We start from the raw sequence: 57,671 nt of genomic DNA on the forward strand, positions 1-57,671 counted from the left end.
TATGCACCCCAAATAAACTTTGGGCGTTGCTTCGCCCTTTTGTCTGCTCCATTGTCCGCTGGTAAGACAAGAATGATGGACTTTGAGTGAAAAATACACTGAATGCACTCATGGCTGCATCTTCCATGCCATAGCGACTATTTTTGCCTGTCCGCTTGTCTGGCAATGATTCTAGTTGTTGTCGGAAAATTTCTACAATTCTGTCGAATGAGCCTTGTGCTTTCAAAGCTCTTCCCCTAAATCAATCATCATGTTATTTACAATATCCCTATATCAACGGTTTGACTAGCCTTCGTTCATAATGAGAATTGCTGAATGCACCCCTCCTCATATTGTTATGCGGGCGGCATAACAATATGGGTTTTAGCTACGGAATAGTCGTGAATATTGTGTTTCATGATTGGCACTCGCTAAACTTGCCCCCCAGCCGCACCATTCCAACTCACTATCTAGACAATCTAATGCTGATTGTGAACTTTGCAAAATATCGGCATTGAGTCGAAAAATAATCTGCTGTCCTGTGGTTTGTCCAAAGGGAACCGATCGCACAGCCGCACTCACTAAATTCGATACCCAGCTATGCATGTAGCCAAGGACGGTGTTACTTGCATCAATTTCTAAACTTGCACCGACAATGCCAAAAGCGATCGCATAGTTACAACCCTGTCCTTCGGAATTATCTTTAGCGGTTGGCAAAATTTGGTTTATTGATTGCGATCGCCATAGTTGCTGATCGTCAAGCTGCACCCAGAGCTTCATCAACGACTGTCCCATTTGCCAACTGGCAAGACGGACTTCTTCGGTTTCCCTTGTTGCTGAAAGCCAACTATTCCAATAGTTAAGGGCAACTAGATCATTCTTGAGCATTGCTTGATGGGCGCGGAGAGCGATCGCTGCCTCGTTGGTGATAAATCCAAAGTGCATCTCTCTCTTTAACCAATTACAGAGATCTATCTCGGTCTGAATCACTCCTGAATTGCAAAGGTACTCAATTCCTTCTGAATAGCTGTAGGCTCCCACAGGCAAAGCGGGACTAGTAATTTGCAAGAGCCGTAATATTTGCAAAGCGTCGGGATTAATGATCATGGTGATGGTGGTAAGCGCCAGTTTCTGGTTGGAATGGCTGAATTTCTTCAATGATATTCAATCCCATTTTGCGAACCATATCTTCTAGAACGGGATCGGGGGATAGGCGCAAATAACTTTCGGTAATTTCTAAGGCGATGTGGCGATTACCTAAATGATAGGCAGCACGCAAAAAATCAAGAGGATGGTGAGTGGTGATAGTAACAACGGGTTCTGGTTTCGCGACAACTTTAGCGATCGCCTGTCCATGTTCATCAGCGAGAAAATCTCCTTCCTTTAGTACGGTTCCTCTAGGAAGCTGTAAATTCACCTCTTCTCCTTCCACTGTGGTAAAGCGATGACGGCTACGAGTTCTATCTTCCGCAACTAGAGATAATGTAAGTAAAGATTCTACATTAAATAGTTGTTTGGCATGTGAAGATAAACGTTGTGTGAGAATGTGCATAATTCCTAACCTATACTATTGTGAATAGCACTAAGCTTTCCATAATTTAATATTTTTGATGGAGCGGCTAAGCTGCTCCATCAAAAATATTAAATGCGAATATTTAAGCGTTATCCTTAAACAGTATAGATTAAAGATAAATTTCTATGTCACCATTTCGTGTTGGAGTTGCTGGTCCCGTCGGTTCTGGAAAAACTGCCCTTGTCGATTCGCTCTGTAAATCAATGCGATCGCATTTTCAAATTGCTGTCGTGACCAATGATATTTATACTCAAGAGGATGCTCAGTTTCTCGTACGGAGTGAAGCTCTAGATCGCGATCGCATTGTTGGCGTAGAAACGGGCGGTTGCCCCCATACTGCCATTCGTGAAGATGCTTCCATGAATTTAGCGGCGATCGAGCAATTAGAACTTCGCTTTACTAATTTAGATTTAATCTTTGTAGAAAGTGGCGGCGATAATCTTGCTTCTACTTTTAGTCCTGAACTTGTGGATTTAACTTTATATGTAATCGATGTTGCTGCAGGCGATAAAATTCCGCGCAAGGGAGGACCGGGAATTACTAAATCTGATTTATTGGTAATTAATAAAATCGATCTTGCTCCCTATGTTGGTGCAGATCTTAGCGTAATGGATCGGGATGCTCAGAAAATGCGCGGCGACAAACCATTTGTTTTTAGTAATCTTAAAACTCAAGAAGGACTAGCCAAAATTACAGAATTTATTATTAGGCGAATGTAAGTAGCTAGGCTCAACTAAATATAAAACATCAAAAACTGTACCGTCTGCATAGCGGACGTTACAGTTTTTGGTTCACTCTAACCAAATTTGATCGCCACAACGAATTATTCCTTCCTGTAGGACTGAGTTGCGAATCCCTGCGATCGTTTTGTTATGTTTAGTTGTGGTTCTCAAAATATTTAAATCCGTAGGAAGCCCCATCTGAGCAATGGTTGTCACCACACATCGAGGACATGCAGTATCGATGCTCAGGCAGACTTGATCACCGATGAACATCTTACTACCCACCCAACCATCTTCAATAAATGCGGCTTCTGGATCTGTTGGCTCAATTAAGATATTCGGACGGAACCGACAAGGCTCAAAAGCTCCTTCAGGATAGATATTTTTTAGTTGAGATAATGTAGCGGTCGTAATCGCGTGAATAGGACAGGAATCAAAAAAAGTCCCTGATGGCATAAACAATTGGGTTATGATTTCCCGATTAAGCGCTCCTTCAATATCTGGCCAGTACTGATCTAAACTAGGTGCTTCAGGAGCAGAAGTAAGCAACTGCACATCTCTTCCTACTGCTTGCGAGAGAGTAGTATTGATATCAATATTGTCGCTGGTAGCTGTACTTCCATCTGGCAAGGCAAATTTAACGGCTGGCATTAAAGTTTTGGGTTTAGGCGATGATATAAACTCTGCCTGAAATCCCAGCAATTTTGCCCATTTTTTTGGATTCTTAGCACTGGCAATTCTCTCAGTTTCACAATCCCACAGGGCGTAAGCGCGATCACCTAAAAAACCCTTGAATATTACATCCACTTCATCAAGTTGCTCTCCCAGCATCGACTTGACAGGATATCGCCAAAGAGAGCGAACTGTGCCTACTAAAGCTCGAGTCATATGTTTTGTAATAACTAATAGTTTTATGGGAGTAATTCAAATAATCTACAAAAATAAGGTAATAAAAACTCTTGGACAGAATCTTTATTACCTTATTAGTTTGCTTGTGTAGTTCTAAATAGCCAAATACTGATGCACTAAATCATCGGTTAGATCAGCAGTTGCACCATTGGCGACAACGGATCCTTTCTCCATGATGAAAAACTTTTGCGCTAGCTGCTTTGCAAAGTCAACTTTCTGCTCTACGACAATTAGAGTAATCCCCTTCTCACGGTTAATCCTCTTGAGGGTGTCCTCAATTTCCTGCACAATCGAAGGCTGAATTCCTTCAGTTGGCTCATCCAAAAGCATCATTTTCGGATTGCTCATCAATCCGCGTGCGATCGCTAATTGCTGTTGTTGACCGCCGCTTAACAATCCGCCTTGACGGCTCAAATGCTGTTTGAGCATTGGAAAGAACTCGAAAATTTCATCAGGAATCTTGCGATACTTCTTCTGTCCAGCCGACATACCCAGTTTGAGATTATCTAAAACCGATAGATAAGGAATGATCTCTCGACCTTGAGGGATGTAAGCGATCCCATACCTTGCCCGTTTGTAAGTTGGAATCTTAGTGATTTCATCGGCATCAAAAACAATATTGCCCGAAAGCACTTTGTTCAAGCCAATAACGCTACGTAATAATGTCGTTTTACCAACACCATTACGCCCTAGCAAACAAGCAATATCACCCTTATTAATTGTCATGTTCACTCCAAACAAAACAGGTGTTTGTCCATAGGAAACATTAACATCACTTAGTTCAAGCAGCATCGATTTGTTCGCGTCCAAGATATACCTCAATTACTTTAGGATTTGATTGAACTTCATTGACTGATCCTTCGGTCAATTTTTCACCTTGGTGAAGTACCACAATTCTCTGAGCAATTTGTTTGACAAACTCCATATCATGCTCAATTACCACAACAGAATGATTCTGCGAAATTGTCTTGATAATTTCGCCTGTCAAATGGGTTTCGTCAGGAGTCATACCAGCAGTTGGTTCATCTAGCAATACTAAAGTTGGGTCTTGAGCAATCACCATCCCAATCTCCACCCACTGTTTTTGCCCGTGAGACAGAGATGAGACTTTAGAATAGCCTTTTTCTAAAAGCCCAACGCGATCGAGTACAGAAATTATCTTGTCTCTTTTGCCAGCCGTAAGTTTGGACTTGATTGAAGCAAAAACGCCATGAGCGCCTTTGAGCGCTAACAAGATGTTGTCGAATACTGTCAAATCATTGTAAACGTTAGGGTTTTGGAACTTACGTCCAATTCCCATACGTGCTACTTCGTAAGGACTTTGATTAGTTATATCCTTGCCATGATAGTAAACATGACCAGAAGCTACAGGAGATTTACCAACGATCGCATCAAGCAAAGTGCTTTTACCAGCTCCATTTGGTCCAATTATCGTAACAATCTCATTTTCGCCCACCTCTAAATCAACACCTTTTAATGCTTTGAATCCAGAAAAAACTACTTTGAGATCTTTAACTGACAACACAGATTGTCTATCACTAGCAACTCTGCTAGTTTCTGACACAAATTTATCGGTCTCAACTACAGAAGTTGTTTCCATGAGTTACACCTTTTCGGGATTAAGAAATATTAGATTTTGTTAACACTAACTTTACCAAAGGTTTAAATTAGCAAAAGATAGTATTGTTACATTCTAGAAACTATTCAGACCTACTCAATTGATTAGACTTTTTAGACAGGAATTTCTTTGGCAATAGGCTCATTAGTCCGTCAGGTAGAAATAAGACAACTATCATCAAAATTACTCCGACAATTAACTGCCAATCTTGAGTAATCCGATCCACTGAATTTTGGACCTGTCCAAGTAAAATCGCTGCGATGAATGGACCGAAAAGAGTTCCTCGTCCACCTACAGCAACCCAAATTACAATCTGAGTACCAAACGCAACAGCCAGATAAACTGGTGAAATAAATTTGTTTAGAGGAACAAATAAACCACCAGCAATCCCAGCAATTCCAGCAGATAGAGTCCAAATAAAGATTTTAAAATTAGCAACGTCGTAGCCAAGGTAGGAAATACGTTGTTCATTCTCTTTAATAGATCGGAGAATCAATCCAAAGTTTGATTGAGTTAACCACCAACTGCCAGCCATGACAACTGCCGCAAATCCAAGAATTATGAAATATATTCCGACTGGCGGAACAGTTATTCCAAATAAGACTAGTTTTGAAACATCAGTAATACCGTTAGTTCCGCCCGTGTAAGCCTGTTGGCTCACAAAGAAAGTCGTTAAGGCAGAGGAAATAGCGAGGGTAATAACTGTAATGTAAACACCGCTAACCTTAGAGCGAAAAATAAAGGAGCCAATCAAATAGGCAAATCCTGCTGGCAGTACTACCATTGCAAGTACAGCAACGGGAAAATACTGCAATGGCGCAATGAACCAAGGCAGTTCCTTCAAACCATTCCAAACCATGAAGTCTGGAAGTGTGCCTCCATAATTGTTTGCTGTAGCAGACAAATTTAACTTTAGATAATATGCCATCGCATATCCACCTAAAGTAAAAAACACACCATGAGCAAAGCTGAGAATACCTGTGAATCCCCAAACTAGATCTAGTGAAACGCCTAACGTTCCAAACAAGAGCAGTTTTGCCATCAGGTTGGTTTGGAATTCGCCAGCAACAAAAGGAAAGATTGTAAATATCAACAACAGTACTAAACTTGTCGCTAACCATCTCTTCGGAACATAGTTAGCCTGTCGAATGCGACCTACTACTTCTGCCATAACAAAACCTCCACTAAATTCGCACTTATTGACAAAAAGATCGATGTAAACGCTTTAACTACGCTTCTGAACTGTAAATAATCCTTCGGGACGGTAGCGAATCAATACTATTACGGCGGCTAATACGATTACTCGTGCAGTTGGATCGTTGATCAGGTAAGCAATCCCTGCGTTCGATTCGCCAATCAAAACTGCACCTGCTAAAACGCCGATTAATTTATCCACCCCACCTGTAACAACAGTCATCCAAGCGTCCACTAGATAATCTTGTCCCATTGGTGGCGCGACACTTTTTAGTGAAGAAATAACAGTACCTGCAACTCCTGCTAAACCGCATCCATAGGCAAAAGTAAGCATATCTACGAGACTAGTATTTACACCCAAGCACTTCGCCATGTCTCTGTTTTGGGTTACTGCCCGCACTTCTCTTCCCAGCTTTGTTCCGTAGAGTAGGAAAGCTGTGATTCCTAGAAGTAAAAGCGCCATGAAGATTATAAACAAGCGGTAGTAAGATATTTCAATAGCCTGTCCGCCAATTTGAAACGGAGTCCAGTTACCTCTGATGTAGGGAGGGGCTTTGACATATTTTAGTTGAGCCGTGAAAATAAGCTTAACAACGCCTTGAATCACAATACTTAATCCCCAAGTCGCCAAAAGCGTCTCCACAGCTCGCCCATATAGTCGCCGAACAATGGTTAGTTCTACAATTGCGCCAATGAATGCGGTAAACAAAAATGAAAATGGAATTGTTAATAACAAATCCATTTTGAAATTACTTTGCAACACAAACGATGTATATGCGCCGAGCATGATGAATTCACCATGTGCTAGGTTGATTATTCGCATAACTCCGAACGTTATTGAAAGTCCTAAACCTGTCAACAAAAGAATACCGATAATACCAACACCATTTAGGAGCTGATTGGTAATTGCGATCGGGTCGAATGACTTTGCTGCCGGAGTTGCCTGTGCTAAGTGTATTAACGAAGATAATGCATTAATTGGCAAGACGTTCATGGCTTTCTTAGTTGAATCATTCAGTGTTTGGTTAATTCTGGTTAAATTAACAACTTTACTTCCGACCTATAGAAAAACAATTTATAGCTTTCTAAGATATTTGAGAGGCTCACCCAAAGGGTGTGCCTCTCAAATATCTTTTTGGATTGCTATAAGCAGTCAGCGGGAGGTTGTTAAAAACAATTAGACTAGACGGAAGTCAATTTAAGTTTCCTTTAGGAACTCAACAGGAATGTCCTTCTTCGTCTCAACAATAGGGTTACTGCGATCATCTGGTGTTTTATGAACACAGAGGCGACCCTTGTAAAGAGCTTGGCTCCAAGGAATTGGTTTAACAGCTGCCTTGGTAGCAAATACAATTTCAGCCTGACCATCTGCTTTCCATTTGCCGATTCTGGAATATAGATAGGTGTGGTAATTGTCTGGATCGACCTTCACAGTCCCTTGAGGAGCCTTGAATACTTGTCCTCTGGTTGCTTCACGCAGATTAGCTGTGTTGAGGGGTTTCTTTTCTTTGGCACATTTTTCCATCGCTTGAGCCATGAAGAATGTTTGCAGATAAGCTGCTTCCATAACGCCATTGGTTACGCGATCCTTACCAAACTTCGCTTTGAACTGTTCCACAAATGCCTTGTTCTCAGGTGTGTCAACGGTTTGGAAGTAGTTGAAGCTACTGTAGTGACCTTCCGCAAACTCAGGTCCCATCGCTTGGATTTCTTCTTCTGTGGTAGGAAATGCCATGATCGGAATATCCTTGGAAGTGATCCCAGCATCTTTGAGTTGCTTGTAGAATGCAGGAATACTGTCTCCAACTAGATTGCTAAGGATGAAGTTAGGCTTGGCTTGTTTAATCTTGTTGATGATAGTGATGAACTCAGTTGTACCGAGCGCAGCATATTCGTCACCCACAACTTCACCGCCACCATTGACCAATTCTGCCTTGGCGATCCGATTGCTTTCTTTAGGATAGATGTAGTCAGAACCGATGAAGAATCCTTTCTTACCAAAGTTTTTGATGCAGTAAGGGATCGAATCGGTGATCTGTTGGTTGGGTGCAGCACCAGTGTAAATGACGTTCGAGCTACATTCGTTTCCTTCATAGTAGACAGGATAGTAAAGTAGGCTGTCCTTCTCTTCAAAAACAGGAAGAACTGATTTACGACTAGCTGATGTATAGCAACCAAGAACGCAGACAACCTTGTCTTCATCAATCAAACGCTTGGACATTTGGTTGTATAAATCCCAGTTGGAGTCAGGGTTGACGACGACTTTTTCAATCATTTGTCCGTCAATACCCTTCTTGCCAGCCCAAGGACCTGTGCCTTCATTGATTTGATCGATCGCGAGGAAAGTTGCATCCTGTAACGACTTCTCAACGATCGCGATCGTACCTGTAGTCGAATACATTACGCCAACCTTGATTCCTTTTGCACCACTTGCGGCTGGTGAGGCAGAAGAAGTTGCTCCAGTGGTAGTAGGGGTTTTAGTGTCAGGCGCAGTTGGGGTACATGCTGCAACAATACTGGTAGCAGCGGCTAGAGAACCGTACTGGATAAATCGGCGACGGGTTATCGCATTCAAAGCATCATTCGATCTATTGATCTTCTTCATCAGATGAAACACTCCTAAACTACTTTAAAACTCACACCAAAAGATATGTAATTCTGACATCAAGTATAGATTCTCATTACGAGTAAATACAAGATATCAATTCCTAACACTTAATCTAGTGGCCGACCATCCAAGGACGACTTCCAGAATGATACTGAACTCTGGGAGTCTTAGGTTCCAGATCTCGCTTAACAAGCTCTGGCTCCGAACTGACTTTTTTCATGCGTACCGTTCTAGAAAGCGTCATTGGTGGTGAAAAGATGCGGTTGCCACGACGATCACATTCTGGACAATGTGCAGGATTGCTGGACTCAGCCATTGGTCTCCACACATCAAAAACACCGCATTCTTCACATCGAAATTCATAAAGAGGCATATTTGATTAAACCGGAAGAATGTTTTTATCAAAAATTGCAGTTGGAATTGCCAGAGTACAACAGGCATTTGGGATATCCACAATACCACTAACTCTTCCTTCTATAGGCGCACAGCTTAGTAACAGATAAGCTTGTTCACCTGTATATCCGAACTTCATGAGGTAGGCGATCGCATTTAAACAAGCTTGACGGTAAGCAATATGTACATCCATGAAATATTGCTTGCCTGTAAACTCATCTACAGAAATACCTTCAAACACCAAGAACTCCGAGTAATGAGGTTCGACGGGACCTGGCTTGAAGATTGGGTTTGTCATGGCATACTTATCTACGCCGCCCTTGATGATGTCTACATGAAGATCAATGAATCCAGCCATCTCAATTGCGCCGCAGAAGGATATTTCACCATCGCCTTGAGAGAAGTGCAGATCGCCCATGGAAAGCTTGCCGCCTTCAACATATACAGGAAAATAAATGCGAGTTCCTCTGGACAGATTCTTGATATCACAGTTACCACCATGCTCACGAGGTGGGATGGTGCGGGCTGCTTCGGCGGCAACACGCTCATATTCAGACTGAGGTAAAGTACCTAGAACCGCATTGTGAGGATTTGGTAGAGCCGCTAATACCGGCACTCCATCCATATTGATGCCAGCACCATAAGTGCGGCGATCTGGTTGAGTTGCCATTAGCTCAGACTCACGCTTATTCCATTTAGCGAGTAGTTCATGGGATGGCGCACAGCCGATTAAACCAGGGTGAGTAATTCCCGCAAACTTGACACCAGGGATATGACGCGAAGTGGTGTAAATTCCCTGCAAATCCCAAATTGCTTTAGCAGGATTGGGATAGTGATCGGTTAAAAATCCACCACCGTTTTTTTGATCAAAAATGCCTGTGAATCCCCACTCATCACCTTGAAGAGCGCCAATATCAACAATATCGACAACAAGGATATCACCAGGTTCCGCGCCATTTACCCAAATTGGCCCACTTAGTACATGAACAATCGATAGATCTACATCGCGAACGTCGTCAGAACTGTCGTCATTCTTAATCTGTCCATCTGTCCAATCTTTACATTCGATCCGAAAAGTATCGCCTGGATTAACAGAGGCTATAGCAGGAATGTCTGGATGCCACCGATTATGACCAGGTAATTCTTGCTCACTCATGGGCTTAGTGAGATCAACTTTAAACAGCGTCTTTGGCATAAAATCTTTCTAGCAACTGTAAAAGAATACGAGGACAATAGAAAGTTGATCACCATAGAAAATCATGAACATCTATGTAAATGTACACAACTTAAAACTTAACCAAGTTTCAACTTCTTAATCACATACTGCGTTACTTGTTCTTTGTAATCTGTTATGTCTTATACCAAATCAGGTGAGACTTCTTTTGCCTGAATTATTCATAAGCAAGAACAAAGTCAAAAGAAAAAGCAGTACAAATACTACACAATAGTAAATAGAGATTTATTACTAGAAGATGGACTTTGTGCTTCAATTCTTAATAATAAAAATAATAAACAAATAAATTCATATCTGAGTATTCTATGAGTGCAGCTTGGGAAGGAGAATTAGAATTAGAGTTTGCAAAGAAGAATTTAACAACTCAACTACTCGAAGTTATACTGTTGCACCTTGTAAAATTTAGTGATCGCTTGTCATATTCCTGTTGAGTTGTGCGATTGCGCTTGGGTGGAATCACAGGAGTTTTACCCTGTTTCTCAAACCTCTCAATATATCTTCTCATCAGATGTTTTTGCCCATCGACTAAACCTTGTATGTACTACTCGAAAATCCTCAAATCTCTCTAGCAAGTTTCGCCAAGGGATTCCTCCTCAGTAGCGATATAACACTGCCTCAACAAACAATCGGTTGTCATTGGTGGTGACTACAACAGTCCCTTCTCTGCCCGCGGCAATAAGTTTTTGATCATCTCCCATTGGTCATCTCTTAGGGCATATCGGCGGGCTGTCATATCGGTTTATGTTTTGATTCTCACCTTTTTCTTCCTCCAGTTTACCTAATTGATTACACGCCCTTGGATTAATTTGCCACAAAAAACCGATTATGCCGATCGCACGCTAATGGCATAAAGCTGTACTGCAATAGTCATTCGCTGCTAGACTAGCAAAAGAAAAATTTTTAACGATTAGCACAAGTACTGAATCGATGCCTCAAGACACTGTTGCGCCTGTTGCGACCTCTGCACTTAATCTCACTACAGAAGAAGTCCTCACCATCTACGAAGATATGGTACTGGGACGGACTTTTGAAGATAAGTGCGCTGAGATGTATTATCGCGGAAGAATGTTTGGGTTTGTGCATTTGTACAATGGTCAAGAAGCCGTTGCTACTGGTGTGATTAAGGCAATGCGCCCCGATGACTATGTGTGTAGCACCTACCGCGATCACGTTCATGCCCTCAGTGCAGGTGTCACAGCCAATGAAGTCATGGCGGAGCTTTTTGGTAAAGAAACAGGATGCAGTAAGGGGCGTGGCGGCTCTATGCACATCTTCTCTGCGAAGAATAACTTCTTGGGTGGCTATGCCTTCGTTTCTGAAGGTATCCCCGTAGCAGCAGGAGCAGCATTTCAGTCTAAATATCGCCGAGAGGTAATGGGCGATCCTAATGCTGACCAAGTAACCGCTTGTTTCTTTGGTGATGGCGCAAGTAATAATGGTCAATTTTTCGAGACCCTAAATATGGCGGCTTTGTGGAAGTTGCCTATCATTTTTGTAATTGAAAATAATGACTGGGCGATCGGCATGAAGCATGTTCGCGCAACTTCTGATGTCCGTATCCATAAGAAAGCAGAAGCTTTTGGTATGCCCGGGTTTGAAGTTGATGGCATGGATGTAGTCGAAGTACGGAAATATGCTCAAGAGGCAATCCGTCGCGCTCGTGCGGGTGAAGGTCCTACGGTTTTAGAATGTATGACCTATCGCTTTAGAGGTCACTCCCTCGCTGACCCCGATGAGCTACGCAGCAAGGAAGATAAGGATAAATGGTTTGGTCGCGATCCTATTAAAATTTTCTCTAGTCGTGTTATTGAGCATGGATTAGTTGATGAAAGCCAATTAAAGGCGATCGACAAGAAGATCCGTGATGTCGTGGAGGAATGTGTTCGCTTTGCGGAAGAATCTCCTGAACCCGATCCTAAGGATCTATTCCGTTATCAATTCGCTGAAGACGAATAAAAAAGAAGGGACGCAAAGCGTCCCTTCTTTTTTATTTAACGCGAGTTCGGGATAATTTAAAACGGGCTTTGAGAGAGGGTTTGCGTAGCAAACCCTCTCTCAAAGCCCAAAAGTAAAAGCCTTGCGTAGCAAGGCTTTTACTTTTGGGCTTTTAAAATTTGCTAGCTTAACCCGAACTGACTTTATTTACTGATGTTATAGTTGTTTTAAATAATTTGCAGAGGGGCTTCGACTCCGCTCAGCCATCGGTGTAAGCTAGCTGAGCGAAGTCGAAGCTGTAGTTCTTATTTGAATTATCTATACGTGGAAGGAATTCCTGCGATGTTGAAGGATTTGGGCTGGCACGGGGGCACAGCCCCTACCAAAAATTTTAATTATTCAGGTAGGGGCAAATCCCCCCGTGGTTGCCCCGCTAAGATTTGCGCTGCACAAATAGCACAAGTCCGCAATGTTTTTATAACTTACATTTTGTGATCTGAGCTTGTTCCCAATTAACCTCATTGGTAATCGCATTAGTAAAATCACAACTCACTAGGGTTGCCTTGTGAAATGAAGCTTGAGTCAAATCAGCATATTGAAACTTTGTACCTATGGCTGTACGTGAGGTATTAATCGCGAGGCGAAATAAGTAGAGACTGCCAAAAATTTGTAATGGCTCGATCGCTAAAAATGTTAGTAAGGCAACGAGGCTATTAGATGTTATGGAATTGGAGATAGCATTGAAAGCACCAGATACTAATATTTTCGTAAATGTTGAACCAAAATATCCCGATACAAAGGCAACAAGTAGGGAAATAGGAATTGCCGTAAGAATACTCTTGGTATGAGAGAGGGCAAAGTTACTGGTAAAGGCGATCGCAAAACCAACGGCAAATACCACAATTGCGATAATCGCAACCCAATAGATTGTATTGCGATTAACAATTCCTGCCCCAAAGATGAAAGTAAGGATAAAGGTGATCAGCAGGATCGTCGAAATTAAGGCTGTTCCCGCAAACATCAAGGCGATCGCAAATGAAACACAATTAGCGATCGCAATCTGACGTGGACTCCTGCCAGTCCGCACATTGGCAAAATTGGCAAATTTCAGTTGCGATCGATAAAAGTCACATCCACGCAGGTCAGCGCCACTAAAGTCAGCACCGACCAAATTTCTACCTTTAAAGGAGCGATCGCGCAAATTTTGGTTTGCAAAGTTAAGACTTTGACTCATAGCGTCCTTGGATATGCTTTGAGTGATTTTAAGCCCAATCGTCTGAAGTTGGCTTAGAAATATGTGGCAAGCCCCAACCTAACTTCTCGCGCAGAACCTTAAAGAATTCACCTTTTTGTAAGCGAATGAACCTCGCAGGATAGCGCGATCGTTCAACTTCAACCCGATAATCAGGATAGACATAGCATCCAGCATTACCATCAACTACTAATACTAAACGATGACGATTAGCAGGAGTAACGATCGCTTTTTCGGTATTAGCAAAGACTAAAGCCCGTGATGCCATCGAATGAGCACAAATGGGAATTAGCTGAAAGACAGGAATTCCAGGTTCGATGACAGGCCCCCCCGCAGAGAGTGCATAGGCTGTCGAACCTGTGGGTGTAGAAATAATTACGCCATCCGCCGCAATATCCACAGGAATATGACGACCAATCTGTACCTCAAAGTGACACATACTGGTCAAGGGTTCACGGTGTAATACCATCTCATTAAGTGACAAAGCCTCCCATAGCAAGCCTTTACTGTCGTAAACCCGCACTGTCATCATCGATCGCTGCTCAACCACATATTGCCCCTCGACAACTTGGGAGAGTGCTTCTTCCCAAGCCGTCAAATAGGTTTCGGTTAAGAAACCCATATGTCCCGTATTAACGTTGAGCAATGGTAAGCCCAATGGTGCAATTTGGCGACAAGCTGACAATACTGTACCGTCTCCTCCCAAGGCGACCACAAACATAATGTCGCGGTCAAAGCCCAAAGGAACTAAGCTCTCGATAGGGGTGTGACAAACGGGAGCATCTGGCTTGCCATAGCCCAAAATACCGCCATTTCCCGTAGCCAGCACAGTCTGAATGTTACGCTTTTCGAGCCACAACTTCATATCCGATGCTACTTGCTCGGCAACTGGTTTTGCGTCGTTATAGACAATACCGACTTTTGGCACGCTCAATGACTACCTAAAACTATTCAAAAAATTTGTCAGTTTGGTAATTATAGCTTTTAGCAATTAGCTTTTAGCAATTAGCCTTTAGGGATTTGGTCACAACCAACCTAAAAGAGACTAGTTGATAAATGAAATTTTTGAATAAAATCGAGTTTCACCCGATTCCCCATATAAGTGAATATTATCAATTTTCTTCTTTTTGACATCTCTCCGATTTACCTATTTAGCCATATTTTTTTAGGGAAGGCATACCATTGTGACCTGCTAATTCTTTGACTTCGGCAAGTTCAATTATGGGGCAGATTGTTTCAGCATTCTCCGAGACTAATGGTTCACCAACAAGGAGTGCCTCTAAATCAGAGCGCAGAGTTAGTAACTGCTGAATTTGGTGATCGACTTCAGCGATTTTATCTTGGAGTTTGACCTTGACATGAACACAAGGTAACTCGCCTTGATCATGGATGGATAGAAACTCTTTGATTTCCGATAAACTCAAGCCTAGACTTTGAGAACGTTTAATAAAACTGAGGCGATTAATGACATTATTTGCAAATAATCGAAATCCACCTTCAGTTCTTCCTGATGATTCTAATAGACCTAGCTCCTCATAATAGCGAATTGTTTTGATAGGAATACCGCTTTCTTTGGCGATCGTACCAATTTGTTTGAGTTCCTCTTGAGCTTGCATATCTCTTTTCTCTCTGTTTTTGTGTTTTTAGGGATTACGCAAAAGTACCTTAAAAATCTGATTTTATCGTAGGGGCAATTCATAAATTGCCCCTACATTTAGAATTACCACAACCATTCTATCAATCACGCACATGAATCCCAAAATCAGCCGTGACAATTTTGCCATTGCGGTTAAACTGACCCCAGAGCTTATATTCTCCAGATTTTGGGAACTTAGTCATGAAAGTAACTTTCCCTTCAGATCTACTATCTAATGCATGGGCATGAATATAATCAGAGGCAGTCAATGGGGTTGATTTTTTGATGATCACAAGGTGTCCTTTTTCCCCTAAGTAGGGTTGTAAATCATTAATCGGCTGATTAGTGTCAATATCTTTAAGCTCAAAGGCTTAGTACAGGACAAAAAGTTGCAAAAGTAGGCAGGGAGGGGTTTTATAAAAGATAACCACATCGTAAATAAAACCCCTATGAAAGAGATTAACCTATTCCGAGAAAAGTTGCAGCAACATCTGCAATGGAATAGAGCAAGACTAGCCTTTGTGTCCATGTTCTTGATCGCGCTAATGCGAGTAAAGACAGTAAACCTAGCTGAAATTGCCACAGGATTTAGTGGTTATGCCAAAGTCGAATCACACTATAAGAGGTTACAGAGATTTTTTCGAGACTTTGAAGTGGACTATGAAAAGATCGCACTCATGGTCGTCAAAGTCATGCAAATCCCCGAACCTTGGGTAATTTCTATCGACCGCACCGATTGGGAATTCGGTAAAACCGTGTTTAATGTGCTGACATTGGGAATAGTGCATTACGGTATTGCATTCCCGTTGGTATGGATGATGCTGGACAAAAAAGGTAACTCAAACACCCGTGAGCGCTGTGAATTGTGTAATCGATTTCTGGAAATATTTGGAGACCGCAAAATCGACTTTTTGAGTGCAGACCGAGAGTTTGTCGGTGAGGATTGGTTAGATTACTTGTTGTGTGAACCATGTAACCGTTTTCGTATCCGCCGTAAAAATACTTTGCTCAATGACGGGCAGAAAAAACTGCGTGCCGACATTTGTTTTCAAGACCTCCAAGTTGGTCAGTCCAAAGTATTGTCCAAGCCCAGAAAGGTTTGGAACCATTGGCTTCGTATAGCCGCTATGCGTCTTGATGATGGCGATTTATTAATTGTCGCGACGACTCATGACCCTGATACGGCTATTGCTGACTATGCTAAGCGTTGGGCTATTGAGACTTTATTCGGGTGCTTTAAAACCCGTGGCTTTTGTTTGGAGTCCACTCATCTTCAAGATCCTGAACGTCTTTCCAAACTAATTGCTTTGCTTACTCTGGCTTTATGTTGGGCTTTTTCTTCTGGGCTTTGGTTGGCTCAACTAAATCCCCTCAAGCCTAAAAAACACGGTCGTCTTCCTAAAAGCATTTTTCGCCTTGGTTTTGATTTCCTTCGTCACATCATCTTTGACTTACATCTCAATTCTCAAGCCTTCTTTAACTCCATTAAATTTTTGTCCTGTACTTAGGCTCAAAGGTTAAGGTCACTTCCTCACTGGCTTTTATATGATCTTGAGAACTGCTCAAATTAATATGGGTTTTGCCAAATGTCTTGGTGCGATCGAAGTTAATCGGTTTATCCGATGGACTTTCACCAATAACTTGTGTTTTGAGAACGGAAATTTGTTCTAGAGACTGAGCAGGCTTGTAGTCGCTAAACAAGGTGTATTTTCCCGCCTGTGGAAAGTTCGCCGACACTTTAAATCGTCCATTGTGTTGGTAGCTGGGATGAATATGATCAAAGAACTGAAGATCATCACTGACAACAATCAAATGCATCAGCTTCTCTTGAAACACCTCAAATTTTTCAACGGCTTTACCATTGAGGTCTTGAACATCGATCAATAATGGCACAGTAGTATTAGGAAGTATATTCAGGGGAGTCGTCAACTTTGCCTCAGCAATTGTTGTTTCCGATGATGTCTTTTGGTGGTCACTATGTTCTCCATGCTTATTAGCATGATTGTCTTTAGCAACAGATTTTGGTTCTTCGGCATTAGATATGGTGGACAATGAGGAGCAAGCTTGAGTCAATGCCAAAACAGAAGTCAATGCGATCGCAGTAATTAGTTTGTTCATCGTAGTTATTCCTTAATTTATAATGCTTTTGCGGGTTAAAGAGCGATAGAAATATGCGTTCAGATTTGAACACATATTTCTATAAATGATTAAGCAGCTGGATAGCCAACGTTAATTAGAGCTTCTCGAATTGCTGACTCCGATGCTTGAGTTTCGACAACAATCAGTTTTGTCTTGGTATTAGCTTGAACTTCTGCATTAGCATCAACGTTTTTAATTGCGGCTGTAACTGTATTGACACAGCTAGAACAAGCAAGAGTAGGGGTGTTGAGTTGAATAGTCATAGTTTTAGATAACCTCTATTGATAGACTGAAAAGAGAAACTGAAGAATGACTTCTCTATCTGAAAACAACTCTACATTCTCTATTCGACTGGAGAGTCAAGGGGGATAAACAAAAAAAGAAGTGATGCAAAGCATCACTTCTTTTTTAAGGAGAGATAAAAAGAAAGAGGCGATGCTTTTGCATCGCCTCTTTCTTTTGGGAAATCTGTTACTTTGCCTCGATCGCACCGCGAAACATATTCATTCCACAGGCAAACTCATAGTTTCCTGCCTTGGGCGGCGTAAATTCGATGGTTGTGGTTTTATTCAATTCCAGATACTGGGCGATGTGGAAATCAGCGATTCGTACCTCTTCTAAACAACTGCTGGGATCGCGGCGGAGAAAGTTAAGGCGAACAAGTTGACCAGCATTGACGACAATTCTTGAAGGTTCGTAACCACCATCAACAACGACGGTTACTTCTTGAATACCAGATTCGGTTTCGGCTTTTTTAGACTTAGGCTTACTGAGGAGAAACCACCAAAGCTCTGCACCGATTAAGCCAACACCACCAACAGTGACAAGTATTTTATTGGTTAACGGTTGCTCGATCGCCTTAAATTGTGTAGGTTTACCAGTCTCAGTTGGCATATTGTGGTCATCAGGCATTTTTTCCGAGGCGATCGCCCCAGAGATGGCTCCGAACAGAAAGCCAATACCAATAAGGGTTCCAAAAAATGTAGCTTTTCTTAACATGATAGTTTTTCCTTGATTAATGGGCTGTTAGCTATTAGCTGTTAGCTGTTAGCTATGGAGTTGAAAAAATAAACAGTTTATGGTCTGCAAAATTAGTAGTGTGAAAGTTATGGTCTGCAAAATTAGTAGTGTGAAAGCTAAAAGCTAATCACTAAAAGCTAATCGCTAAAAGCTAATCGCTAGCCTTAAAATTCTTCAATCGCAAAGCATTCGTCACCACTGAAACAGAACTAAATGCCATTGCGCCGCCTGCAATCACGGGACTGAGTAGCCAACCGAAGAAGGGGAAGAGAATCCCTGCGGCGATGGGAATACCTAAGATGTTGTAGATAAAAGCGAAGAAGAGATTTTGGCGGATATTTTGGATTGTGGCGCGAGATAGTTGGATGGCGGTGACGATGCCTTGCAAATCACCTGAAATGAGGGTGATATCACTGGCGGCGATCGCTACATCTGTCCCCGTACCGATCGCAATACCGACATCTGCTTGAGCAAGAGCAGGCGCATCATTGATGCCATCGCCCACCATTGCCACGATGCTACCTTCATTTTGTAAACGTTGAATTTGAGCAGACTTTTGATCGGGACGTACTTCCGCAAATACGCGATCGATGCCAACTTCGTGGGCAATTACTTCTGCTGTGCGGCGATTGTCACCTGTGAGCAACACCACTTCTAAGCCCATGCGCTGTAAGGTGTGGATCGCTCTGATTGAGGAAGGTTTGACCGCATCGGCAATGCCCATCACGCCTTGGACTTTGCCATTGACGGCAATCCAGATGGCGGTATTACCTTTTCTCTCTAGGGTATCCCAAGCTTGTTCTAAGGATTCTGTCGCAATTCCCAATTCCTGCATCCAGCGATAGGTTCCAATCTGTACTAGATGTTCGCCAATGTAGCCACGCACGCCGCTACCTGCGATCGCTTCAAAATCTTGAGCATCAGTTAAGTCCACTTTGAGCGCCTTGGCATAACGCACGATCGCTTCAGCTAAGGGATGTTCAGAATAGCGTTCCACAGTTGCCGCCATTCTTAATAGTTCTAAAACTTTATGATCGGGCATTCCTACGGTGGTTACGAAATGGGTGACGCTGGGCTTGCCTTCGGTAATTGTGCCTGTTTTATCCAAAACAATTGTTTGCAAATTATGCGCCTGTTCCAAACTATCCGCACCCTTGATCAAGATTCCATTCTCGGCACCTTTGCCCGTTCCCACCATAATCGATGTAGGGGTGGCTAAGCCCAAGGCACAGGGACAGGCGATAATCAGCACACCGACGGTGGTAATCACCGCAAGGGTGACGTTACCCATGAAGTTGTACCAGATGATAAAAGTGGAAATGGCGATCGCAATGACGATTGGTACAAAGAAGCCTGTGACGCGATCGGCAAGGCGTTGAATCGGAGCCTTAGAACCTTGGGCTTGCTGCACCAATTTCACAATTTGCGCTAAGAACGTATCCTTGCCAATGCGGGTAGCGCGAAACTTGAAACTACCAGTTTTATTGATGGTTGCGCCGATCACCTCATCACCGACTTGTTTCTTCACGGCAACACTTTCACCTGTGACCATCGCTTCGTCAATGGTGGAACTTCCTTCGATAATCTCGCCATCAACGGGAATCTTTTCCCCCGGACGCACCAAGATCACATCATCAAGTTGTACTTCGGCGATCGCAATATCCATTTCTCGACCATGCCGAATCACTCGCGCTGTTTTTGCTTGCAAACCCATTAACTTGCGGATTGCCTCAGAGGTGCTGCCCTTAGCGCGATTCTCAAAGAGTTTGCCGAGCAAGATCAAAGTAATAATTACTGAGGATGCTTCAAAATAAACATCGGGAGTTAAACCCTGTGAAGTAAAAAAGGCTGGATTAACCGTAGCAAAAATGGAATATCCATAGGCGGCTCCTGTGCCAGTGGCAACCAAAGTATCCATCGTGGCAGCGTGACGTTTGAAGGCTTTGCCAGCATTAATATAGAAACTTGCACCACACCAAAACTGGACAGGAATCGTCAAGACTAGTTGCAACCAAGAATTGTGCATCCATGCAGGAATGAAGGGCAAACTCAGTCCTGTCATCATCGGTAATCCGCCAATTACTAGAAATAGACTAATCGCACCACCAACGATCACCTTCCGATTGAGATCCTGCTCTTCTTTGCGTCGGGTTGCCTGCTCCTCGTCATCAGCAACTAAGGGATTTTCTTCTTTTAGTAATTGCGAAGAATAGCCTGCATCGGCGATCGCTTGTTGAATTTTGTTAACGTCAACGGCTCTAGGGTTATAGGTAACAGTAGCTTGTTCTGCGCCAAAGTTGACATTACATACTTCAACACCTGAGACATTGCTAACGACTCTTTCAATGCTACTGGCACAGGAGGCGCAACTCATCCCTCGTAATTTCAGCGTAGTCGTTTCCATGTTTACCTCTTGAAATTCTTATAGAATCAAGAAGTGTCGCGTTTTTCGCAACACTTCTTGATTGGACTGGATATATCATGCATTCTCCAGTGAGATGGAGAGTCAAGGGGTAAACAAAAAATTCTGCCAATGCCGCTTTGCGGCATTGGCAGAATTTTAGCGAAGAGTGCTGTACCAGCCTTGCATCTGGTCAATTTCTTGGCTTTGCGATCGCAAAATATTTTGAGCAAGCTTACGCATTTCAGGGCGATCGATATCCACGATCATATTGCTCATCATCAATGCCATCTTGTGATGAGGAATCATCTCCGCTAAAAATTCCTTGTCAAAATCACGATCATTAGCGGTTTCGAGCGTTTTGAGATCGGTAGCCATCATATTATGCATACCCATCATGTTGCCCATGCCCATTTTGCCGTGATTCATGTCCATCATGGAATTAGAGGATTTCATAGGACGGCTAGGCATATCGGGGACATCAGCTTTGTACCAATCCTTATACCAAGCTCGCATTTGGGCAATTTCAAGGGTTTGATCGCGTTTGATTGCTTCAGCCAATTTCAGAACATCAGCATTTTTCGATCTCTTCAGCGCCAGATCCGCCATCTTCACGGCTCCATCATGGTGCGGGATCATCATCTCAATGAAATGGCGATCGGCAAATTCGCCACTCATCATCATGGGATTGGGCATCCCTTGATTTGTCCTCATGGCAGCATTTGTGGCGTTGGGACAAGAAGCAGCATCAAGGGGCTTCTTGGGAGGATTCGTTGTTTGTGCTTGGACGAGGTTTGTCATGGCACTGGTCATGACGATCGCACCACCAGCAACAATACCAGCGATCGCTAAGATCCATAATCGATAGTGTTTGCGATCGCCTACTGGTAGATTTTCTAGGTTAGAGTCTCTAGGTTCTGTTGATTTCATAACTGTTCTCCTGAACTCATATCTCTAGCCTAGTCCAAAAAAATGAACTCGGAATGAAACTCCAGATCTAGCAATCTTAATTCAATAAAACTTAATGCAATTCATGAATGACAAGCTTTTTGCAAAATGGTTTGTAGCTAACTCAAAGCGAATAGTGCAGTCTGAGCGTGCGCCATTGGCTCTATTTTTTTTATGATAAAGCGGTTCCTGTGGAGAACCTATAGAGCTTGTGAAGAAAAGTATAATATTCTGTAAGTTTAAATTTAAAATTTAGCTTTTTTACTGTAAGTTAGCATTTTAATAATGAAGATTATCAATTCCTTTGGGTTTGATCAGTTTCCCAAGTCGCTAAAGCGATCGATGCTGGTAGCGATCGCTATTGGTGGACTTAGTACTTCCTGTAGTAACCCTAATGACACTGCGACGAATTCTCCAAGTACTGAAGCTCCAAAAGCACAAGCTCAGCCCGTTAGCTCAGCCAGTCCGACTACCGCTAAACCCACAAACCATAGTGGGATGAATCATGGGGAAATGAGTTTAGGTGCAGCCGATTCTGATTATGATTTGCGCTTTATCGATGCGATGATTCCTCACCATGAGGGGGCAGTAGTGATGGCAAAGGCAGTCTTAAAAAATTCTCAACGTCCAGAACTAAAAAAACTTGCCAACGAGATTATTCAGGCGCAAGAGAAAGAGATTGCAGAAATGAAGAAATGGCGTAAAGCATGGTATCCCAATGTCAGTGATACGCCAATGGCTTGGCATAAGGAGATGAATCACATGATGCCGATGACTCCTGAACAAAGAGCAACCATGCGAATGGATTTGGATTTGGGTAAGGCTGGTCAAGATTTTGACTTGAGGTTTATCAATGCGATGATTCCTCACCATGAGGGGGCAGTGGTGATGGCAGAAGATGCGATCGCTAAGTCGAAGCGAGCAGACATCACGAAATTAGCAAAGGGAATTATCTCTTCTCAACAAATTGAAATTAATCAAATGAAGAAATGGCGCAAGGATTGGTATAAACAATAATCTCTATGGGATTTGCATTTTGCCATAGGTAAAATGCAAATCCTACAGCAATCAGCGCGGAACTTGAATTGATGGCGGAATTGCACAAATCGGTGGCTTGGGATAAGCGGGTGGCAAGTAGGGAATAAAGACGTATACTCCCATAGGAATGACGATGTGAGTTCCAATGTAGGTGATAGTTTTCACCAATCGACGAGAAATCGCAATGTTAATTTTGTCATTGCCATTACTTGGTTGGGCTGATTCGCCACCATTGTAAGATCGGGTTTTGTTTGACATAATAGGCTCATCATTAATATTTTTAGGCGTTGGAGCTTCGGCACAGCGCTTTTTTATTAGCGTGCTATATCCTACAGCGACTAGTATATCCAATAATTGAATATACGTCAATATTATGTATCTAATTTTGTGCTGTAAGGCTCTTGCGGATAAAAAATGTCCCACCAAAGTTATCTAGCTTCGGCTTCGCTCAGCCAACGTTGGCTGAGCGGAGTCGAAGCCACAGGTGCTTTAATTAATAGCAAGTCCTTAAGCTTCTCGGAACATATATTTTGCGTTTTATAATAAAAATTTTGTAATAAAGCATTGGATGTGGTCGGTAAAGTCTAGGTTAATTTTTGAATTGAGGATAAGATATGAATTAGGAAGATATGAAACCTTCTAGAATTTTTCTTGTCTTCCAAATTGCATTCTTGAGGGAGGTGTGGTTATGCCGATCGCTACAGTTAAACAAATCAATAACCAGATTAATCTCCAGACTCTGTATGCAAGATTGAGTCAATTGGGGCTAAATGAGGAATTTGTGCGATCGCATGGATTGCCTGATTGGTGGTGTACAGAATTTGAGATGACGGATAGCGCTGTGGTAACGGCGGCGGCTTATATATCAGGTCGGTTTAATTTGGATTTGCGATCGCTACTTAATCCTGATTTATCACCAACTTTTAGAGAATTGCCGAGGACAAAGTTTAAGACTTATGGAATAGCTGAGACGAACTATGATATTTCTGCGAGTGAAATTTCACCTGAGCGATTGACTGCCCATCATCTAGCTTTTCGGATTGCGGAGTTAGTGGCTTTTGCCTATCAGCGAGATTATCGTGCGATCGCAGGGATGACAGCTAGTTCTATTCGCGCCATGATTTTAGAGAAATATGGCTGTGTGAGTTTAGAGGGATTGCTAGATTTTTGTGCGGTGTATGGTATTCCTGTGGCACATTTTGAAGATTTTCCAAATTCCCAAATTACCAAAACTTTTCATGGCATCGTCACAAACTGCGATCGCCGTCCTGTAATTGTGGTGAGTCTTGGCGATCGCGATGTTAGTCATTTAGCCTCTGATTTGGCTTTTGTGATTGCCCATGAGTTAGGACATATTGCGCTCAATCATTTAGATGACAATGAGACGATTAGCGAGGCGGATATGATATCGGGTAATTTGATTGATGCTGAGGAGAGTTTAGCGAATCAGTTTGCGAGAGAGTTGATTGGTGATGATGTGGGGGAAAGTCTATCAATTAATCAGTATTTGAGTCAGTGGTTAGATTGGGAAAGTTTGAGTAATGATAATCAGGAATATTTGGCTCTGGCTTTAGGTTTGGATATTACGGAAGTTATTAAGGATTAGTCACTTTCTACTTTTTCCCTATCTCGTTGCTCTGCGGGTAGCAAGAATGAAAACTTTGTCGATGCCAATATGCCAGACAAAGCGAGTGAGACGATAGAAGGTAATCAACGAAACAAGACGATGATTCATTCCCTTTGATTGCATTCTCGTCCGTGAATCCATCATGTCGCTAACCCAATGCTGCCATTCATCCCATTCTTCTGGAAAGACTACTGCTATTTCTTGAGTAAAGGTGATGATTAAATTCACATCCCATGCTCTTTGCTTTGTTTCTAATTTTGGGTTTCTCTTAACAGAAGACCGAATGCTAGATAACCAACGAAATATTGCCATTGGCAAAGAAAAAATCCATGCAATATGATCATCAATAAGTGCTTCAGTAGTAGTCTTTTTGTGTTTGGCTAAATATTTAAAAATTACACCCAAAACTAAAGCCAAAACTAAAGCCAAAACTAAAGCTCCACCCAAAGTCAACACAATAGTAGCCAAAGTTATAAAAAAACTAATCTCAACATCAAACCTATCCTTACCCGAAGTCAAAGTTTGACCCTCATCCCTTTTACTAAAAACTATAGCTCCACCACCAAGCCCGCCCAAAAAACCAAAAACTAGGTTGAAAGCCTTATCCCAATCCCAAGTATTATTACCTGTCAGCAAAATTCCCATAATAGTGATCGCTACTCCGTAAATTGCACCGAGTAGCATCAAGGAAAATAGCATTTTTAGTTCTTTTTGGAAGTATTTCATCGCTAGACTCCCATCGACATGACAGATCTCAACCCACTCAAAAACACTTCCTTAGCATTAAGAGCACGACTACCTTCCCCTGCAATGACATAGTAACGCCGTCTTGCGCCAGTGAGTTCTTCTGGAGTTTCATCACCCCAACGCGAAGTCACAAAACCCTTTTCTTCAAGTTTCTTCAGCGTCGGATATAGCGAACTAAAACCGATCTTGCGCCTGCCGCCGCTAGCTTTTTCGATCGCATCGATAATTTCTAGACCATAACGCTCGCGATCGCGCACAGCATAAAGCACCATCTCCTCAGTGGGCGTAAGGTCTAAGGGATCATCAGACTTTTTGCGTGCCATAACCAAATATACATACAATCTATAACTGATTATACATTAATTAGATATATAGTCTATAGCAATCCTAAATGGTTTGTGGAAGCGTACCCCGAAGGGGTACGCTTCCACAAACCTAGACATCTTGAAAACATTTACATAGGGCGATCGGCTAAAAAGTTTATAATACCTTCAGCACAATTACCTAGAATCATCTAAGCGCATGGACAATACGCTCGATACACAAGCAATGCGGAGATCTTTGCAAAAGTCTCCCAACTATTTCCGTCAAGGCTTTGGGCATGGCGAAGCAGCCGAATCGACCATGCGATCGCAATATCACAGTGACCTGATTCAAACTATTCGTGAGCATGACTATATCTACACGCAAGGCGATGTCACGATTTATTTAGCGAAATCCTTTGGCTTTTGCTGGGGTGTCGAAAGAGCAGTAGCAATGGCGTATGAAACCCGTACCCAGTTTCCGACAGAAAAAGTCTGGATTACCAATGAGATTATTCACAATCCTTCTGTTAATGCCAAATTGAAGGAAATGGAAGTTCAATTTGTTCCTGTAAACAGTGATGGAACTAAGGATTTCTCAGGCATTGAGCAGGGTGATGTGGTGATTTTGCCTGCCTTTGGCGCTAGTGTACAGGAAACCCAATTATTTGATCGCCTTGGCACGAAAATTGTTGATACCACTTGTCCTTGGGTATCCAAGGTTTGGAATCGGGTCGAGAAGCATAAGAAATCAGATTTTACCTCGATTGTGCATGGCAAATATAATCACGAAGAGACGATCGCTACAAGTTCTTACGCCAATCGCTATTTGGTAGTACTGAATATCAAAGAAGCCGAATATGTGACTAATTACATGCTCAATGGTGGCAATAAAGAAGAATTTATCGCGAAGTTCAGCAAAGCTATGTCCGTCGGGTTTGATCCAGATCGTGATTTAGAAAGAGTTGGTGTTGCTAATCAAACCACAATGCTCAAGGGCGAAACGGAAGCGATCGGCAAATTGTTTGAACGCACAATGATGCAGAAGTATGGTGTCGAACATCTCAATGAACATTTCCTTGCTTTTAATACCATTTGTGATGCCACTCAAGAGCGTCAGGATGCGATGTTTGAGATTGTTGAAGATCCGATCGATTTGATGATCGTGATTGGTGGTTATAACTCTTCTAATACCACCCATTTACAAGAAATTGCGATCGAGCGCAATCTTCCTTCCTATCACATTGATGACGTGCATCGGATTATTTCGGCTGAGGTAATTGAACATAAGCCATTAGGAAAAGAGATCGAGCAAGCTACCAATTGGCTACCCGCAGGCAAAATCAAGATTGGCGTAACTTCAGGCGCATCCACTCCTGATCGCGTTGTCGAAGATGTGATCAATCGGATTTTTGAACTCAAGGGTTAATCGCTATGTATCCAACTGGTGTTACGTGGAACTCAGGGTATGAATTTCTTGTTGCTAGCACAGCAGGGCAACCACGGGGGGATTGCCCCTACCTGAACATTTAAATTTTTGGTAGGGGCTGTGCCCCCCGTGCCAGCCCCGATCTTTCAACATCGCAGGAATTCCTTCCACGTAACATCAGATTCCAAGAAAAAGTTTTCGCTTCGCGAAAACTTTTTTCTTTAGGTTATTAATTTTCTTAGTTGATTTTTGAGGACTCCCTGACAAATGCGCTAGATTAGCAGCAGTTCTGAGAGTGGGGTTCATCCCGTGAAAAAACTAATGAAGATTCAGGATATTCACCAAGACTTGATCAAAAAAATCAGCAAAAAGTTTTGGACGCGATCGCTTGTTTCAGGGGCAGCGATCGCCATGCTTGGGACAGTGACATGGCCTGTAGTAAATGGTAATGATCAGGCGATCGCTCAGCAAAACAATCAACTCATTGCTCAACAAAATCAATCACAGCAGCGATCGAACTCTGCTCAAGTACCGCCAATGCAGTTAATGCAAGCAGGCGATTTTAACTTTCCCATTTGGGTATGGGTAATTGGTGGCGTGGTGTTGGTATTTGTGTTTTTGCCACAGGTGGGATGGATTTTAGGCTTGATTGTAATCGGTGAGCGTGAAGTCGGCATCGTTGTTAAGAAATTCTCCTTTCGTGGTGACTTACCCCCCGGACAATTAGTCGCTCTCAATGGCGAAGCAGGCTATCAAGCCGACACCCTCGCCCCTGGTTGGTATTTTGGCTATTACCCTTGGCAATATGGAATTCGCAAAGAATCGGTAGTGGTAATTCCCCAAGGCGAAATCGGCTTAATTATTGCTAACGATGGCAAATCGATTCCCCCCGATCGCATTCTCGGTAAAACCGTTCCCTGTGACAACTTCCAAAATGCGAGACAGTTCCTCTTAGCTGGTGGTGAAAAGGGTAGACAGATTGGCATCTTAACCGCAGGAACCTATCGGATTAATACGGCTCTATTTACAATTATTACTTCGGCGAATGCTGGTCAAAATGGAATGTCGCCCAATGACTTGAAACTCTATTCTGTGGAAACGGAAAAAGTAGGTATTGTCACCACCCTAGATGGTATTCCCATTGAAGCAGGGGCGATCGCAGGGGCGATTATTCCTGAACATGACAACTTCCAAAATGCTCAATTATTCATTGATGGCGGCGGTCGGCGCGGCTTACAGGAACAGGTAATTCTATCGGGTTCATGGAATCTCAATCCTTGGTTTGCCAAAGTGGAACAGGTGAAAATGACCGAGATTCCCATTGGTTATGTGGGCGTAGTAATTTCCTTTGTCGGTGGTGCTCAAGATGATGTCAGTGGCGCTCTCTTTACCCACGGGCATCTAGTGAATGTTGGTGATAAAGGCGTATGGATTGAGCCGCTTTACCCTGGTAAACATCCTCTCAATACGCACATTATGAAAGTGGAACTCGTACCCACGACTAATATAGTGCTGAACTTTAGCGATCGCATTGAAGAGCATGGCTATGATTCTAAACTTAGAGCTTTGAATGTACGTTCTAATGATGGCTTTGCCTTTAATTTGGAAGTAGCCCAGATCATCCATGTGGGAGCCTTAGATGCGCCTAGAGTAATTTCGCGGGTTGGCTCGATGCAAAATCTCGTCGATCATGTACTGCGTCCAACTGTTGGCAATTATTTCCGCAATTCCGCACAGGCTTATACCGTGTTGGATTTTCTAATCGCCCGTAGCGATCGCCAAGCCGAAGCTGCTGAGTATATCCGTAATGCCATGCAAGCCTATGATGTCCAAGCCGTTGATACGTTGCTCGGTCAAATTGAACCACCCGAAACCCTCATGCAAACGCTGACAGATCGCAAAATTGCCGAAGAACAGCGTAAAACCTACGAAGTCCAGCGTATATCCCAAACTCAACGTCAAGAACTCGTGAGAGAAACATCGCTCGCTGATATTCAAAGGGAAATCGTCACGGCAGAGCAGGGTGTCCGCATTGCCGAACTGCAAGCTAATGCCAAAGTTAAAGAGGCAAGTGGTGAGGCGGAAGCAATCCGTGTTACAGGTGAAGCCAAAGCTGATGCCTATCGTGCTGGGGTTAATGCCCTCGGTGGTAATTCCTATGTAGCGTTACAAATGATGCAAGCGATCGGTGAAGGGAAAGTCCGCGTTGTGCCAGATGTCGCTGTTAATGGTGGCGATCGCGGCGGTGGCTTGCTGGATGGTGTATTAGGAATGATGCTTTGGAATCAAACTAAAGAAGCAAAAGAAACAAAAGTCGATAATTTCCCTAACTTGTCTTCCCACTGATTAGCTGAGCGCAATTAAACATAAAACTTAAAAACCTGTGGCGCACACGCAATGTGAACCACAGGTTTTTACTATTTAGTCACACTTGGAAATGGGCAAAGCACGGCTCAAAGTAAAGAGTGGTGGCGCAATGCGCCGCCACTCTTTACTAGCTATAACAAAACTAGGCTAGGGGTGATATTACTGGCTACTACGATAGATGAAGACTTTTCAGGAAAGCTCGCTAAATATAAGCGGCAAGACTCCCATTTACCTTGAACTGGAACTGACAACAAACTGCAATATCCGCCGTTTCGACCTTGTGGAGCATAATTTTTACAGAATCGGCAGTTCATAAAAACCTCATACATCCAGATTCAATCGATATTATTGTTGCTCTTGTTGTCCTCCTAGCTTGTGATTAATTGCTACATTGATAGTGATCTTGATCACCATCAATGTAGTTGCTCCCTCATTGATAGGAACCTAACTGTATGTGCGGGGCGTATATACTCTGATGCGATCGCCTAATTCTAAAACCTTAGTCTTGCTCGAACCCACAATAATCACCGTTTGCATATCGGCAAGTTCAGGCTCTAATTCCGCCAGTGTAATCACCTTCACATTCTCGCCTTTACGTCCCATTTTATGACCGAGAATTACTGGCGTATGAGGCGATCGCCATTTTAATAACGTCTCTTTGGCGGCTGGAAGTTGCCATTTGCGCTGTGTGGAAATGGGATTATAAATCGCAATCACAAAATCTGCTTGGGCGGCGGCGGATAATCTCTGCTCGATAACTTCCCAAGGTTTGAGAATGTCTGATAGAGAAATAGTACAGAAATCATGTCCAATGGGTGAGCCAATGGCGGCGGCAGCAGCTTGGGCGGCAGATATACCAGGGGCAACATGAATATCAATCTGGTTCCATTTGGGACTATCTTGATCAACTACTTCAAATACGGCGGAAGCCATGCCATAGATTCCCGCATCTCCCGATGAAACAATGACCACAGATTTCCCTGCGGTGGCTAATTCAAGGGCATGACGAGCGCGATCTAGCTCAACACGATTATCGGAAGCATGGATCGTTTTTCCTTTGGTAAATTCTTTAACTAGATTCACGTAGGTTTTATAACCGACAAAATCTGTAGCTGCTTCCAAAATTGCCTTGACTTCGGGCGACATCCATTTCGCTGCCCCCGGACCTGTGCCAATAATCGATACTTTACCGATGCTGCTGGGATTTTGAGGGGATTCGGTTTGATATACCAAGTATTTAGAGCTTAGTTTAGAAGCGATCACCTCTAATTTCACCTCCTCAGAAATCACTTCTATTTGATGTGTGGCATCATCAGCAAAGGGAAGATTACTATCACTTAGCCAAGCTGCCTCACCAATGAGTTTAACCCTTGCTCCTGCTAATAAATCTGCTAAAAAGGTCTTTGCTTCTTCATCGGAATTTAATAATCGATAATTAGGAGGAGGAGCTAATAATGAAGTTTGAAAGCGTAAATCGCCTGTGGTAGTGATGGCTGGTTGGACTTGGAGTGATTTGGCGATCGCTCTAGCAAGGTCATTAGCACCATTTAATCCACCCAATAGCGGCACAACTGCACTGCCATCCTCAGCGATCGCAATTACGGGTGGTTCGGCGCGTTTATCTGAGAGGAGGGGGGCTAGCGATCGGATGAGGATGCCTGCGGCACAAATGCCAATGATTGCATGTCCTTGGCTAAATAGTTCACTGACAGTTTCGCTAAATTTGTCATAGGTATGATCGGCGGTTTGGGTGCGTGAGGCAATCCCATAAATTGTGGCGTTAGGAATTACGGTTTGCACTTGTCTCGCGATCGCAATACTCTTTTCCCCTAAGACAATGATTACAGATGATTTCATTTATTTTTTGCTGTTTGACTGCTATTTTTACTGTTTATTTGTTAATTTGTTCCTAGATGAAACTGGGGCAATTAGTAATATTTTTGAGGAATAGATTTTCCTATCTTTAGTGTAGTTTTTTGTAGCTTTTCTTGACTTAGCTTTTTAATTTGGCTATAGTTTAATCCATAGATTGTCAGCAAAATTTCCTCTAAAATTACTGTGTCTTAAAACTTAATGAGCCGCGTAAATCCCACCTTAGGTGAATCCCCAAAAAGGACTAGGGGGCATTGACAACAGTATTAAAAGCATCTGTATACCACTGGTTAAAGTTTCCAGCACATTCAGGGTGATTTAGATAATCCTGTGATGATGCCAATTCAGCTAATTTATCTTGTAATGCTGTTTCTAGATTCCAACCAACAGATTTAAAGTAGGTTGCATCATTGGTTCCCCAAGTGGTGTACTGCTCTTGATAAGTCGTACAGTCAAAGGAATATGCACAGCTACCATCATCAATAGTTGCAAGAGGGTTGTAATTTAGAGCGTTTGGATCGGTACAACCATAGAAATCTGTTGATGGACTGCAATCATAAAGCTGCACAGATTTGAAAGAGCGATCGCTACCACACCCGCCAAATTCAACCACAGATACATCAACCAAACCGCCTGAATCGAAAAGCTGTACAGATTTGGATGAGCGATCGCTACCACACCCCGTAAACTCAACCACAGATACATCAATAGACTGACAATCAAAACTACAGCTACCATCATCAACGGTTGCATCAGGGTTGTAATTAGTCGCATTTGGATTAGTACACCCATAGACAGGGTAAATACAACTCCCGTCATTAATATTCGCGTTAGGGTTGTAATTAGTTGCTAAAGGATCGGTACATCCGTAATGAGGACAAAGCGGATCATCAGGAAAAAGAGAGCAAAACTCAGGAGGAGGAGGAGGAGGGGGATTGGAGTGCAAGGGGGAATGAAATAGGAGGGTAGTGTACCCTTCTGAACTCTTACCCCGTTGACTGTGTTATATGAATCGGTTGTATCAGTTTCTTTTATTATTTCGACAGATGGCGAATTAGTCCAAAAACCCTGACCGTCAGCATATCCCGCTATTGGTGGTGTTACAAACTTAGTCCCATTAAGTTCCGTGACGACAAACTCAGTTTCAAAAACAAAGACGTTGTTATATAGAATCACCTGCCCCAAGTAATTCTTTTTGATAATTCCGAAATCATTAGCAGCTCTTTCTCTGGTATAACCTGCGGGGCATTTATCAAACAGCTTAGGCGGCGAGGGTGGCGGAGGTGGAGTATCGGGGGGACATGGTGAGCATTCGCAGTTCTCATACCACTTTTGATAAAGCCAAAACCCAACAATTTTATCTAGGATTTTTGTTGAATTTCCCTGCAAAATATCATTTGCAGTAAAAAAGTAATTGAGAATGGGAACTAATTCCGCTATGAACTGAAACACATCCTGATAAGTGATGTCATCAGGCAAAGGGGGCGGGTTTTTGGCGCAAAACTGACTAACATCAATTTGCCCCGTTATTTCATCGATAACGATTTCAAAACCCTTTTTAGCAACCTTTTTGAGAATATCGCCAAACACCTGATCAGCATTTTGTAAATCAGGATTAAGTGAAGCTACTTTTTTAATAGCGGCTGGAACTACATCCAACAATCGACACAGATTACCCTCTAATCCAAAGAGAGCGCAAAGCACACCTATATCAACGGGATTAATAAAATCTACAGCCCCGCTTTGTTTCTGAGAGCCACACTGACAAGTCATATTGACCTCATAAATTTGACTGTCGCGGTAACTTGATTGCTAAGGTATAGAGAACCGTAGCGACGATAAACACCTGATAAATCCGATAAATCAAACCATTGACTTTTATATTCAACTTTCTTGTCAGAATTCCAGTAAACATTATCGGAACCTTCTGTTTTAAATCCCGTACTAAGAGTTCCTAAAAGTGAGTAGTATTTCTCTAGATTGCTATCACTGCTATTAAATCTTTTACCGTACCAATCAGGAATATTAGCCGCAATAATTACCAAGCTTTCGGCATCATAAGGTATTTGAAAACTCGCTGAAGCGCTTAAAGATATCGTGCCGTATAAATATTGTTTTTTCCTATTTAGCCGTTTTTTAATTTCTTCTAAAAGAATCTCTTTGAGGAAATCAATAATCAAGCTTGCAATGAACTTAACGGGTGCTTTATAACCAACCAAAATAGCAATTAACTTAGGTAGCCAAACTAAAGCACCGCCGTTAGGATAGGGAATAATACTGTTGTCGCCTAACGCTTGCACATACTCATTTTCAATGCTTTGAATAACCGTAAATGTTGCGCTAATCGCTTCATTTACTTCTTGTTGAGCTTGTGATATTTCTTGTAGAGAATCTGGATTATCAAGCTGTATTGATGGCGGATTCCAACTGTTATCTAAAATGGTTACATTGTATAAAACTGATGATTGAGCATCACTACCAAGATTGCAGAATTTATCATAAATATCTGCAATCTTAGAGTAAATATCTTGGAGTGTTTCAAGCTGTGACATCAGTAAACTACATCTCTATCCCAGAATTTTCTGAGTACCAACGTTCATCAATAGTGCTGTAATGCTTTTCCTGGATAGGTTGGGTTAACAATCCTCTTAGGCGTTCGGTTTCCTCTTCGCCTAGTACTTTGCGTTGGAGCTGTGCAACGCGCTCATCGACTCTGACATAGAACTTAGAAAGCTCATCAAGTCTATGATCGTGGGCTGAAAGTGTATCAGAAACAGAATCAAATTCTGTTTCCAACTTTTTACCTAAATTATTAGTATCTTTTTCCAGTGCTGCTAGTCTTGCGTCACGCTCACCGAAGGCGTAGACAACACTCAAGACAGCGATCGCAAATGTTGCGATCGCTATTAAATCTTGAATGGGCATATCTACACCTTAACTTCGTTGACTTTCTGGATGATTCTGTATTCAGCGCTTGCTGTGCCATCCCAACTATGATTGATGGTCATGGTTGTGAATGGCTGAACTAGACCGCCTAAAGGGTCGTATTCTTGCAATTGCTGAAATTGTTCAAGAGTCAGAATTGGCACTTCTAAACGCCGTTTTAGTTTGGTTCCAAAACACGCTGAACTTGTACCATTTGTAATCAATTCCAGAACAACATGACGGGGATGAATCCCATACTCATTTTTATTCTTATTGAGTTTGATATGTGCAGGAATCCTTGGAGCGCTAACATTTTGCGTCTCATTGATTTTTGCCGCCGATGTCCCAACATTGTAAGTATCCAAACTTACTTTCATTAAAGCGGCGATACCTAACACACCATTGCCATCTTTGAGTTCAACCTCATAGGCAAAATCTTGTTTTTGAATGCCTCTAGCCATTTTGCTTTATCTCTGTCTACTAATTTATTTACTTACTTTTTACAAACTTGTTAATGCTTAACGCATTTGTTCACTGACGATACTGCCTACAATCCATTGACGACCGTTAACAGTTATCTCAGAGCCTGCAGGTGGTGTGGTTGCAGGATCGAGAACGATTACGCGCTTTGTAGTCTGTGAAGGTGGCAATAAACAGCCTGTGCTTGCTGCCGTAGACTTCAAAGTTAAAATGCAATGTCTAGGTTTACAGCCAACAGCCTTAGCATTTTTGGAAAATTCAAAAGTAATATTTTCGGTCGGTGTGCCCGTTGGCGCTGCGCCTCTAACGCTTGCCAGTTCAGCACTATCATCTGTACGAGCATAGAAAATATTGCCTTTATCGGTCTTATATTTATATCTACTGGTTCCGCTTGCCATAGTTATTTAGGGGCTATCGTTTTGGTACGTGTCGATGAGCTTGGCGGTATATTTGGCGCGTTCAGCCTTTCGCTCACCAATTGTAAAAGTCTGCATACTTCCGTCTTGGTAATCTCTTAACTGAATTGTGCTTTGTGAGCCTGTCCATAATGGGGCGGTAACAGATTGGCAGATAATATCCCGTTTAATTGGTCTGGTTGGATGATGAGCAATTACATATCGTGGCTCTATATTTCTGGGTAAATACGGTAAGCCTAGATCTGATGATGTAATAGCTGTGAATCCCGTTCCAGTCGTCAAACAGTTGGATTTATCAAGTCTAAGTAGCCATGAATTTCCTTTGTTATCTGTGTATTTAAAATCTGCTAAACTACCTGCCATTTTTTGGATGTCCTCGCGGCGTTAAATGAAATTAAATTGCACCGCGCCATTGTACTTACCTTGTCAAGTCATGCTGTATTTTTGCCTGTGCAGCTCGGCGGCGCAATTTCGCGGAAATAGATAGAAATGAGAAGATAGCTAAACGGCTGATTGCTATACGGGGAGAGACTTTATAGGTATAGTAAGGGGTGGGTGGTAACTTCTATCTCTCACTTATTTATCATTTCATTCTTTAAGTGAGAGGTTTGAATGGGGAAAAATTGCCGCAATGGTCAAGCTGAAATTTTAGATGATCGGGAATTGGATCGGATTTTTCGCCATCTTATCTCGCGTGAGCATAAATTATTTTTCACCATTGCCAGATACACGGGTGAGCGTTTCGGTGCGATCGCTCAATTGCGGGTTAGTGATGTTTATGACGATCATTGCAAACCACTCCAAGAAATTACTTTTCCCGCGTCGATTCGTAAAGCGTCCCCTGATGGTTCCCGCTCTACGCGCCAAATGATTTGTTATGAGCGTTTGGCTGATGGTCTGGCAGCACAGCGCCCAAAAAGTTGCGATCGCTTCTGGTTGTTTCCATCGTCTATCAAAACTGGTCAGCCTATAACTTGGTCTGCTGCGGATAAGTGGTTACGCGCTGCCGTCGAAAGAGCGGGGCTTGATCATCGTGGTATTTCTGGGCATAGTTTGCGCCGATCATTCATTACTAAGCTCTATGAGTCTGGTATGGATATTCATGCAATCCAACAAATCACGGGACATAAGTCGATCTCTGTGCTGCAAAAGTACATCGGCAAAAACCCCGCGAAATTGAAAGAGGCTTTAGGAGCCATCTTTGCCTAGATACTTTTTGCCGATCGCCACACATATTTCTTTGGCACTTGCTCCACTTCGCCAAAGCGCGGCGATCGCCTCGGTCTGTTTCTTGCTGATGTGGTGGTGTCGTAATTTCCCAGAAATGTCTTGATATGTGTATCTGGTGTAAAAGTAGCACCGCCTATTTTTGCCGATCACGTAATAATCCTCTACATACCCGTGTGTTTCGGGCTTTGTTGAAATTTCTGGAAAACTCTCGATATGATTAAGGTTTTCCAGAAATTTGTCATCGATGCTTTGGGCGGTCGCGCGATCGCCTATCTCAATTTCGATGGGTATTACTGCCTGCGTGTGGCGATCGCTTTTCCCATTCCCCGCCCGTTCCTCTGGTAACTGGTCTAGTCGTATTTCCCCTATGACTTCCGCAAATTTGGCGATCGCTTTTTCATCTGTGTCTGCTACGGCTATCTTAAATCGTGGCAATATTCCCAGAACGTTCTGGGGGGGCAAGTCTAAGATGTTTAGCTGTAAGGCTTCCATACTTTTCTAAGGCGGCGCAACGCGCCGCTAGTTTGGGCGATCGCTTAATTCGTGGTTTGTTCAAGACTGTTATGTATTGGTTGTGGCGCAAAACTTCTAGGGAGTTTATCTATGGTAGTTCCTAATAATTCAGCTAACCTATGCCATTGTTCTAACGTTAAGTGAGGCTCTGTTTTGCCTTTAACCCAATTCGTTACCGTATGGGGTGTTACACCTAAATACAGAGCTATGTCTTTTTGTGAAACGCCTCTAAGTGCCATAAGGGGAATAAGGGGGGATTGACTATGTTTAACCATATTTAGTGTAAATGAATTTTAATTTGATGTAAATGATTGACATGAGATGTAAATAGATTTACATTAAAACCAACAAAGCAAAGACAGCACTCAACCTGATTCAGGTCGGGCGCTGTCTCTGTGAAAAACGATTGATTGATATTTTCCCATACTTACCATCGGGCTAGAGGCTCCCAAATAACAGGTAGGCGATCGCGTAGGTATGGGAAATTTTGTACCAATATCTAAAACCTATATGCCTTACGAAATACCGCCTAACTCTCAAGGTTCGTTTTGTGCTGGTTGCAAAGCTCGGATTTTCTGGGCAAAAACTGAAGCGGGGAAGTGGATACCACTGAACACCGATAAGTCACCACACTTTTCAACCTGTCCCCAATCCAAACGATTTAGAAAACCAAAATGCTAAAAGGTCAACCCATCATGCACCCAATCGGACGTTATTGGAGTTCCCGTACTCACCCTATGCCCGCTAATACTGAAGCATGGATCGAGCGCTTACCGATGGCGCAAAAAATGCAGCTTGCATCTGCACTGATGCAGCAATGCTGCACTGTTTTCCAAAATGCATCAACTCTCTCAATCCTCAAACCTACTATTCAAGGAGATGACGCTTCATGATGTCCGAACCGTTCAAACCATTTTTAATCAACGATCGCTCTAGTGCCTTGATCAATTTCATTGATGCTAGCCAATTTACCGAGAGCGAGTTAGTCGATGTTTATCTCGGTATGTGCGATCGCCTAAAGCATCTCATTGAACTCAAACCGACTATGAGTTTTGAGATTCATCAGCCTTCACCAGAACTCACAAATGAGACAGTGAAAGGGCTTATGCAAGACTTAAACACCGATGAAAAATTGTTGTTTGAGGTTGAGCCACTTGAGGCTTATATGATTTTGGGCATGATGCAGGCGGCGATCGTCTCGTTGGGTATACCTGAAAACCTTGAAAAGTTCGGACGGAAGTTTATCAAAGCATTTTGCGATCGCTATCGGATTATGTTCCCTGATGTTGTTAAAACTCTTGAGATGGGTTGGACAACCTGTATGACATCAGAAGAGTTTGACGATCTAATCGATTCTGATGAAAACGAGCTATCTGTTGAAGACTTTCTAGGTAGTGGTGTCTTGATTCGTGTTGGTAATGATTTCCAGATGCCTGATATACCAACTCATTTTCCAGATGACTATGTAGACGACTTTGCCTAGACGACTCAGCAACGGGCGCGGCTTAAACCCCGCGTCGCTTGCTGGGTGTGTCCAAAGCACTCGGCATAGAGAGACGGTTTATTAGGTGAAGAAAGCCTTTGAGCTTCTTAATTTCACAAACCGACTCTCTATCTACCTACAGAATGAATGAAGCCATAAGCGCTTATGGGTGATTCCTAGGTCTAACAAACATAATCACTCGCGACATCATGAATATTATCGGTTTAGACGTTGGGCGTAACAACGTCACTGCCTGCTTGTTGACTGGATATCCAGATCAACCGCTTAAGCATTTCCAAAATATCAAAAAGACATTATCAAATGTCAAGCTGATTCTATTGGGGTACAGAGATTACTTGATCTAAAACCTGATGGCGTGGTCATGGAGCCTACAGGTATTTGGTATAGCAATTTCTGGAAACACCTTGCCGAATTTCACAAAATCCCGATCTATTGGATTGGTCACGGTGACTTAGCTAATCAACGGGGCGCGTATGGTTTTAAGAACAAGACTGACCCCGAAGATGCTTATTGTTTAGCGTTGACATACTTTGACGATCGCTTTGTCGATGTCCACGGGAAAAAGCGATACCTAGAATTTGAGACAGGTAAAGTCGCTTTGGTTCGTGACTGGTTCTTTGAATGTGAACAGCTTGATAAACTTCTGAACTCATTGATTAATCAATGCCGTCAACGCTTGACCCTAGAATTTCCAGAAATTGCACAACGAGAGTCTGCTCTTAACCCAAAATTAGGCTATGAGCCTATGTGGGGATATGTAGCAGGAATCAGAGAATATACCGTCATCAAGAAACTTCACGAAAAAAGCGCCGCCCGTGCCATTGGTATCGAGATTAGTGAATACACCAAAGAACACGCTAAGAAGATCTGCGAACTGCAAAAACAACTCGATAAAAAAGAGCGTGACCTTGCTCTACTCATGCAATCCGATGAGTTTGCACCATACATCAAAATCTTTAAAAAGTTTGGCTTTGGACTGCGTAACCAAGCCTTGCTACTTTGCCAGTGCTACCCGTTTGAGCGCTTCCTACTCGACGGTAAGCCATGGGTAGATTACGAGGATGGCATCAATAAACAGGGCGTGCCAACATCCCAGAAACGTCACCGATCGCTCAGAAGTTTTCAGCTATTCCTAGGACTTGGATACACTGAAAAACAATCAGGTGATAAGCGGATTAAAGCTCTGGGAGGTTCTGAGGTCACTAGAGCTAGTCTCTATGCTTGGACACTTACCAGCGTCTTACCAGCCCGTCGAGAAACATCATGGCTAGGTAAAAAGCTAAATGAGGTGCGTGGTGACGGTTGGACTCTTAAGGGTTTAAAGGAATCTAAGATATCTGGAAAGCAGAAAATCATCAGAATTCTGTTCAAAGTCGTTAGAATACTTTTCTATGAGCTTTGCAAAGAATTGACTTCGTAATTTAAAGCGATCGCAAAAACTGCGATCGCTTTTTTCATGGTTGGAAAATTATCCTAGAATGAAATTAACCAGTGGTTAAATGAATTGCCAACGATTGAAGATCTTAAGCAAGTTCCTGGTTTTGAGATTGGCAAAGCATACTATTTTGTGCGAATTGGTGGCAAATGGCGCATTGGGCACTGGTCAGTAAAGGAGTGAGGGGTAAAATAAAGAGGTAGAGTCGGAAGAAAGAATGGAATGTCCGCACTGCCAAAGCGAAAAGGTGGTCAAGAATGGCAAAGATTACCACCAAGACGGCAAAGCAATCCAAAATTATTTATGCAAAGGATGTGGCAAGCGATTCAACGAACGGACAGGAACAGCGATGTCAAGGCTAAGAACACCCGCAAGTATCGTGTCCTATGCCCTGAAGATGAGGACAGAGGGGATGGGAATCAGAGCAAGTGGGAGAGTGCTAGAGAAATCGCACACCAGCATCATGAGATGGGAGCAAAAACTGGCAAATCAAGCACAGCAATGGAGTCCAGAAGCCCCAGTAGGAGGAGATGTCACCATCGAAGGAGATGAAATTTATACTCGCGTAGGCGAGAACCTTCCCCCCCAGTGAATCAAAAGGGTGGACAGTAGTATTTATCGAACGCAACAGTCGCTATTGGATTGAAGCAAGAGTAGGAATTAAAACCACTGAACTATTTGCAAAAGCAACAAAAACAGCATGGCAATGGTCAAAGGCAAGTCAATACATCCGATGGTTTAGCGATGGCGAAAGGAGATATGCCCAACAACTGTGGCAAATGGCAAGTGTCTACCTCAAAGCTACCGAAGTAAGTCGTGAGTATGGACATCGCAAGGTATGGCGACATGGATTAGAAGTGGCAATCAAAATCAAAGGTTCACAAGGTAATCGTCGTGTCGAATGGGTAAAGCTAGAACATCCCTATACAGCGATTAGCGACAAGAGTGACGTTCATGCTAATCACAATGAAGCAAACAACAGTGCATTGAGAAGGAGATGTAGCGCTTATCGCCGTAGACAAAACCTGTATGCGAAAAATACTGAAGGATTACAACGGGCTGTCACTGTGCAAAGATTGGTACACAACTGGGTAAGACCACATGGGGGCTTAGGCAAGAACAAGACTCCAGTTATGGCGATCGGGCTATATCATCGACCGATTTCGATGTTGGAGTTGCTGACATTACGAGGCTTTACTTCTCTCACGCCTTAACTGACCAGTGCCTTTTATCTAGGATTTGGCTTTTAAGCTGCTCAGATATTCTAGAGAAAATCAATTGGTCAATACTTGGGTATAAGGATTAATCTTAATAATTCTGATTTTATATAGCATTTCGCAGTCTAGTAAATCTTTGAAAGTATTGCTTTGCAATACTTTCAAAGATTTCTCTGATTTGTTCTGTAAGTAGCTAGGCGCAATTCAATATAAAAAACTTATGGAAAATGCTGCACATATTCCATAAGTTTTATAGCTGTCGCTTATGAAGAGGAAGGCGGCGCGAAGCGCCGCCTTCCTCTTCATAAGCGACGGCAGTTATGTAAGGTTATGGTTTAATCGCTTCAATTCTTGCGGATAGACCTTGTTGGGCAAGGCGTGATACCTGTACTTCGGCTATGCGGCGATCGCTATATGCTCCAATCTGCACAACTAGATAACCATTGAGTCTCGATGCAAAGGCATTTGGCACAATTTGACGAACTTGAGCCACACCACTATTAGAAGAAACAGGAACAACTACGCGATACTTGGGAGGATTTTGTGGAGTGAAGCTTGTCTTAGAAAGAGGCGCAATCTGAATCGGCTGATTGACAGGTTCACCGCTAGGAGGAGATGCTAATACAGGTGGCAAGCTTGATGAAATTTCTTTATTAGAGTAAGTTGGGGAATTGCCTCCTCTAGGAGTAATTCTAATAATCACCGAGTTTACAGGCTCATACCAAAAAGGATTATTAGCTTGGGTTGTAGGATTAACGTTATTACTGAGACTTGATGAAGCATTTCTGACTAATGCTGGCGGAGTATCGAGATTCGGCGCAAAGTTCATGGGCTGACTGCTGGCAATCTGTTGTTCGAGTTGTTGATTGATATTGCTGAAGCGATCGCTTTTGATCAAAGGACTACTTGGTGCAGTTATATTCGGTAATGGACTACTCGCAGTAGGCTTTGTCGCAAGACTATTGGCAAATAGATTGGATGGCTGACGCACATTCCCTAATTGCAAATTTCCCTTCACTCTCTTACTGTCTAATTGATTCCCGCTCAGAGCAACCGCATTACGGCTGACATTTTGCACATCAAATGTGCCATTTCCCTGAAAAGTATTGTTGCCATCATCATTCGCCTTTCCCAAATCAGGCATCGCCATATCGGAAATTGTGAGTCCATAATTGCGATTGTTAATGATCGCATTACCGCGCAAAATAGGCTTAGCATTAGCTTGGATTAAGATGCCATTTTGGTTTTGAGTAAAGGTGTTTTCGGTGATTTTGGGAGTCGCATCTTGGCGAATGCTCATCCCAAAAGTAGTTTGCTGAAAGAGATTGCCACGAATATCTGGACTCGCTTCCCCCTCGATCGCTAAGCCACTGGTTCCATTCCGAAAAAATTGATTGGTGGAAATAATGGCGGTTGACTTACCCGTAATTAATGCGCCATCTTGCTGATTATCGATAAAGGTATTATTAGCGATCGCAGGACTAGCATTCTCAATCCATAGTCCATAACCTCTAGAATTGGGATTAGTTACCGTTACGCCCCTCAATTCGGCTCGATCTGTGAGATAGATCGCTACATTTTGCGGAAATCCAGAACCTGTTAGCAATGTTCCACCACCGACGATCTCAATCCCTTTTCCCTTCTCCGCTTCATTTCCTCGTAAAGTCACATTTGGGCGTACTCGAATTGGGAACTTCTCACCCGTAGCATTACTATAGGTTCCATAGGCTAGTTGAATGATTTGCCCAGTCTGAGCACGACTGATGGCATAGGTAATCGTTTTGAATGGGGCAATATTGCTACCTTGATCTGGGCGATCGCTACCCGTTTGGGGATTTACATAGATGATATTTTGGGTAACTTGAGGACTACTCTGTAAACTTGGAGATACTTGGGATTGAGCAATGACTGGTGTAGCGATCGCTAAGCTCGGCGACAGGATCACAATAGGAAGCAAATAAAAACCTTGAAAACTAAAGCCTTGAGATGTCTGACGGATACTCATTTTCATGTACGGATTGCTTCCCATAAATTTGCTGAAGTTGCTGAACAGGATAGTAGTCGAGGTGACTAAAAATATTAAATCTAGATTAAATTTAAAAGGCAAGTCTTAAGAATCATAAACTACCCTAAGTTCAAAATTGTGGCAAGTCCAAAACAATCAAGAGACAAAGCTTTGCTTTGTCTCTTGATCTAGCCCTTAACGCCAATACTTGCCTCAGTTGGGATAATGTAGCGCTGGAGAAACACAAACACAATAAATACTGGCAACATCGAAATAGCAGAACCTGCGGCAATTAAACGCCAATCCTCAGAAAAGGCACTGGCGAGACTGGCGATCCCCCTTGGCAATGTATAAAGCTCAGCCTTATCAACAATCACCAACGGCCAGAGAAAATCCCCCCACATCGCCACAAAGGTAAAAACTGCAAGGGTCGTTAGGGCAGGACGCGCCGCAGGTAACATCACATGCCACCAAATTCCCATACTAGAGCAACCATCCATTCGTGCCGCTTCTTCCATTTCCTTAGGGACACTTTGGAAGGCTTGACGTAATAGAAATATGCCAAAGGCAGAAATGACATAGGGGAAAATCAAACCAGCATAGGTATTTTTGAGATTGAGCTGCACGGCAAGAATATATAGAGGAATCATCGTGATTTGAAATGGAATCATTGTCGTGCCAACGATCGCCCAAAAGATAGGGTCGCGTCCTTTAAAGTCCAATCTCGAGAGGGGAAAGGCGGCGAGGGAGCAGAATAGTAAATTTAAAATGACGGTGACGCTAGCCACCAAAAAACTATTCCAGAGATAAAGATCGAAGCGGGAATTTTTCCAGACCTTGATGAAATTATCTAAGGTAGGTTGTGATGGTAATAGCTGTGGGACAGATTGAAAAATATTTTCAGTTGGTGACTTAAAGGCGGTACTTATTAGCCAGAGTAGTGGAAATACCGTTAAAGTTGCGATCGCAATTAAAAGAATAAATTGAGGAATATTATTAAGGATATTTGATGATGATTTTAGCTTTTTATTTTTCATGATTTAGATGCAATGATAATGATGTTGATGGATTTATTTGTTAATCAATGAGTTGTAAATCTTTAAAAGTATCAAATAAAATCTTCTTGCGAGTAGGAATCATCGGGAAGTTGGGATCTTGATTAACAATATTCAGAGCATAAAAATAAACATCATTATCTCGCTCTAAATAGCCAACATACCAGCCAATATTTTTCATACCATCAACATCTCTACCCCAACCAGTCTTACCTCTGAGCGTGTAATTATCTTGGCGCTCAATTACCATAATGTCCTTAACAGTTTGCATTACCGCAGGCGAGAAGGGCAAATCTTCTTTATACAACCTCACTAAAAACTTAATTTGCTCCTCTGGCGAAATTCTCAGCTTTCCTTTCAACCAAAAAGAATCAATCTTGTCACCGATATCTTGATTGCCATAGCCAGCAGCTTGAATATACTTACTCATTCTTTCATTACCAGCCCGTCTAGCTAACTCTTGATAAAACCAGACCACCGATCGCTTAAAGGCAGTTCGCATGGTTTGATCTTGATTCCATTCTAGAAATTCATTATTAACCACTCCATTCCAAGGAATTACAGTATTTTCATCGGCGATCGCTTTAGTCTCAAGGGCAACCAGTGAGTTAAATATCTTAAATGTCGATGCAGGGATAAATCGTTTTTGGCAATGTTGAGAGTTATAGCGAATATAGCGATCGCGCTTTAAGTCATACAAAATAAAACAACCTTCAGAGTTCGCTGCTTGGAGGTTTTGAGCGAGATTTCGCGAGAACTGTGATTGAAACGTGAGATGAGCTTTAGGAGCAGTGTTTGGAGACAGTGTTTCTGCGTAAATAGGCTGTGCGATCGCGCAAGTAATACCAACTAAAGCCAGCAAAATTTTAATCATAGATAACTTCATTAACTAATTTCCTTCACCAATAGTTTTAGCTGGATTAATAAACTTAAAAGTCAAAATCGAAATAACAAAAATAATTAGGAAGAGAAATACTCCAATCGCTGAGGCATATCCCATTTCTAAACTCGTAAAGCCTTTATCGTATAAATAATAAACTACAGTTTTCGTACTATTAGCAGGCCCCCCTTGAGACATGATATAAACTTCTTCAAAGACCTTCATTGCACCGATTGAAGAAATTACAGCTACGAGAATAATGTAAGGCTTCATTAATGGAATCGTAATATCTAAATGCTTTTGCCAACCGTCAGAACCATCGATCGCCGCCGCTTCATATAAATCTGCGGGGATCGCCTGTAGCCCTGCTAGATAGATGACCATATAGTAACCAACACCACGCCAAATCACCACGGCAATAATCGCAAAAATAGCAGTCTTGGGATCAGTTAACCAAGGGATTTTAATGTCTTTAAATGATAGCGTTGATAGAAAATAATTTAAGATGCCATTTTGGGCATAAACCCATTTCCAAGCTATCCCAGCAACAACAACGGAGACAATTACAGGGAAATAGTAAATAGCGCGAAAAAACTTGATGCTGCGTAATTTTTGATTGACTAGGATTGCTAAAGCTAGTGGCAAGATTACGAGACTAGGAACTGCAAATATTAAATAGATTAAGGTGTTACTTAAGGTTTTCCAAAAGGTTTGATCATTCCAAAGCGTTAGATAGTTTTTCCAACCAATAAAAGTAGGACTGCCGACAAAATCATAATTCGTAAAACTTAAATATATGGCTTGGAATACTGGTAAGAATGATGTTAAAAACAGAAATGCGATCGCTGGTAATAGAAATAAGTATGGAGTCCAAGAAAATTTCTTACCTAGTTTTTGTCGTTTTAGTTTTACATTAGGCTGCATAGAAGATCTCAAAAATTAGCAACTATCAAATGTGGTTATAGCTGTCGCTAAGTATATCAGGACATAAAACCCAAGAAGAGAAAGGCGGCGCTTCGCGCCGCCTTTCTCTTCTTGGGTTTTGATTTTGCCCTAACATAAGTGACCGCAGCCATAACACAATATTGTCATTCATCTTACCAAACTGCTCTCTCACAGAGAAAAACAAATGTTGCGGCTCTTCTCGCCACAACATCTAATCATTCACTAGGAAGTGAGTAATTATCTTTTACTTGTTTTGAGATCGGAATGTAGGTAAATCATCTATTTATGATTATGTACATTTGCCCTAACTATTTTGATGATGGATTATTGACTGTACCCATAAAAAGAATTGTGTCAGTTTGCTGATCGCTAATCGTAAAGAAAAATGGACGATTAACTATCATTGCTTCTGCCGGTCCAGTTTTTACTCCACCTAACACTGTTACAGCAGCAGCTTTTGTACCTTTTTCATCCACATTGACAAAAGTTTTATGCTTCGCCATGTTAATAAATAGAGTCTTTTCCGTTGAAAGATCGCTAAAATCGGCTGATTTTGGATCAAAAGAAACTTTCATACCTAATTGTTTTAGGTATGGTATGAGATCGATGTCATATTGCACCTCAAATTTTGGTAATTGAAGATAGACTTCAGAATAGCTTCGTCTAGATTTTTTAAATTCATCCGACCAAGATAGCCAATTTTTTACAGTCAATTGTTTTTGGAATTCTCTAAGATTAGAATTAGGTTTTGGAAGAAAGATTTCCATACTAAAGCGGCTTAAACCTCGCGGACGATCATTATCTTTATAAGGAAGCCTAATCGCTTGAAATTTTGGAGTATTGAAATATTGACATCTTACCCGCCTTGACATGGCTGGATGCTGAATTTGTGTTTTATTTGCTAGAGTAAATAGCTTTGATTCCGTGAATTTTTCTGGAAAAGAAAACAGCCATTCCCCTTTAAAATATATAGCATTAATAATAAAAAAGCTACTATTTTCATTGCTATCTCTAGGAGATAATATTTCTGTGATTTTGCCTTTAGTCTCTCGTTTTACCCAATCGTTAATTATCTTTACTGCACTGGGTTTATTAAAGTCAAGGTTCATGATTTCAGATTGATAGAAACCTTTCAATTTATCTAAAAAAGACTGCTTTACTGGAAATCTTTCACTAATCCAAAGAGAGTTTGCAATATTCAAATCAATGCCCTTAGTATTTATTAGTAATTGGCTAATTTTCTGATTAAAACTATTTACATCTTTGATCGCAATACCATTCACTTCTAAGGTTTTAGCAATCTCTTGTTGTGTTACTCCATTTGCACCGTTATAAATCATCGATAAGGAAAGCGATATACTTAAAGGTGAAATAAAAATATTTTTATTTTCTCCTTGTTGAGAAACGCGAGTAAATAGATTAAACCCAAATTGAGTGTTAGCATTAACTAATCTAGTTTCTAAAGGTGTTTTATTGTCATTACTTTTTTGAGCGATCGCAAATGAATGAATTGATGCGGAATCAGGTTTAGAGATATTTCTTGAAAATCCTGTTGTTTGACTATGAGATAAACATGGAACTAAAAGTTCTACTAAAGACAAAGACAACAAAGTGATCACTGTTATGATGAAATCAACTTTCATGATTTTGTATTTGCTCAATTTTCAGCTTTTAGTTATATTTTTTGCAATCATAGCATTTAGTCAACATTACACTCTTCAAGGAAATACATGGCAGCATGGCAAATGCTTTTGAAAGCACAACTCTCTGTAAAGTACAACAATCTCTGCAAATTTATGACCTGAATAGCCATAAAGTGTCAACCACAGTCTCGACAGTAATTCTGTTGATATATTTCCCTCCATCTTTTCCTTTTTAGGCTATCGGTTCTTTCTTGCTTTGGGTTTCCCTGCGTTAAAGACTCACGTTAGAATGAGTGATGGTCAATTTTTGGCTATCACTTATTTTTTAGGATTCAATATTTAACTTATGGGTAGTACATTCGGGCATTTATTTCGCGTCACAACTTTTGGGGAATCTCACGGCGGTGGCGTGGGAGCGATCGTCGATGGATGCCCACCACAGCTTGAGCTTAGTGAAGCTGATATTCAGGTCGATCTCGATCGCCGTAAACCCGGACAAAGCAAAATTGTGACTCCACGCCGCGAAGATGATCGCGCCCAAATTTTGTCAGGAGTTTTTGAAGGCAAAACCCTTGGCACGCCGATCATGATTTTGGTGCAAAACAAAGATGCCCGTAGCCAAGACTATTCAGAAATGGCAGAAAAATTTCGCCCTTCCCATGCCGATGCCACCTATCAAGCAAAATATGGCATTCGGAACTGGCAAGGCGGCGGTAGATCTTCGGCAAGGGAAACCATCGGTCGGGTTGCCGCAGGTGTGATCGCCAAAAAAATCTTAAAACAAGCCGCAGGTGTGGAAATCATTGCCTATGTAAGACAGGTGAAAGATTTAGTTGCGCCCGATATTGATCCGAATACAGTCACCTTAGAGCAGGTCGAAAGTAATATTTTGCGTTGTCCTGATTCTGTAATGGCGGAAAAAATGATTGACTTCATCGACAAAATCCGCCGCGATGGTAACTCCGTTGGCGGCATCGTTGAATGCGTGGCTCGAAATGTGCCTGTAGGTTTGGGCGATCCTGTCTTTGATAAGTTGGAAGCGGATCTTGCCAAAGCCGTGATGTCTTTACCTGCTAGCAAAGGTTTTGAGATTGGTTCAGGTTTTGATGGCGTTCACCTCACTGGGCGCGAACATAACGATGAGTTTTATATGGATGGCGATCGCCTACGGACTCGCACCAATAATTCTGGCGGAATTCAAGGTGGGATTTCTAATGGAGAGAATATTATTTTGCGCGTTGCCTTTAAGCCAACGGCAACAATTTTGCTAGAACAGAAAACTGTATCAGTTGCAGGTGAAGAAACCACTCTCACTGGTAGAGGTCGTCATGATCCCTGTGTGTTACCTCGCGCTGTACCAATGGTGGAAGCAATGGTGGCTTTAGTACTATGCGATCGCTATCTCACTCAAAAAACAGTTTCTATTTAAACCTTGCCCATAAAAACAAAGACCTTACTTAGGGACTTGCTACTAATTAAAGTACCTGTGGCTTCGACTCCGCTCAGCCAACGTTAGCTGAGCGAAGTCGAAGCTAGATAACTTTGGTGGGACATTCAACGTTAGCTGAGCGAAGTCGAAGCTAGATAACTTTGGTGGGACATTTTTTATCCGCAAGAGCCTTAGTAAGGTCTTTGTTTTTATAACAGGATCGAGAATTATAGGCTAAAAATATTGATGGCTAAGTTTTTTCGACAAAATATGTTATTTTGAATCTATGGGAATGGGTGGAAGTAAAAACTATTAAAACTATAAAAGTAGCAATCATACAGAAATGGAACCGATGAAATAAATCAAGCGGTTTCCTCTGCGCTCTATCTGATTTTACATATGCAAGGGAATATGCATAGCTAAATGGTAATACCATAGCCACAATTATCGTTATTTATCCTTGCATATATTAGGAATGTCTCTAGTTTATGCTCCCCCATAAACCACGAGACAGGTCGTAAGGCATATGTATCAATACGCTTCATAAACAAGATATGTATGCCTTGCTTTATATTCTGCCTGTCAACACCTCATTTCGCAACTAAATCCTGTAGCTAGACGTTAAATATAAAACCCCAAAAGCTGTGGCGCACGCTGCGCGTGCGCCACAGCTTTTGGGGTTTTGCGATCGCTACAATTAGAAAAAACCTGACAATTGATAGAGGCGGCGTAGAATTGACATAATTTTTTTGTCGTAGTTGAGGTCTTCTGCCCATCTGCCACTCAGTTGACTTAGTAAAGGAGCCGTACCCCGTTTGATCAGACTAAACCTTGGATCAACTAAAGGCTGTACTAATGGTTGCGTCGTTGCGTAAGCCTTGAGATGCTGGATTTGCGCTCTTACACCGATGCGGCGATCGCTAAAGCTATCACCGCGTATACCATTACCGATCGCCCCAATGCCACCGAAATTATTTTGCTCAGGTTTGACATCCCCATCAAATTGCAAGAACCCAGTTTCTAAACACATTTGACAAAAGGCAATATCATAATTAACCCCTTCAATCACCGCTTCTTCGCGATAGATCGTCGGTAAGTCACCATAAATGTTTAAAGGGGCATTATTGAGTCGCAAAAGTCGCAAAAGCTGTACTTCAGAAGTAAGACCACCTCCCATAATGCGATCAATCTGCCCAGCGATTACTTGAGAGCATACTTGCTCCCTACGTGAGCCTGTGGGTAAAGATAAAAAATCTTGAGCTTGAACAGAGTTTTTGCCTAGGCGATCAATTGAGAATATTGCGATCGCACCAACCCCAATTTGAAGAAACTGCTTTCTTCTCATATCTGTTCTGCTCTAAGTAATTAATGATTGTGGAAGGGCATGTGTCGCGCTGAGCGTCACATACTCTAGTCCTTATAGACGTTAAATAAATTTTGTTGTTTTTGACAAGGGGGATTTGACGGATATTGTGTTCTGGGATCACTGCAACTGCGAGGGTCTTGAGAATATGCAGATGCACTACCAGCAAAAGGAATTAATAGGGCGGAAGCAGAAATAATCGATAGTAAAAGTTTCATGATATGCGTCTCAGGAATAAATCTGGAATAAATAAAGTGAAAATATCAGGGATTTAACAAGCCTGCTGTTTGAGAAATTTTGGAATCTCTAATTGTGGGAAAGAATTATTAGGGGCGTTATTTTGAGCGCTATTGGTATAGAGCAGACCCTCAGCCACGGCGGATATCAATTCAGGATCTTGAGTGGACTCTTTAGCGAGATCAAGAAATAAATTCTCAATTTTTTGCATAGACTCCATCACCTGATGCTTAATCTTGATGCGATTAGTAGCTGTCCAAAAGGATTTGGATTCTTCAGAGGAGCATTCTGTCATCAAGGTCTCAATTTCGCTGAGCAAATGAGTCATGTGATGATCGCTATCTTGCTCACTTTGGTCTTGTTCGAGATGGTCAGGCAATAATCGAGGCTGAAAATGATGGGAATAGATTGGTGGTGTAGGAAAAGCATCGCTTTGCATATGTTTTCCTCCTATCTCTGTGTTGCTAAGTGAGGATAGGCAAAAGATCCATGCCGTGGCTGCAAATGAGTTTGCTGTGCAGTTCGGCGATCGCCTACAAGATTCGAGTTTGCCGATAAGTGGCTGGATAAATGCATCTTGGGATAGGGCAGATCCGCTAAAACCTCCAAAATACGGCAGAAATCTCTCTGCCTACGTCTACCAGTTAAAAATTGTGGTACTTCGGAAGGATCATCAGCATTTTGTAAGTAATGACGGAGATTGGCGATCGCATTCCAAAACTTGCACATTTCCTCATAGGTGCAGGCTAATAAAAAGACCTCAATCTCATGAATTAGCTGCGAAAAGCGATCGGCAACACTAGGACGCACCGCAAATGAACTGTTTTGGGGTGAAGGACTAGGTAATAAATTGAGATGACGTTGGGGCAAACGATGGGATGCGCTCATGTTTCAATGCCTCTATTTGTGAGGGTAGATGAGGAAAAGTCGTGTTTTGTCGTAAAACGCTATTTACCTCTTGCCATATGCTCTTACCAGTGATACAAGAATTAAACATTCCTTTATGTGAGGGTAAGTGAGCTTAATGGCTTGCAGCTAGGCTCTAAAGATGAAAAGTTCAGCTTTATGACCTCTGTTGGCAACCAGCATACGATCTAAATTGCAATTTGCACACCAGAAAAAATAGTATTTTTTGTCAGGAAATACATGAATAGACTCTATAGAATCAAGAGAATAAATTCAATATTATTTGTTTGTAGTTAACGTGAAAATTGCTTGCCTATTTTTTTAAGTTTAGCTTTGATTAAATAGACAAATATTCTCTATTTGATTTATTGACAAGCTATAGTCATAAAAATAATTGCTACAAACAAGATTTATCCATATTTTGTTTGCAAAAACAATGATCATATGATTTGATATACAAGTTTTCGATATCCCCAGATCCATTGTCAATGGCTTTTTTAAAGGGTTGTATCAGAAAAAACAAGAAAAAACTGTTGGAGATACGCGCTAATGTCAGACTAAATCAGGATCTAGAAAAAAGTCAGCCAAATGTATTGCAAAGACGAAAATATATGCTATTTATCTAACGGGAAAAACAAGAATATGTTGATTAAATCATCAGAAATTGCAGCAATAAATCGCTCGTAAAACATGGAAAGATATGAATAGATAAATTTAGAAACAAGAATATTTAAATAAATGCCTGTCACTTATTTAAAACTATAATCATCGACATTATTTAGATGTTAATAATCCCCGAACGAGACATTTACCGAGACATTTATTAAGAGGAGTTACGACCATGACTGTAGAAGAAGCGATCGCGATTATTGATGTTGCACTAAAGGGCGGCAAGCGCCTAAGTAACATTCAAGAACAATTGTTCCGCCAAACTTGGGAGGGTAAGACCTATTCTGAGATTGCTGAGACCTGCGGATACGACTCTTCCTATATTCGTGATGTCGGTTATCGTCTGTGGCAAATATTGACTAAGTGCTTTGGTGAGCGCGTTACCAAACACAATTTACAAGTGGTAGTGCGTAGCCATGCCCATCGCTTTTTAGTCAATAGTGCTGAGAATATGCAGGCGATCGCTAGTCCTCTCGTTGCCCTGCCCACCCCTCATTTGGAAATGCAGACTACGGATATCAATTCCAAGCGCTGTGACTGGGGCAATGCGATCGATACTTCAATTTTTTATGGTCGGACTGAAGAATTAGCACAGGTCAAAAATTGGGTTGTCAGCGATCGCTGCCGTTTACTAGGTGTATTTGGCATCGGTGGCATCGGCAAGACTGCCTTTGCGACGAAATTAGCAGAACAGGTACAGAGTGAATTTAATCTGATTGCATGGAGATCGCTCCGCAATGCCCCCTCAGTAGAGTCAACCTTGTCGGAATTGGTCAGCTTTTTGACAAATCAAGCGATCGCTACTTTGCCCCAAGATTTTAATAGTCTGTTATTGATGTTTATCCAAGCATTGAAGCAATCGCGTTGCTTGATTGTGCTCGACAATGTGGAATCGATTCTCCGCAGTGGCGAAACCTCAGGACATTACGCTGAAGGTTACGAAGGCTATGGCGAACTATTTCGTGAAGTGGGACAAGTTCGCCATCAAAGTTGTGTGATTTTGACCAGTCGCGAAAAACCATCTGATGTGTTACCCCCCGATAGTAGCGATCGCATGGTGCGCTCTCTGCAATTGGCAGGACTAAAGGAAGAAGCCAGACAAATGTTTCGCGAAGAATTGGCGATCGCACCTGAGACTCGTAAGCTAATTGATTTTTACTGTGGTAATCCTCTGGCGCTGACAGTAGTATCCCGTTCCATCTACAGTATGTTTGATGGCAATGTGCAGGCTTTTCTCGATCAAGAAGCGAATGTATTTGGTGATATTCGGAATCTCATCGATCAGCAATATGCGCGTCTTTCCGATTTCGAGCAGCAGGTGATGTACTGGCTCGCGATCGAGCGTGAACCAATCACCACCGACAATCTGCGTCAAGACATTGTCCCGATGGTTTCTAAATCCCAAATTCTCGAATCGGTGATTTCCCTCCGTTGGCGATCGCTAATTGAGAAGAAAGCAAATAGCTTCACGCAGCAGCCTGTAGTTATGGAATATATGACTGAGCGCTTGGTGGACATGGCATATCAAGCGGCAACAGAACGAGAGCCTGAGTTTTTGATGAGCTATGCTCTAGTCCAACATCGCGCTGAAGACTACATTCGCGAAACCCAGATTCGTCATATCCTGCAACCTCTCACCGATCGCCTCTTGGCACATTATGGCAGTGTGGACATTTTGCAGCGCGAGTTACATAGTTTGTTGGAAACTCTCCGCGATCGCCAAACTGCGATCGGCTATGCACAGGGCAATATCATGAATTTGTTGCGGGCTTCACAACAGGATCTCACTAAAAGCTTTTGCCGCTTCCCCGATCAGGTAACAGAGCATTCCGATTTGCAACTTCTGGAGAGATTGCTAGAAAGCGATCGCGCTGGTGGACTTGCCACATGGGATCATCGAATTCCTTGGGCAAACAATCCCCTCGCTCAACAAACTTCAGAAACTAAAACCCAAATCCGCAGCAAAAATCTCTACTATCAATGGACAGAGGGTTCTCTCGAACAGTTGAAGCAGGAACTCAAGCAACAGCCTAAACTGCGGAAGAAGTACTATGCATGGTTGAATGAGACCGAATTTGCGGCGATCGATGCTGATTTTGAAGCTGTCAAAATCACTGATACGCTCAATCAGCCCGTTGATGCCAGATTGGTATTTATCAATGAGGTGAAGATTGTTGAGCCACCTGCAAATTTAGCGACTCCTGCCGAGCGTCGTGCTCAAGATAGAAAAAGAAAGCAAGAGTTACGAGCAAATCGTACTAAAAGACTCGGTTAATCTATAGGAGGTTGCATTTTGGCTACGGCAAAATGCAACCTCCTATTTTGGAAATATAGTCTTAGTCTTGCTCAGTATTTCCCTAATATCTACATTTTCCCAATTAACTCGATATAACTGTAATGGTTCATCTTTACCCTTGACTTTAATTAGGTCTAGTTGCTCTAAGGGAAGGTTGAGGCTAGAAATCTTAGACTTAGTACTTTCGGAAATAAAGACCTCACCTGCCTGTGCTGCTGTACAGATGCGGCTTGCCACATTCATCGTATCGCCAATGTTTGTATATTGAATGAGATTTTCGGAACCAATATTGCCCGAAGCTACCATCCCCGTATTCAGCCCAATATGAATTTGGATTTGCAGATCGCGCCCCTGTGTAGCCCATTCTTGATTGAGCCGACGCATTGACCATTGCATCGCGATCGCTGCATTCACTGCCATCACCGCATCATCTTCTCTTTGATAAGGTGAACCCCACACCGCTAAGAGAGCATCCGCAATATATTTCTCTAACGTACCGCCATAGGGAAACACGATATCTTCGACCATCACCTTGAAATATTCATTCAAGAATTCTAAAACTTTGCGGGGTTGCATTTTTGAAGTCATTTCTGTAAAGCCGCTAATATCGGAAAATAGAGCCGTTACCTCCGTTTCCATAATGCGGTTCAAGTCCCACCCTTCCTCAATTTTTTGGCTAACTGCGGCGGGGAAAAAGCGTTCTAATTTAGCGCGACGAATTACCTCCGTTTGCATTTTGCGATAAAGGTTTGCATTTTCGATCGCGATCGCGGCTTGATTGGCAAGGCTACTCAAAAACTCCAAATCTTCACGATTATAGGCGTGACCATGGGACAGGTTATCTACATACAGTACGCCAATTACATGATCTCTCGGCTTTAAAGGCGCACACATGGCGGCTTGAATCGACTGCTGGATAATTGACTGCGAACTATCAAAACGGCGATCGAGGGAAGGATCATCACAAATAATCGCATCACCTTGTTTTAAGACGAAATTAGTTATTTTACGACTGTAAAAATCAATATTTGCAGTTTCATTAGGGTTACTAATATTTGAGCCACTAAACTTAGCGGCTTTAGGTTCTAACTCTCCATTTTTCTCATTAACAAGCAGCAATATGGCACGATCAACTGACATAATTTGCAGCAATATTTCTAGAATCTTTTCAGGCAAAGCAGAATATGCCTCTGGAGATGCTAGCTCTTGGCTAACTTCTAACAAAACTCGTAACTTTGCCGAGGTTCTCTGAGTTTCATCATTGCCCTGAATCAGTAATACCGATCCTTTCGGTGCGGTCTGTTGCCTTTGCAATAGATCCTGCATATTGACACGAGATTTTTCGGGAGAGACTCGCATCAAAATTGATAGACCAGAGTTAGCAGGTGTACCTGTTTGCTGGGAAGCTACAGGTTGCAACTCATCAACTAGGCGAAAGACAACACTACCAAACTGAACCATATCGCCATGATTAAGCTTTTGCTGCACAATCTTGGCTTGATTTACAAAAGTACCATTACTACTGTTGAGATCCGTGACATATATACCCTTGTCTGTCACTTGAATTTCGGCATGATGTCGGGAAAGACTTCGAGCATCATCTTCAACCACAATACTATTATCTAATCCCCGCCCGATAGTATTTACGCCGTGGCGCAGATCGCAGATCCGTTCTTGAGGAGTTCCTTGATTTTGAATGATGTATGGCATATTTTTACCTACTGCGCTTAATGCAATATAGCGGGTTTCAAACGAATGCATCCTCATTTGAAACAAAAAATCAATCCTAGTGAGATTTTGATTTTTCATCTTGCCGTAAGCAAAATGAGAACCACCATATCAATTGCTTTGACGGAGGAAGATGATCCCACTCAAAGTTGAAATTTTATTCGCTAATTCCACTACAGAAGTACCCGCGAAAACTCTCATATCATTGATAATGAAATAACAGCATTATCACATTTTTATCCATGTCGCCAACTACGCTAGAAGTACAATCTCAATCTCAGGTAGATGCTAATCCTGCAACTGATGCGATCGCAGAATTTAATCAGTATGTGATGAGTACCTATGCTCGCTTTCCGATCGCCCTAGAGCGTGGTGAAGGCTGCCGCGTATGGGATAGCACAGGTAAGGAATATTTAGATTTTGTTGCAGGCATCGCTACCTGTACGTTGGGACACGCGCATCCTGCGATGGTCAAGGCTGTAACCGATCAAATCCAAACTTTGCATCATGCTTCTAATTTGTTTTATTTTGCGCCCCAAGGTCAATTAGCTAAATGGCTGGTGCAAAACTCCTGCGCGGATAAAGCATTTTTCTGTAATTCTGGTGCAGAAGCTAATGAAGGCGCAATCAAATTAGCGCGTAAATATGCCCATACCAAACTTGGCATTGATGATCCCGTAATTTTGACCGCTAATGCTAGCTTTCATGGACGCACCCTCGCTACAGTAACCGCAACAGGTCAGCCCAAGTATCACAAGAACTTTGCGCCCCTTGTCGCAGGGTTTGACTACATTACTTACAACGATATCGCTGCCCTTGAAGCGGTGGTGAAAAAATATGAGGGTAGATTGGCGGCGATCATGCTCGAACCGCTGCAAGGTGAGGGTGGTGTCAACCCCGGCGATCGCGCTTATTTTGCCCGTGTGCGTGAACTATGTGATGAAACCAAAGCATTACTAATTATTGATGAAGTGCAAGTGGGCATGGGTCGCAGTGGAATGCTCTGGGGCTACGAAAATCTGGGCATTCAACCTGACATTTTCACCTCAGCAAAAGGTTTAGGTGGCGGCATTCCCATCGGCGCATTGTTGAGTAAAGCTCATTGTGCAGTATTTGAAGCAGGCGATCACGCCAGTACCTTTGGTGGTAATCCCTTTGCCTGTTCCGTAGCCCTTGCCGTTTGCGACACGATGGTAAAGGATAACCTGATCGCTAATGCCAGAGAGCGTGGTCAACAGCTTAGAACTGGTCTGCAAGCGATCGCTGAGAAATATCCGCAGCATATTGCATCAGTACGTGGTTGGGGCTTGATCGATGGTTTGGTACTCCAAGAATCCAGCAATATCCAAGCCCGTGATGTCGTTGCCGCAGGTATTGAGCATGGCTTACTACTTGTGCCTGCGGGGATTAAGGTAGTGCGTTTTGTGCCACCTCTGACCGTTTCGGCTGCCGAAGTTGATCAAGCTTTAGCTATTGTCGAACAGGCGATCGCGAGTTTTGCTTCCTAAATAAATAATTGTCAGTGCTTCACGCCGCCGATCATTTATTAACTCATGCTACGTGGAACCCTCATCCCCCAACCCCTTCTCCCGCAGGAGAAGGGGAGCAAAATCCCTATTATTTTCTTGTTCCCCTCTCCTGCGGGAGAGGGGCTAGGGGTGAGGGCTTTAAGGTCGATTATCGCCCTTCTTTTTTGGTGACTTGCCAGAATGCTAGAATCTAGTTCTTTGCAAAAGATAAAAATATATTCTGTGGATATTTTGTGGCATGAGACAGTCCTCAACGCGATCGCTATTAACCCTTGCAGCTATAATTACCGCCCTCATCGCTATTGATGCTCCTGTGCGATCGC

At 42.3% G+C, this 57,671-nt stretch carries 59 protein-coding genes and 2 pseudogenes (2 of these 61 cut by a window edge); 16 read left to right on the forward strand and 45 right to left on the reverse strand.

What is annotated here, in order from left to right; translation table 11 throughout:
* The 3 genes from HC246_RS18895 to ureE all read right to left on the reverse strand — a co-directional run.
* Positions 1–199, reverse strand: partial view of an ISNCY family transposase gene (locus tag HC246_RS18895; protein WP_169365236.1) — the 5' portion only. 1,082 nt of this gene lie to the left of the window's left edge; 199 of the gene's 1,281 nt are visible here — the first part of the coding sequence; it begins with the start codon at positions 197–199; its stop codon lies beyond the left edge, outside the window.
* Positions 200–363: 164 nt separating this feature from the next.
* Positions 364–1,086 (reverse strand): urease accessory protein UreF, encoded by a 723-nt coding sequence (locus tag HC246_RS18900; protein WP_169364991.1) that lies wholly within the window; start codon positions 1,084–1,086, stop codon positions 364–366.
* Positions 1,076–1,531, reverse strand: a complete 456-nt coding sequence (gene ureE, locus HC246_RS18905; protein WP_169364992.1) for an urease accessory protein UreE — start codon at positions 1,529–1,531, stop codon at positions 1,076–1,078. Before ureE ends, HC246_RS18900 begins: the two co-directional genes overlap by 11 nt.
* A 146-nt stretch (positions 1,532–1,677) precedes the next feature.
* Here ureE and ureG point away from each other — a divergent pair, with 146 nt between their 5' ends.
* Positions 1,678–2,271, forward strand: coding sequence for an urease accessory protein UreG (ureG, locus tag HC246_RS18910; protein ID WP_169364993.1), 594 nt, complete (start codon positions 1,678–1,680; stop codon positions 2,269–2,271).
* 72 nt (positions 2,272–2,343) lie between these two features.
* Here the strand turns inward: ureG and HC246_RS18915 are convergent, their stop codons facing one another.
* The 10 genes and pseudogenes from HC246_RS18915 to HC246_RS26020 form a co-directional block, all read right to left on the reverse strand.
* Entirely contained in the window at positions 2,344–3,162 is an 819-nt protein-coding gene (locus HC246_RS18915) for an MOSC domain-containing protein (RefSeq protein WP_169364994.1), read from the reverse strand.
* Between the two features lie 114 nt (positions 3,163–3,276).
* Positions 3,277–3,975 carry an urea ABC transporter ATP-binding subunit UrtE gene (gene urtE / locus HC246_RS18920; protein ID WP_169364995.1) on the reverse strand — a complete coding sequence of 233 codons (699 nt, stop codon included), beginning with the start codon at positions 3,973–3,975 and terminating at the stop codon, positions 3,277–3,279.
* A complete protein-coding gene (gene urtD / locus HC246_RS18925; protein WP_225903051.1) occupies positions 3,965–4,783 on the reverse strand; it encodes an urea ABC transporter ATP-binding protein UrtD in 819 nt (272 codons plus the stop codon). The genes urtE and urtD overlap by 11 nt, the downstream gene beginning before the upstream one ends.
* 100 nt (positions 4,784–4,883) lie before the next feature.
* The gene (gene urtC / locus HC246_RS18930) at positions 4,884–5,972 is read right to left on the reverse strand and encodes an urea ABC transporter permease subunit UrtC (protein ID WP_169364996.1); all 1,089 of its coding nucleotides are present in this window, start codon (positions 5,970–5,972) and stop codon (positions 4,884–4,886) included.
* Between the two features lie 54 nt (positions 5,973–6,026).
* Positions 6,027–6,989: an urea ABC transporter permease subunit UrtB gene (gene urtB / locus HC246_RS18935; protein ID WP_169364997.1), complete on the reverse strand. Its 963-nt coding sequence runs from the start codon at positions 6,987–6,989 to the stop codon at positions 6,027–6,029.
* Positions 6,990–7,193: 204 nt separating this feature from the next.
* Complete coding sequence (locus HC246_RS18940; RefSeq protein WP_169364998.1) at positions 7,194–8,600, reverse strand: ABC transporter substrate-binding protein; 1,407 nt, start codon at positions 8,598–8,600, stop codon at positions 7,194–7,196.
* A 115-nt stretch (positions 8,601–8,715) separates the two neighbouring features.
* Positions 8,716–8,976, reverse strand: a complete 261-nt coding sequence (locus tag HC246_RS18945) for an FmdB family zinc ribbon protein (protein ID WP_169364999.1) — start codon at positions 8,974–8,976, stop codon at positions 8,716–8,718.
* A gap of 6 nt (positions 8,977–8,982) precedes the next feature.
* A complete protein-coding gene (fmdA, locus tag HC246_RS18950; protein ID WP_169365000.1) occupies positions 8,983–10,191 on the reverse strand; it encodes a formamidase in 1,209 nt (402 codons plus the stop codon).
* Positions 10,192–10,594: 403 nt separating this feature from the next.
* Positions 10,595–10,735, reverse strand: coding sequence for a hypothetical protein (locus HC246_RS18955; RefSeq protein ID WP_169365001.1), 141 nt, complete (start codon positions 10,733–10,735; stop codon positions 10,595–10,597).
* A 7-nt stretch (positions 10,736–10,742) separates the two neighbouring features.
* A pseudogene (locus tag HC246_RS26020) lies at positions 10,743–10,963 on the reverse strand (transposase); the annotation flags it as partial.
* A 194-nt stretch (positions 10,964–11,157) separates the two neighbouring features.
* Between HC246_RS26020 and pdhA the strand changes: the two are divergent.
* Complete coding sequence (gene pdhA / locus HC246_RS18960; RefSeq protein WP_169365002.1) at positions 11,158–12,186, forward strand: pyruvate dehydrogenase (acetyl-transferring) E1 component subunit alpha; 1,029 nt, start codon at positions 11,158–11,160, stop codon at positions 12,184–12,186.
* Between the two features lie 454 nt (positions 12,187–12,640).
* On the opposite strand, the gene HC246_RS18965 is transcribed toward pdhA, so the two are convergent.
* The 4 genes and pseudogenes from HC246_RS18965 to HC246_RS27025 all read right to left on the reverse strand — a co-directional run.
* Positions 12,641–13,399, reverse strand: a complete 759-nt coding sequence (locus tag HC246_RS18965) for a pentapeptide repeat-containing protein (RefSeq protein WP_169365003.1) — start codon at positions 13,397–13,399, stop codon at positions 12,641–12,643.
* A 28-nt stretch (positions 13,400–13,427) separates the two neighbouring features.
* On the reverse strand, positions 13,428–14,345 hold the full coding sequence (locus HC246_RS18970) for an NAD(+) kinase (protein WP_169365238.1): 918 nt from the start codon (positions 14,343–14,345) through the stop codon (positions 13,428–13,430).
* 223 nt (positions 14,346–14,568) lie between these two features.
* Positions 14,569–15,033, reverse strand: coding sequence for a heavy metal-responsive transcriptional regulator (locus tag HC246_RS18975; protein ID WP_169365004.1), 465 nt, complete (start codon positions 15,031–15,033; stop codon positions 14,569–14,571).
* Positions 15,034–15,154: 121 nt separating this feature from the next.
* A pseudogene (locus tag HC246_RS27025) lies at positions 15,155–15,421 on the reverse strand (hypothetical protein); the annotation flags it as partial.
* A gap of 81 nt (positions 15,422–15,502) precedes the next feature.
* Here HC246_RS27025 and HC246_RS18985 point away from each other — a divergent pair.
* Entirely contained in the window at positions 15,503–16,561 is a 1,059-nt protein-coding gene (locus HC246_RS18985; protein ID WP_169361901.1) for an IS4 family transposase, read from the forward strand.
* Here HC246_RS18985 and HC246_RS18990 read toward each other — a convergent pair.
* The 5 genes from HC246_RS18990 to HC246_RS19010 form a co-directional block, all read right to left on the reverse strand.
* On the reverse strand, positions 16,539–17,171 hold the full coding sequence (locus HC246_RS18990; protein WP_169365005.1) for a hypothetical protein: 633 nt from the start codon (positions 17,169–17,171) through the stop codon (positions 16,539–16,541). The two genes, HC246_RS18985 and HC246_RS18990, sit on opposite strands and share 23 nt — an antisense overlap.
* Before the next feature lie 89 nt (positions 17,172–17,260).
* Positions 17,261–17,455 (reverse strand): heavy-metal-associated domain-containing protein, encoded by a 195-nt coding sequence (locus HC246_RS18995; RefSeq protein WP_169365006.1) that lies wholly within the window; start codon positions 17,453–17,455, stop codon positions 17,261–17,263.
* A gap of 208 nt (positions 17,456–17,663) precedes the next feature.
* The gene (locus HC246_RS19000; RefSeq protein WP_169365007.1) at positions 17,664–18,191 is read right to left on the reverse strand and encodes a cupredoxin domain-containing protein; all 528 of its coding nucleotides are present in this window, start codon (positions 18,189–18,191) and stop codon (positions 17,664–17,666) included.
* Positions 18,192–18,363: 172 nt separating this feature from the next.
* A complete protein-coding gene (locus HC246_RS19005; RefSeq protein WP_169365008.1) occupies positions 18,364–20,616 on the reverse strand; it encodes a heavy metal translocating P-type ATPase in 2,253 nt (750 codons plus the stop codon).
* A 156-nt stretch (positions 20,617–20,772) separates the two neighbouring features.
* The gene (locus HC246_RS19010; RefSeq protein WP_225903052.1) at positions 20,773–21,543 is read right to left on the reverse strand and encodes a DUF305 domain-containing protein; all 771 of its coding nucleotides are present in this window, start codon (positions 21,541–21,543) and stop codon (positions 20,773–20,775) included.
* Positions 21,544–21,846: 303 nt separating this feature from the next.
* On the opposite strand from HC246_RS19010, the gene HC246_RS19015 reads away from it, so the two are divergent.
* The gene (locus tag HC246_RS19015) at positions 21,847–22,578 is read left to right on the forward strand and encodes a DUF305 domain-containing protein (RefSeq protein WP_169365009.1); all 732 of its coding nucleotides are present in this window, start codon (positions 21,847–21,849) and stop codon (positions 22,576–22,578) included.
* Between the two features lie 51 nt (positions 22,579–22,629).
* Here the strand turns inward: HC246_RS19015 and HC246_RS19020 are convergent, their stop codons facing one another.
* Positions 22,630–22,857, reverse strand: a complete 228-nt coding sequence (locus HC246_RS19020) for a hypothetical protein (RefSeq protein ID WP_169365010.1) — start codon at positions 22,855–22,857, stop codon at positions 22,630–22,632.
* 430 nt (positions 22,858–23,287) lie between these two features.
* Between HC246_RS19020 and HC246_RS19025 the strand changes: the two genes are divergently transcribed.
* Entirely contained in the window at positions 23,288–24,205 is a 918-nt protein-coding gene (locus HC246_RS19025) for an ImmA/IrrE family metallo-endopeptidase (RefSeq protein WP_169365011.1), read from the forward strand.
* A gap of 18 nt (positions 24,206–24,223) precedes the next feature.
* Here HC246_RS19025 and HC246_RS19030 read toward each other — a convergent pair whose 3' ends face one another.
* Together HC246_RS19030 and HC246_RS19035 are read right to left on the reverse strand one after the other, a co-directional pair.
* Positions 24,224–24,952: a hypothetical protein gene (locus HC246_RS19030; RefSeq protein WP_169365012.1), complete on the reverse strand. Its 729-nt coding sequence runs from the start codon at positions 24,950–24,952 to the stop codon at positions 24,224–24,226.
* 2 nt (positions 24,953–24,954) lie between these two features.
* Entirely contained in the window at positions 24,955–25,296 is a 342-nt protein-coding gene (locus HC246_RS19035; protein WP_169365013.1) for a PadR family transcriptional regulator, read from the reverse strand.
* A 199-nt stretch (positions 25,297–25,495) separates the two neighbouring features.
* Here HC246_RS19035 and HC246_RS19040 point away from each other — a divergent pair, with 199 nt between their 5' ends.
* On the forward strand, positions 25,496–26,704 hold the full coding sequence (locus tag HC246_RS19040; RefSeq protein ID WP_169365014.1) for a 4-hydroxy-3-methylbut-2-enyl diphosphate reductase: 1,209 nt from the start codon (positions 25,496–25,498) through the stop codon (positions 26,702–26,704).
* A gap of 411 nt (positions 26,705–27,115) precedes the next feature.
* The gene (locus HC246_RS19045) at positions 27,116–29,050 is read left to right on the forward strand and encodes an SPFH domain-containing protein (RefSeq protein ID WP_211167876.1); all 1,935 of its coding nucleotides are present in this window, start codon (positions 27,116–27,118) and stop codon (positions 29,048–29,050) included.
* 465 nt (positions 29,051–29,515) lie between these two features.
* Here HC246_RS19045 and cobJ read toward each other — a convergent pair whose 3' ends face one another.
* The 8 genes from cobJ to HC246_RS19085 form a co-directional block, all read right to left on the reverse strand.
* On the reverse strand, positions 29,516–30,928 hold the full coding sequence (gene cobJ, locus HC246_RS19050) for a precorrin-3B C(17)-methyltransferase (RefSeq protein WP_169365015.1): 1,413 nt from the start codon (positions 30,926–30,928) through the stop codon (positions 29,516–29,518).
* A gap of 259 nt (positions 30,929–31,187) precedes the next feature.
* The gene (locus HC246_RS19055; RefSeq protein WP_169365016.1) at positions 31,188–31,889 is read right to left on the reverse strand and encodes a hypothetical protein; all 702 of its coding nucleotides are present in this window, start codon (positions 31,887–31,889) and stop codon (positions 31,188–31,190) included.
* Positions 31,793–32,716 (reverse strand): hypothetical protein, encoded by a 924-nt coding sequence (locus HC246_RS19060; protein WP_169365017.1) that lies wholly within the window; start codon positions 32,714–32,716, stop codon positions 31,793–31,795. Before HC246_RS19060 ends, HC246_RS19055 begins: the two co-directional genes overlap by 97 nt.
* Positions 32,713–33,495 (reverse strand): hypothetical protein, encoded by a 783-nt coding sequence (locus tag HC246_RS19065; protein ID WP_169362698.1) that lies wholly within the window; start codon positions 33,493–33,495, stop codon positions 32,713–32,715. Before HC246_RS19065 ends, HC246_RS19060 begins: the two co-directional genes overlap by 4 nt.
* A gap of 7 nt (positions 33,496–33,502) precedes the next feature.
* Positions 33,503–33,868: a hypothetical protein gene (locus HC246_RS19070; RefSeq protein WP_169362699.1), complete on the reverse strand. Its 366-nt coding sequence runs from the start codon at positions 33,866–33,868 to the stop codon at positions 33,503–33,505.
* A 2-nt stretch (positions 33,869–33,870) separates the two neighbouring features.
* The gene (locus HC246_RS19075) at positions 33,871–34,329 is read right to left on the reverse strand and encodes a hypothetical protein (RefSeq protein WP_169362986.1); all 459 of its coding nucleotides are present in this window, start codon (positions 34,327–34,329) and stop codon (positions 33,871–33,873) included.
* 57 nt (positions 34,330–34,386) lie between these two features.
* Positions 34,387–34,746, reverse strand: coding sequence for a hypothetical protein (locus HC246_RS19080; RefSeq protein ID WP_169362985.1), 360 nt, complete (start codon positions 34,744–34,746; stop codon positions 34,387–34,389).
* Between the two features lie 6 nt (positions 34,747–34,752).
* A complete protein-coding gene (locus tag HC246_RS19085; RefSeq protein WP_169362702.1) occupies positions 34,753–35,127 on the reverse strand; it encodes a hypothetical protein in 375 nt (124 codons plus the stop codon).
* 249 nt (positions 35,128–35,376) lie between these two features.
* Here HC246_RS19085 and HC246_RS19090 point away from each other — a divergent pair, with 249 nt between their 5' ends.
* The gene (locus HC246_RS19090; protein WP_169365018.1) at positions 35,377–35,973 is read left to right on the forward strand and encodes a tyrosine-type recombinase/integrase; all 597 of its coding nucleotides are present in this window, start codon (positions 35,377–35,379) and stop codon (positions 35,971–35,973) included.
* Here HC246_RS19090 and HC246_RS19095 read toward each other — a convergent pair.
* Genes HC246_RS19095 through HC246_RS27030 form a run of 3 tightly spaced genes read right to left on the reverse strand, consistent with a single transcriptional unit; the run spans position 35,953 to position 36,782 of the window.
* Positions 35,953–36,429 (reverse strand): hypothetical protein, encoded by a 477-nt coding sequence (locus HC246_RS19095; RefSeq protein ID WP_169365019.1) that lies wholly within the window; start codon positions 36,427–36,429, stop codon positions 35,953–35,955. The genes HC246_RS19090 and HC246_RS19095 overlap by 21 nt on opposite strands.
* A complete protein-coding gene (locus HC246_RS26490) occupies positions 36,416–36,550 on the reverse strand; it encodes a hypothetical protein (RefSeq protein WP_263972533.1) in 135 nt (44 codons plus the stop codon). The genes HC246_RS19095 and HC246_RS26490 overlap by 14 nt, the downstream gene beginning before the upstream one ends.
* Positions 36,531–36,782 carry a helix-turn-helix transcriptional regulator gene (locus HC246_RS27030; RefSeq protein ID WP_169365020.1) on the reverse strand — a complete coding sequence of 84 codons (252 nt, stop codon included), beginning with the start codon at positions 36,780–36,782 and terminating at the stop codon, positions 36,531–36,533. The genes HC246_RS26490 and HC246_RS27030 overlap by 20 nt, the downstream gene beginning before the upstream one ends.
* Positions 36,783–37,181: 399 nt before the next feature.
* Here HC246_RS27030 and HC246_RS19105 point away from each other — a divergent pair, with 399 nt between their 5' ends.
* From HC246_RS19105 to HC246_RS19120, 4 genes are all read left to right on the forward strand, one after another.
* The gene (locus HC246_RS19105) at positions 37,182–37,400 is read left to right on the forward strand and encodes a hypothetical protein (RefSeq protein ID WP_169362706.1); all 219 of its coding nucleotides are present in this window, start codon (positions 37,182–37,184) and stop codon (positions 37,398–37,400) included.
* On the forward strand, positions 37,397–37,990 hold the full coding sequence (locus HC246_RS19110) for a hypothetical protein (RefSeq protein WP_169362707.1): 594 nt from the start codon (positions 37,397–37,399) through the stop codon (positions 37,988–37,990). Before HC246_RS19105 ends, HC246_RS19110 begins: the two co-directional genes overlap by 4 nt.
* A 316-nt stretch (positions 37,991–38,306) precedes the next feature.
* Entirely contained in the window at positions 38,307–39,431 is a 1,125-nt protein-coding gene (locus HC246_RS19115; protein WP_450091441.1) for an IS110 family transposase, read from the forward strand.
* A 232-nt stretch (positions 39,432–39,663) separates the two neighbouring features.
* A protein-coding gene (locus tag HC246_RS19120; protein WP_169365022.1) for an IS1 family transposase occupies positions 39,664–40,660 on the forward strand; the annotation gives its coding sequence in 2 pieces (ribosomal slippage) (positions 39,664–40,035 and positions 40,037–40,660; 996 coding nt in all).
* A gap of 331 nt (positions 40,661–40,991) precedes the next feature.
* Here HC246_RS19120 and HC246_RS19125 read toward each other — a convergent pair.
* From HC246_RS19125 to HC246_RS19145, 5 genes are all read right to left on the reverse strand, one after another.
* Entirely contained in the window at positions 40,992–42,692 is a 1,701-nt protein-coding gene (locus HC246_RS19125; protein WP_169365023.1) for a DUF1565 domain-containing protein, read from the reverse strand.
* 164 nt (positions 42,693–42,856) lie between these two features.
* Positions 42,857–43,705: a carbohydrate ABC transporter permease gene (locus HC246_RS19130; protein WP_169365024.1), complete on the reverse strand. Its 849-nt coding sequence runs from the start codon at positions 43,703–43,705 to the stop codon at positions 42,857–42,859.
* Between the two features lie 40 nt (positions 43,706–43,745).
* The gene (blaOXA, locus tag HC246_RS19135; RefSeq protein ID WP_169365025.1) at positions 43,746–44,597 is read right to left on the reverse strand and encodes a class D beta-lactamase; all 852 of its coding nucleotides are present in this window, start codon (positions 44,595–44,597) and stop codon (positions 43,746–43,748) included.
* A gap of 15 nt (positions 44,598–44,612) precedes the next feature.
* Positions 44,613–45,527, reverse strand: a complete 915-nt coding sequence (locus HC246_RS19140; RefSeq protein WP_169365026.1) for a carbohydrate ABC transporter permease — start codon at positions 45,525–45,527, stop codon at positions 44,613–44,615.
* A gap of 329 nt (positions 45,528–45,856) precedes the next feature.
* Positions 45,857–47,191, reverse strand: a complete 1,335-nt coding sequence (locus HC246_RS19145) for a serpin family protein (RefSeq protein ID WP_169365027.1) — start codon at positions 47,189–47,191, stop codon at positions 45,857–45,859.
* A 346-nt stretch (positions 47,192–47,537) separates the two neighbouring features.
* On the opposite strand from HC246_RS19145, the gene aroC reads away from it, so the two are divergent.
* Complete coding sequence (gene aroC / locus HC246_RS19150) at positions 47,538–48,620, forward strand: chorismate synthase (RefSeq protein ID WP_169365028.1); 1,083 nt, start codon at positions 47,538–47,540, stop codon at positions 48,618–48,620.
* Between the two features lie 697 nt (positions 48,621–49,317).
* Here aroC and HC246_RS19155 read toward each other — a convergent pair.
* From HC246_RS19155 to HC246_RS19165, 3 genes are all read right to left on the reverse strand, one after another.
* Entirely contained in the window at positions 49,318–49,965 is a 648-nt protein-coding gene (locus tag HC246_RS19155; protein ID WP_169365029.1) for a glucosaminidase domain-containing protein, read from the reverse strand.
* Between the two features lie 289 nt (positions 49,966–50,254).
* The gene (locus HC246_RS19160; protein ID WP_169365030.1) at positions 50,255–50,659 is read right to left on the reverse strand and encodes a hypothetical protein; all 405 of its coding nucleotides are present in this window, start codon (positions 50,657–50,659) and stop codon (positions 50,255–50,257) included.
* A gap of 11 nt (positions 50,660–50,670) precedes the next feature.
* On the reverse strand, positions 50,671–51,108 hold the full coding sequence (locus HC246_RS19165; protein ID WP_169365031.1) for a hypothetical protein: 438 nt from the start codon (positions 51,106–51,108) through the stop codon (positions 50,671–50,673).
* A gap of 859 nt (positions 51,109–51,967) precedes the next feature.
* Between HC246_RS19165 and HC246_RS19170 the strand changes: the two genes are divergently transcribed.
* Positions 51,968–54,070, forward strand: a complete 2,103-nt coding sequence (locus tag HC246_RS19170) for an NB-ARC domain-containing protein (protein WP_169365032.1) — start codon at positions 51,968–51,970, stop codon at positions 54,068–54,070.
* 42 nt (positions 54,071–54,112) lie between these two features.
* On the opposite strand, the gene HC246_RS19175 is transcribed toward HC246_RS19170, so the two are convergent.
* Positions 54,113–55,801 carry an adenylate/guanylate cyclase domain-containing protein gene (locus tag HC246_RS19175; protein WP_169365033.1) on the reverse strand — a complete coding sequence of 563 codons (1,689 nt, stop codon included), beginning with the start codon at positions 55,799–55,801 and terminating at the stop codon, positions 54,113–54,115.
* Between the two features lie 260 nt (positions 55,802–56,061).
* Between HC246_RS19175 and HC246_RS19180 the strand changes: the two genes are divergently transcribed.
* Complete coding sequence (locus HC246_RS19180) at positions 56,062–57,327, forward strand: aspartate aminotransferase family protein (RefSeq protein WP_169365034.1); 1,266 nt, start codon at positions 56,062–56,064, stop codon at positions 57,325–57,327.
* A gap of 259 nt (positions 57,328–57,586) precedes the next feature.
* Positions 57,587–57,671: the 5' end (the start) of a hypothetical protein gene (locus HC246_RS19185; protein ID WP_169365035.1), read on the forward strand. It continues 488 nt past the right edge of the window; 85 of the gene's 573 nt are visible here — the first part of the coding sequence; the start codon lies at positions 57,587–57,589; its stop codon lies beyond the right edge, outside the window.

Origin of the sequence: Pseudanabaena yagii GIHE-NHR1 (assembly GCF_012863495.1) — a bacterium.
GTDB lineage: Bacteria > Cyanobacteriota > Cyanobacteriia > Pseudanabaenales > Pseudanabaenaceae > Pseudanabaena > Pseudanabaena yagii.

Coding starts and splice junctions, on each gene's coding strand:
- HC246_RS18900 (WP_169364991.1), bottom strand. CDS start 1,086: ATGATCATTAATCCCGACGCTTTGCAAATATTACGGCTCTTGCAAATT.
- ureE (WP_169364992.1), bottom strand. CDS start 1,531: ATGCACATTCTCACACAACGTTTATCTTCACATGCCAAACAACTATTT.
- ureG (WP_169364993.1), top strand. CDS start 1,678: ATGTCACCATTTCGTGTTGGAGTTGCTGGTCCCGTCGGTTCTGGAAAA.
- HC246_RS18915 (WP_169364994.1), bottom strand. CDS start 3,162: ATGACTCGAGCTTTAGTAGGCACAGTTCGCTCTCTTTGGCGATATCCT.
- urtE (WP_169364995.1), bottom strand. CDS start 3,975: ATGCTGCTTGAACTAAGTGATGTTAATGTTTCCTATGGACAAACACCT.
- urtD (WP_225903051.1), bottom strand. CDS start 4,783: ATGGAAACAACTTCTGTAGTTGAGACCGATAAATTTGTGTCAGAAACT.
- urtC (WP_169364996.1), bottom strand. CDS start 5,972: ATGGCAGAAGTAGTAGGTCGCATTCGACAGGCTAACTATGTTCCGAAG.
- urtB (WP_169364997.1), bottom strand. CDS start 6,989: ATGAACGTCTTGCCAATTAATGCATTATCTTCGTTAATACACTTAGCA.
- HC246_RS18940 (WP_169364998.1), bottom strand. CDS start 8,600: ATGAAGAAGATCAATAGATCGAATGATGCTTTGAATGCGATAACCCGT.
- HC246_RS18945 (WP_169364999.1), bottom strand. CDS start 8,976: ATGCCTCTTTATGAATTTCGATGTGAAGAATGCGGTGTTTTTGATGTG.
- fmdA (WP_169365000.1), bottom strand. CDS start 10,191: ATGCCAAAGACGCTGTTTAAAGTTGATCTCACTAAGCCCATGAGTGAG.
- HC246_RS18955 (WP_169365001.1), bottom strand. CDS start 10,735: ATGAGAAGATATATTGAGAGGTTTGAGAAACAGGGTAAAACTCCTGTG.
- pdhA (WP_169365002.1), top strand. CDS start 11,158: ATGCCTCAAGACACTGTTGCGCCTGTTGCGACCTCTGCACTTAATCTC.
- HC246_RS18965 (WP_169365003.1), bottom strand. CDS start 13,399: ATGAGTCAAAGTCTTAACTTTGCAAACCAAAATTTGCGCGATCGCTCC.
- HC246_RS18975 (WP_169365004.1), bottom strand. CDS start 15,033: ATGCAAGCTCAAGAGGAACTCAAACAAATTGGTACGATCGCCAAAGAA.
- HC246_RS18985 (WP_169361901.1), top strand. CDS start 15,503: ATGAAAGAGATTAACCTATTCCGAGAAAAGTTGCAGCAACATCTGCAA.
- HC246_RS18990 (WP_169365005.1), bottom strand. CDS start 17,171: ATGAACAAACTAATTACTGCGATCGCATTGACTTCTGTTTTGGCATTG.
- HC246_RS18995 (WP_169365006.1), bottom strand. CDS start 17,455: ATGACTATTCAACTCAACACCCCTACTCTTGCTTGTTCTAGCTGTGTC.
- HC246_RS19000 (WP_169365007.1), bottom strand. CDS start 18,191: ATGTTAAGAAAAGCTACATTTTTTGGAACCCTTATTGGTATTGGCTTT.
- HC246_RS19005 (WP_169365008.1), bottom strand. CDS start 20,616: ATGGAAACGACTACGCTGAAATTACGAGGGATGAGTTGCGCCTCCTGT.
- HC246_RS19010 (WP_225903052.1), bottom strand. CDS start 21,543: ATGAAATCAACAGAACCTAGAGACTCTAACCTAGAAAATCTACCAGTA.
- HC246_RS19015 (WP_169365009.1), top strand. CDS start 21,847: ATGAAGATTATCAATTCCTTTGGGTTTGATCAGTTTCCCAAGTCGCTA.
- HC246_RS19020 (WP_169365010.1), bottom strand. CDS start 22,857: ATGTCAAACAAAACCCGATCTTACAATGGTGGCGAATCAGCCCAACCA.
- HC246_RS19025 (WP_169365011.1), top strand. CDS start 23,288: ATGCCGATCGCTACAGTTAAACAAATCAATAACCAGATTAATCTCCAG.
- HC246_RS19030 (WP_169365012.1), bottom strand. CDS start 24,952: ATGAAATACTTCCAAAAAGAACTAAAAATGCTATTTTCCTTGATGCTA.
- HC246_RS19035 (WP_169365013.1), bottom strand. CDS start 25,296: ATGGCACGCAAAAAGTCTGATGATCCCTTAGACCTTACGCCCACTGAG.
- HC246_RS19040 (WP_169365014.1), top strand. CDS start 25,496: ATGGACAATACGCTCGATACACAAGCAATGCGGAGATCTTTGCAAAAG.
- HC246_RS19045 (WP_211167876.1), top strand. CDS start 27,116: ATGCTTGGGACAGTGACATGGCCTGTAGTAAATGGTAATGATCAGGCG.
- cobJ (WP_169365015.1), bottom strand. CDS start 30,928: ATGAAATCATCTGTAATCATTGTCTTAGGGGAAAAGAGTATTGCGATC.
- HC246_RS19060 (WP_169365017.1), bottom strand. CDS start 32,716: ATGACTTGTCAGTGTGGCTCTCAGAAACAAAGCGGGGCTGTAGATTTT.
- HC246_RS19065 (WP_169362698.1), bottom strand. CDS start 33,495: ATGTCACAGCTTGAAACACTCCAAGATATTTACTCTAAGATTGCAGAT.
- HC246_RS19070 (WP_169362699.1), bottom strand. CDS start 33,868: ATGCCCATTCAAGATTTAATAGCGATCGCAACATTTGCGATCGCTGTC.
- HC246_RS19075 (WP_169362986.1), bottom strand. CDS start 34,329: ATGGCTAGAGGCATTCAAAAACAAGATTTTGCCTATGAGGTTGAACTC.
- HC246_RS19080 (WP_169362985.1), bottom strand. CDS start 34,746: ATGGCAAGCGGAACCAGTAGATATAAATATAAGACCGATAAAGGCAAT.
- HC246_RS19085 (WP_169362702.1), bottom strand. CDS start 35,127: ATGGCAGGTAGTTTAGCAGATTTTAAATACACAGATAACAAAGGAAAT.
- HC246_RS19090 (WP_169365018.1), top strand. CDS start 35,377: ATGGGGAAAAATTGCCGCAATGGTCAAGCTGAAATTTTAGATGATCGG.
- HC246_RS27030 (WP_169365020.1), bottom strand. CDS start 36,782: ATGGTTAAACATAGTCAATCCCCCCTTATTCCCCTTATGGCACTTAGA.
- HC246_RS19105 (WP_169362706.1), top strand. CDS start 37,182: ATGCTAAAAGGTCAACCCATCATGCACCCAATCGGACGTTATTGGAGT.
- HC246_RS19110 (WP_169362707.1), top strand. CDS start 37,397: ATGATGTCCGAACCGTTCAAACCATTTTTAATCAACGATCGCTCTAGT.
- HC246_RS19125 (WP_169365023.1), bottom strand. CDS start 42,692: ATGGGAAGCAATCCGTACATGAAAATGAGTATCCGTCAGACATCTCAA.
- HC246_RS19130 (WP_169365024.1), bottom strand. CDS start 43,705: ATGAAAAATAAAAAGCTAAAATCATCATCAAATATCCTTAATAATATT.
- blaOXA (WP_169365025.1), bottom strand. CDS start 44,597: ATGATTAAAATTTTGCTGGCTTTAGTTGGTATTACTTGCGCGATCGCA.
- HC246_RS19140 (WP_169365026.1), bottom strand. CDS start 45,527: ATGCAGCCTAATGTAAAACTAAAACGACAAAAACTAGGTAAGAAATTT.
- HC246_RS19145 (WP_169365027.1), bottom strand. CDS start 47,191: ATGAAAGTTGATTTCATCATAACAGTGATCACTTTGTTGTCTTTGTCT.
- aroC (WP_169365028.1), top strand. CDS start 47,538: ATGGGTAGTACATTCGGGCATTTATTTCGCGTCACAACTTTTGGGGAA.
- HC246_RS19155 (WP_169365029.1), bottom strand. CDS start 49,965: ATGAGAAGAAAGCAGTTTCTTCAAATTGGGGTTGGTGCGATCGCAATA.
- HC246_RS19160 (WP_169365030.1), bottom strand. CDS start 50,659: ATGCAAAGCGATGCTTTTCCTACACCACCAATCTATTCCCATCATTTT.
- HC246_RS19165 (WP_169365031.1), bottom strand. CDS start 51,108: ATGAGCGCATCCCATCGTTTGCCCCAACGTCATCTCAATTTATTACCT.
- HC246_RS19170 (WP_169365032.1), top strand. CDS start 51,968: ATGACTGTAGAAGAAGCGATCGCGATTATTGATGTTGCACTAAAGGGC.
- HC246_RS19175 (WP_169365033.1), bottom strand. CDS start 55,801: ATGCCATACATCATTCAAAATCAAGGAACTCCTCAAGAACGGATCTGC.
- HC246_RS19180 (WP_169365034.1), top strand. CDS start 56,062: ATGTCGCCAACTACGCTAGAAGTACAATCTCAATCTCAGGTAGATGCT.